Here is a 55,822-nt window from a genome sequence, read left to right on the forward strand (position 1 = left end):
GGTACCGGACGCGCCCGGTGCCGAACTGCTGTTCGACCTCGGATTCAACGCCTCCGAGCCGGGATTTCAGGCCGAGGGCACCGTCTACCGCCGTGATGGTTCGATCGTCAAGGCAGTCGAGCCGCGCAACGCGCATGTGCCGCTCGAAGGAGAGCCGGGCGAGGAGTTCGAGCTCTACCTGGAAGCCGCGGCGAATCCCGATGTCGCCGACGGATTCCGCGACTTCCGGCCCACGCCGCTCGGGGCGCTCGACACCGCGGGCGACGAGCCGCTGTACGAGTTCCGGCAGGCCGACATCGCCGTCAGGGACGTCGAGGTCTGGGAACTGCTGCAGGATGCGGTCGTGCTGTTCGAGCTCATGATGGAGCTGCCTCAGACCGCGCCGCGACGCGCCGAGATCCTGCGAGCCCTCGAGCGCATGGTCGACGCAACCGATCCTGACGACGTCGCCGGCACGGCGTCGGACGCGCGGACCGAACTCGCCGAGGTGCTCGCGAGCCCGGCATCCGGCTCGGCGCACCGCGTGCACGCGGTCGGTCACGCCCACATCGATTCGGCCTGGCTGTGGCCGGTGCGCGAGACGCAGCGCAAGGTCGCGCGGACGTTCTCGAACGTGCTGTCGCTGCAACAGGAGACGGACTTCGTGTTCGCCGCGTCGTCCGCCCAGCAGTACGCCTGGCTCAAGAAGTACCAGCCGGAGCTGTTCTCGCGGGTGCGGGAGGCCGTGGCATCGGGCCGGTTCATCCCCGCCGGCGGGATGTGGGTCGAATCCGACACGAACATGCCGGGCGGTGAGGCGCTGGCGCGACAGTTCGTCCGGGGCAAGCGCTTCTTCATGACGGAGTTCGGCATCGAGCCGCTGGATGTCTGGCTGCCCGACTCCTTCGGCTACTCCGCGGCGCTGCCGCAGATCGCGCGCGCCGCCGGGTCGCGCTGGATGCTGACGCAGAAGATGTCGTGGAACGAGACGAATCGGATGCCGCACCACACGTTCCTGTGGGAGGGAATCGACGGGACGCGGATCTTCACGCACTTCCCGCCCGTGGACACCTACAGTGCGCGACTGAGTGGCGCGGAGCTCGCTCATGCCGAGCAGCGGTACGCCGAGAAGGGCGCCGCGAACACCTCTCTCGTGCCGTTCGGACACGGCGACGGCGGGGGCGGCCCGAACCGCGAGATGGTAGCCGCAGCGCAGCGACTGCGCTCGCTGGAGGGCTCGCCGACTGTGACGCTGTCGAGCCCCGCGCAGTTCTTCGAGGCCGCCGAGGCGGAATACGATCGTCCGCCGGTGTGGTCGGGGGAGATGTACCTCGAGTTCCACCGCGGAACGTACACGTCGCAGGCGCGCACCAAGCGCGGCAACCGCCGCAGCGAGCACGCTCTGCGCGAGGCCGAGTTGTGGGCGACAGCGGCGGCGCTGCGCGGGGCCGCATACCCCTACGACGAGCTCGAAACGCTATGGGAGACGGTGCTGCTGCAGCAGTTCCACGACATCCTGCCTGGCAGCTCGATCGGCTGGGTGCACCGAGAGGCTGAGCGTCGGTACGACGAGGTTCTCGCCGCGGTCGAGCAGCTCACGACCCGCGCACTCGGAGAACTCGTCGGTGACGGTACGAGCGCGCTTGCCGCGAACGCGGGGCCGTACGGTCAATGCGGGACGGCCGCGATGGGCGTCTCCGTCGTCACACCGGCGTCGGAGGCTCCCGCCGCCGTGATCCGCACGCGGCGCGGGTTCGAACTGACCAACGAGCACCTGTCGGTGCAGCTCGACGAGGCAGGCCTGGTGAGCTCTCTCGTCGTTCGCGCAACAGGGCGCGAAGCGATCGCACCCGGGCTGGAGGGGAACCTCCTGCAACTGCATCGCGATACGCCGACGCGGTGGGACGCGTGGGACATCGATGAGCACTATCGTCGTCATGTCGTCGACCTGACCGATGTGGAATCCATCGACCACGTCCCTCATCCCACCGCCGCAGTCGTCTGCGTGGTCCGCAGCCGGGGGGCAACGCGGATCACGCAGACCTTGACGCTCGGGGCGGGCTCACGGGCCCTCGAGATCGAGACGGCCGTGGACTGGCACGAGCGGCAGAAGCTGCTGAAACTCGCGTTCCCGCTCGACGTGCACGCGGATCGTGCGAGCTCGGAGATCCAGTTCGGCCACGTGCAGCGCCCGACGCATGCCAACACGTCGTGGGACATGGCGCGCTTCGAGACGGTCGCACACCGGTGGGTGCACGTGGGCGAGACCGGGTTCGGCGTCGCGATCGCGAACGACTCCACTTACGGACATGACATCACGCGCGGGACCCGAGATTGCGGCGGGACGATCACGAACGTGCGCCTGTCGCTGTTGCGGGCGCCCCTGTACCCGGACCCCGAGGCTGATCAGGGCGAGCACACGTTCCGGGTCAGCATCCGTCCCGATTCGTCGGTCGCGGATGCCGTGCGCGAGGGGTACCGACTGAACCTGCCCGTGCGTGAGATGGTCGGCGCGGGCCCGGTGGAGCCTCTCGTGACGGTGTCGTCGGATGCCGTGGTGGTCGAAGCCGTCAAGCTCGCGGAGGATCGCGGCGGTGATGTGATCGTGCGACTCTACGAGGCGCACGGAGGTCGGGCCGCCGCGACGGTGTCGACCTCATTCGCGTTCGACGACGTGATCGAGACAGACCTGCTTGAACGCGAGGTGGATGCCGCGACGGTCATGTCTGCGTCAGGCGAGCATGTGTCTCTGACCCTGCGTCCGTTCCAGCTCGTCACCCTCCGTTTCCGCCGCCCCCGCGGCTGAGGAGGTGCCGACGGTGGCTCTCGGGGCGGGTCGTTGAGCGAGCGGAGCGAGACGAAACGGGTTGAGCGAGCCGAAGGCGAGTCGAAACCTCGCCCGTTCAGCCCGAGAACCGCCCCCACGGGATGTCTCGGCGCAGCGGCTTGCGCAGCGGACGCTGAGTCCGCTGCCATGCTGAGACACGCGGCTCTTCGGCGACGGCATCCGCAGCTTCCCGCCCGTAGGCGTCCGTGACCACCGCGATAAGGGCGGCGAGCTCCTCCTCGTCCGCAGTGCCGCGGACGATCCGGAGTCCGGGAGTGGGCTGATCGATCACAGCGGGATGTTCCCGTGCTTCTTCGGGGGCAGCTCCGCACGCTTGCCGCGCAGGGAGCGCAGCGCCTTCGCGATCGAGACGCGCGTGTTGGCCGGTTCGATCACGCCGTCGATCTCACCGCGCTCGGCGGCGAGGAACGGCGAGGTGACGCTGTAGGTGTACTCGTTGGCGAGGCGGGTGCGGACGGCGGCGACATCCTCGCCGGCCTCCTCGGCGCGCTTGATCTCGTTGCGGTACAGGATGTTGACGGCGCCCTGCCCACCCATGACCGCGACCTCTGCGGTGGGCCAGGCGAGGTTGACGTCGGCGCCGAGCTGCTTGGAGCCCATCACGATATACGCGCCGCCGTACGCTTTGCGCAGAATCACCGTGACCAGCGGAACCGTCGCCTCGGCATAGGCGTAGATGAGCTTGGCGCCGCGGCGGATCACGCCGGTCCACTCCTGGTCGGTTCCGGGCAGGTAGCCCGGCACGTCGACGAGAGTGACGATCGGGATCGAGAACGCGTCGCAGAAGCGCACGAAGCGGCTGGCCTTCTCGCCGGCCTCGATGTTCAGCGTGCCTGCCATCTGCGAGGGCTGGTTCGCGATGATGCCGACCGAGCGGCCCTCGATGCGACCGAAGCCGACGACGATGTTCGGGGCGAACAGCGGCTGCACCTCGAGGAAGTCATCGTCGATCACGTGGTCGATGACCGTGTGGATGTCGTAGGGCTGGTTCGCGGAGTCGGGGATGATCGTGTTCAGTGTGCGATCGGCATCCGTGGTCTCCCACTCGAAGTCGCTCTCGTAACCCGGGATCTCCGCCATGTTGTTGTCCGGCAGGAAGCCGAGCAGAGTGCGGGCGTAGTCGAGCGCGTCGTCTTCGTCCTCGGCCAGGTAATGGGCGACGCCGGAGCGCGTGTTGTGGGTGAGAGCGCCGCCGAGCTCCTCCATGCCGACATCCTCGCCCGTGACGGTCTTGATGACGTCGGGGCCGGTGACGAACATCTGGCTGGTCTTGTCGACCATGATCACGAAGTCGGTGAGCGCCGGGCCGTAGACGGCGCCGCCGGCGGCCGGGCCCATGATGATCGAGATCTGCGGGATGACGCCGGAGGATCGGGTGTTCAGACGGAAGATCTCGCCGTACTTGCTGAGCGCGAGCACGCCCTCCTGGATGCGGGCGCCGCCGGAGTCGAGGATGCCGATGATGGGCATGCCGCTGGTGAGGGCGAACTCCATGATCTTGATGATCTTGTCGCCGGCGACCTCGCCGAGCGAGCCGCCGAACGTGGTGAAGTCCTGCGAGTAGACGGCGACGGTGCGACCGTGGATCGTGCCGATGCCGGTGACGACGGAGTCGCCGTAGGGACGATTGCGGTCCATTCCGAACGACGTGGTGCGATGGCGGACGTACTCGTCGAATTCGACGAAGCTGCCGGAGTCGACGAGCAGCTCGATGCGCTCGCGGGCCGTCATCTTGCCCTTGGCGTGCTGCTTCTCCCGCGCGATCTTCTCGGGCTCGGTGACCGCCTCATCGAAGCGGGAGCGGAGGTCGGCTATCTTGCCGGCGGTCGTGGAGAGGTCAGGGATGTCCGTCACGGATTCCACCCTAGTAGCGGTGCGACCTGCGGCGTTGGATGCCTCGCACAACGGAGGGCGGGTTCCTTTGGCGGTTCGCGCGCGGTCGGCTCAGGCCCTCGTATTCCAATTTGTAGAAGATCGGTGAATCTTCTACGTGGAATTGTGGGGAAGACGGTGTTTTCTTGGCGCAAGGTGGATGCAATGCGACTCAGCCACCACCGCAAAGGAATCAGGATGACTGCCTACCAAGACGACATCGACGCCGTTCAGACGCTCAAGGAGCAGAGCGGCTCCAGCTGGGATGCGATCAACCCGGAGCACGTCGCCCGCATGCGGGCGCAGAACCGCTTCCGGACCGGACTCGAGATCGCCCAGTACACGGCCGACATCATGCGCCGCGACATGACGGAGTACGACGGGGACTCTTCGCTGTACACGCAGTCGCTCGGCGTCTGGCACGGCTTCATCGGCCAGCAGAAGCTCATCTCGATCAAGAAGCACCTGAAGACGACCAACAAGCGCTACCTCTACCTGTCGGGGTGGATGGTCGCCGCGCTCCGCTCGGAGTTCGGGCCGCTGCCCGACCAGTCGATGCACGAGAAGACGTCGGTGCCCGCGCTCATCGAGGAGCTCTACACGTTCCTGCGTCAGGCCGATGCCCGCGAGCTCGATCTGCTCTTCACCGAGCTCGACGACGCCCGCGTGGCCGGCGACGAGACGGCGGTGGAGTTCATCCAGTCGCAGATCGACAACTACGAGACCCACGTCGTACCGATCATCGCCGACATCGACGCCGGTTTCGGCAACCCCGAGGCCACCTACCTGCTCGCCAAGAAGATGATCGAGGCGGGTGCCTGTGCCATCCAGATCGAGAACCAGGTCTCGGACGAGAAGCAGTGCGGCCACCAGGACGGCAAGGTCACGGTTCCGCATGAGGACTTCATCGCGAAGCTCGCCGCCGTGCGGTACGCGTTCCTCGAGCTCGGCATCGACAACGGCGTGATCGTCGCCCGCACCGACTCGCTCGGCGCGGGACTGACGCAGAAGCTCGCCGTGACTCACGAGCCGGGCGACCTCGGCGACCAGTACAACTCGTTCCTCGACGTCGAGGAGATCTCCGAGGACGAGCTCGGCAACGGCGACGTCGTCATCAAACGCGACGGCAAGCTCCTGCGCCCCAAGCGTCTCGCGAGCAATCTGTTCCAGTTCCGTGCCGGCACCGGCGAGGCCCGTTGCGTGCTCGACAGCATCACGTCGCTGCAGAACGGCGCTGACCTGCTGTGGATCGAGACCGAGAAGCCGCACGTCGCGCAGATCGCCGGGATGATGAACGAGGTGCGCAAGGTCATCCCGAACGCGAAGCTCGTCTACAACAACAGCCCGTCGTTCAACTGGACCCTCAACTTCCGCCAGCAGGCCTACGACCGGTTCGCGGAGGAGGGCAGGGATGTCTCGGCCTACGAGCGCGCCGAGCTCATGAGCGTCGACTACGACGGCACCGAGCTCGCCCAGGTCGCTGACGAGATGATCCGCTCGTTCCAGCGCGACGGTTCCGCGCAGGCCGGGATCTTCCATCACCTCATCACGCTGCCGACGTACCACACGGCCGCTCTGTCGACGGATGACCTCGCCAAGGGCTACTTCGGAGACGAAGGAATGCTCGCCTACGTGCAGGGTGTCCAGCGCCGTGAGATCCGTGAGGGGATCGCGACGGTCAAGCACCAGAACATGGCCGGCAGCGACATCGGCGACAACCACAAGGAGTACTTCGCCGGTGACGCAGCCCTCAAGGCAGGCGGCAAGGACAACACGATGAACCAGTTCAGCTGAGTCCAGCCAGATGACGAAGGAGCGTCTCGGCCATGGGCCGGGGCGCTCCTGACCTGTGTGCGAGCGGACTCACACGACGAACCTCCAGACGTACTCGAGCCCGTCAGCGGGGCGGAACCACGCGATCGTGACGACCACGTCATCCACTTCAGCGGCGCACAGACACAGTTCGATGTCTTCCGAGGGCAGAACTTGACCCCACAGCTGCGTCCTCTCGCCGCTCCGGTCGTCACGGAAGACGCGCACGAAGTCGGCGCTCTCCGCACTGCCGTTGACGAGGACGGGATGGCGGGGATCCGTGCGACGGACGAACCACGGCACGCGATACGCGACGGGCGGAGGAGTCTCGGACGGATCGATGGGGCGCAGCATGCGTGCCACGGTAGGAACGACCGCCGACGCCCGGCAGCGGCTCTCGGGAACGTACTCGCGAACAGGGGAGAAGCGTCAGGAATCCGTGTCTGTGGAGGCCGAGTCGAGCTCGCGCTCCTTGCGCCGCACCCGCGTCACCTCGCCGACCTTGTGCCCGACCCAGCCTGCGCCGCGGGCGACCGTGCCGGCGGCTCCGGCGACTGCGGTTCCGGCATAGCGCGCCCCACGCAGCATCCGCATCTCGAACTTCTGCGTGCCGTCGACCGGCTCGAGGTCAGGGGGCAGCACCGCCGGTGCCACGCCGAAGGCGCGACGAGAGGTCGTCAGCACGCGCCGCCCGAGCAGGTGATTTCCTGCGCCGCCGACCGCGGCGCCGATGCCGAACGGCATCGCCTTGCCGACGAACGACGCACCGCCGGCCGTGGCGAAGTGCTTGACGAAACGGGACTTGAGCTGGTCGACGACCGGCCCGACGGCGGCGCGGGGGAGCGACTTCGTCACGAGCTCTCCCCAGTAGGACGAGCGGGTCGATCCCTTCCCGGTCACCTGCTTCGCGAGCTGGCCCACGAGATCGACGCCCTCCTTGCCGAGCATCAGCGTCATGACAAGGGCGCGCGCGCGATCGGGGTTCTCCACCGCGATGCCGTGCACCTCGGCCAGCGACTGCGCGAACAGCGCCGTGGACTCCAGGAACCCGAGGGTCTCGATGCCCGACAACGCCAGCGTCACCCCGGTTCCGATACCGGGCACGACGGCGGTCGCGCCTACGGCGGCACCGCCGGTCGTGACGGCGGCCAGATACCGGCGTTCCAGGATGCGCACGAGCTGGTCGGGTGCGGCACTCGGATTGCGCAGGCGGATGCTGCGGATGTGCGCGAGCACCAGCGGACGCTGGATGGACAGCACCCTGTCGAGGCCCCGCACGGTGAGCGGATGCTCGTCCGAGCCGACAGGGGGCACTCCCTTGTCCCAGGCGGAGTCGTCGGGGAGGGAGTGGATCTTGTGCACCTTCTTGGCCATCAGGACGATCCTAGATTCCGCGTCCGGGAGAAGGCAGAGAGCCCGCCCCTCGACGGGATCGGGCTCTCGGCGCTTCGAGCGGCTCAGCGGCCGATCGGTCAGACGTAGAGGTTCGCCTGCTCAAGGTCCTCCGCGAAGTCGACCTCGACCGCGTACAGGTCGGAGACGTCCATCGGCTCGAGCAGCAGGCCGTCCTCGGCGATCGCCAATTCGAGACCGCCCTCGAAGTATTCCTGATCGTCGACGCGCGACAGCTGGCGCATGAACGCCTTCTTGTACGTGGAGGAGATGTAGTTGATGCCGATCGCCTCGCCGAGACCGCCCTTGACGCTCTTCGAAAGCTCGTTGATGAAGCCCTCGGCGGTGACGGTGTACTTGACCTCCTCGTCGCTGACCTTCGAGGTGTTGACGGCCACGAACGACTGGTCGCGCTCGATGAACTCGATCGCGCGGCCGAGGATGCGCGGGTCGAAGACCACGTCGCCGTTCATCCAGAGCACGCCACCCTTGCCGGTCGCGCCGAGGGCGCGCAGCAGGCTCTTGGACGTGTTGGTCTCGTCGTAGCGCTCGTTGTGCACGTAGTTGACGTTCGGGAACGCCTCGATGATCGTCTCGGCACGGTATCCGACGACGGCGGTGATGCGGGCCTCGTTGCCGAAGACGGCACGGATGTTCTCGTGCTGCTGCTGCATGATGGTGCGCCCGTCGTTGAGCTGGGTCAGCGGCTTCGGCAGTGCGCGCCCGAGGCGCGAGCCCATGCCGGCGGCGAGGATGACGGTCTGAAGAGTCACGAATACTCCTAAAAAGAATCTGTGTTCACGGCCGGTTCACCGGCCAGACACTTCTTCGTGCCGAGTTCATGGTAGCCATGCCCCCTGTGAAGCCTCGGGGTAAGTCGTTGCCGTTGCCATTTCGTGATCAGGTACACACGGGATCCACAGGTCGCAGGATCCGGCGCGTCACCCTGTGCCGATTGTTTCGCGTGCCCAGGAGAAAGTCCACTCCCGTTGATACCGTAGGACGGTGACTGCTTCCTTGGACGACCACCCCGAAGAGCCGGATGACGCGTCTGGCGCCACGGCCGAGAAGAAGGCGACCACCACGAAGTCCGCTGCGGTGAAGGCCGTCGCCGCACGCCCGTCGAAGCCGGCAGCGAAACGCACCACGGCCGCGAAGGCGGCGACCGCTAAGACCGAGGGCGCCAAGGCCACCGCGGCGAAGAAGACGACAGCGGCGCGGACCGGCGCCGCGAAGGCGGCGGCGGCGAAGACGGCATCTTCTCGCACCGCAGCCGCGAAGACCACGGCGAAGAGCGCAGCATCGAAGACCACGGCAGCGAAGACCGCTGCAGCCAAGGCTGCCGCGGCGAAGGCGGCGGCGACCAAGGCCGCGAAGGCGGCCGCGGCGAAGGCCGCGAAGGAGGAAGCGGCGAAGGCGGAGACTGAATCGCGGGATGCCGCGGCAACCGCCCCTTCGCGCGTCAAGCCGCTGGTCGCTTCAGAAGACGCGGCCGCCACCGCAGAGACCATCGTGGAACCGGAGGTGCTCGCCGACCTCGGCCTGGCCGCCGAGTCTGAGCCCGCAGCGGTCGTGGAGGCAGAGCCGGTCGTCGACGCCGCGCCGGCCGCCGAGGCAGAGCCGGTCGTCGAGGCAGAGCCCGCCGCAGAACGGGAGCCGGCCGCGAAGGCGGGAGCGATCGCCGACGACGAGCTGAACGCCGAGTCCGACGCAGAGCCGCAGCCCGTACCCGGCATCGACGCTGCGGCCGAGGCTGTCGTCACCGACGTTCCGGCAGCCACGGCGACCGACGCGATCGTCGTGCGCGGACTGGTCAAGGCGTTCGGCGACCATCGCGCGGTGAACGGGATCGACCTCACGGTTCCGGCGGGGTCGTTCTACGGCATCGTGGGTCCGAACGGCGCCGGCAAGACGACCACGCTCTCGATCCTCGCGGGGCTCCTGAGCGCCACGACGGGCGAGGTCGAGATCTGCGGCATCGACCAGTCCGAGAACCCCCTCGCCGCCAAGCGCGTCTTGGGCGTGCTGCCCGACCGCCTGCGCACCTTCGACCGGCTCACCGGGCGCCAGCTGCTGCACTACTACGGACTGCTGCGCGGACTCTCCGCCGACGTCATCGAGAAGCGCTCGGCGGACCTCATGCGCGCATTCGACCTCAGCGACGCGGCCTTGCGGGTCGTTTCCGACTACTCGGCAGGCATGACGAAGAAGATCATGCTCGCCGGCGCCATGATCCACTCGCCGCGCGTGCTCGTGCTCGACGAGCCGTTCGAATCCGTCGACCCCGTCTCCTCGGCGGTCATCCTCGACATCCTCCGCGCCTACGTCTCCCACGGCGGCACCGTGATCCTGTCGAGTCATGGCATGGACCTCGTGGAGCGGGTGTGCTCGCGCGTCGCGATCATCGTCGCCGGCGACGTGCTCGCCGAAGGCACGGTCGATGAGGTGCGCGCCGGACAGACACTCGAGTCCCGCTTCATCGAACTCGCAGGCGGAACCGGCGAGGTGGAGGGGCTCGAATGGTTGCACACGTTCTCCGACTGAGGGTCGCGCTGATGCTCGGCGCACTGCGGGGTGACCGGGCCGTGCGCACCGTGGTGGGGCTGTTGGCGCTCGTCGCCGCGACCGTCGCCGTGTGCACCGCAGTCCTCAGCCTGGCCGATGCGCCCTTGGCGGTCGCGCGCACCGTGATCGTGCTCGGCGGAGCGGCATCTCTGCTCGGATTCCTCATCGGCCCGATCCTCACGGGCACGGTCGACCAGCTCGATCCCCGCCGCTTCGGGGTGTTCGGCGTCGACGTGCCGCACATGCCGTGGATTCTCGCGATCGGCGGACTCGTGAGTGTGCCGTCGTTCGCGCTCATGGCCGTCGCCGCATGCGTCGTCATCGCGCTCATCGAACTGGGCACGCCCACGGCGATCGCCGTCTTCGTGGGAGCGGTCGGCGTCGTCTCGTCGAACATCGCCGCGCGCATCGGCATGGCGACCAGCGCACTGCTCCTTCCTGAGCGCCGGTCGCGCGAGCTCACGGCGCTGTTCGTGCTCGTCGTCGTCGTCGTCGCCTTCCCGGTCGCCGTGTTCCTCGCCTCCCTGGAATGGGATGGCCGGGTACCGGATGCCGTGGCATCCGTCACCGCCGCGATCGGGCTCACTCCGCTGGCAGCGATGCCCGCGTTCGCGCTCTCCGTCGCGGGGAGCGACCCCGCGGGCGCGTGGGCGAGCGGAGTCGTCGCCCTCGTCACTGTGATCGCTTTATGGGCAGGCTGGTCATGGCTGGTGCGACGGCTGCTCACGAACACCGACCGGCCGGCGACCTCCCGCGAGCGGTCGGGCCTCGGCTGGTTCGGTCTGCTGCCGCCGAATGCGTTCGGTGCGATCGCCTCGCGCAGCCTGGTGTACTGGCTGCGCGATCGCCGGTACATCGTGAACTTCGTGATCGTCCCGATCGCCGGCATCCTCACCGTCTTCCCTCTGCTCGTCGCCGGCGTGCCTCTCTACATCGCCGCCCTCGTGCCCGCGCCCGTCATGGCGCTGTTCTTCGGTTGGCTGCCACATAACGACGTGGCCTACGACTCGACGGCACTGTGGGTGCACGTCGCCAGCGGAGTGCGCGGAGTCGCCGACCGCGCCGGCCGGCTCATCCCGATCTGCCTGGTCGCCGTCCCGGCGCTGGCCGTGGCGATCCCGCTGACCCTGGCGATGGTCGAGAGCTGGTATCTGCTGATGCCGATGATCGGCCTCGCCGCGAGTCTGTTCCTCGGGGGGCTGGGCGTGTCCAGCATCATCTCGGTGACCTCGCCGTACGCGGTATCGCGTCCGGGAGACAGCCCGTTCCAGCAGCCGCAGCGCTCGGCATCCCGTGGCGGATACGCACCCGCCATCGCGTTCATCAGCGCCCTCGTGCTCAGCGCACCGACGATCTGGTTGTTCGTCATGACCGTCATCGAGGACGACTCCTACAACCCGGCCACCTTCTGGGCAGGGATCGCCACAGGGGTCGTCGTCCTGGTGCTCGGCCTGGTCATCGGCGGACGCGTCTACGACCGCGGCGGCGCGCGCCTGATGGAGTTCGTCGAGACGGCCTGAGACCGCCCCGCAGCGTCCGGCGGACGGATAGACTCGGCGCATGAGTACTCCGCTGGACAGCCCCGATCAGGGCGGCGTGGCAACGCTTGATCGTGAACTGGAAGAACTTCTCAAGGAAGAGAATGTCGAGCCTGGCGACCACGAGCGCTTCTCGCACTACGTGAAGAAGGACAAGATCCTCGAGTCCGCGATCACCGGTAAGCCGGTGCGTGCGCTGTGCGGGAAGAAATGGACCCCGGGCCGCGACCCGGAGAAATTCCCGATCTGCCCCACCTGCAAGGAGATCTACGAGTCGATGGTCAGCTAGGACCGTCACTCCTGATCGAGGAAGACTGTCGGGATCGCGGGATCTGACTTGCTCAGCGCGAGTGCGCGCACCGGGAGTTCCTCGCGCACGTGCAGGTGATGCTCGCGAGCGGATGCCGTTCCCGCCGCCCCCTCGTATGTGCTGTCGATCACGCCGCCGTCGACGAGCGTGACCTGCAGCGGCCGGGACTCGGCATGCTCGGCGGCGGTCCCCAGCTCTTCGAATCCGTCGGAGACGACGATCGTCTCCGCTGTCGCGACGCCATCGCGCAGCGTGCGGAACGCGGCCTTCCGGCCGCCCTTGGAACCCTTGTCGGTGGAGGCCTTCGCGACCGCGACCCAGCCGCCGTCGGCTCCCTGTCGAGCCACGAGCTTGTAGACCATGCCGGCTGTCGGATACCCCGATCCGGTGACCACGGACGTGCCGACGCCATAGAAGTCGACGGGGGATGCCGCCAGTGCCGCGATGGCGTATTCGTCGAGGTCGCTGGTGACGGTGATCTTCGTGTTCCGCGCGCCCAGCTGGTCGAGGTGCTCGCGGACGGCTGCCGCCACGGTCGGCAGGTCGCCGGAATCCAGGCGCACGCCGCCGAGGTCCGTGCCGGCGACGCGGATCGCGGTGTCGACGCCCTCGCGGATGTCGTAGGTGTCCACGAGCAGGGTCGTGTCGACGCCGAGGCTGTCGACCTGCGCGCGGAACGCGTCCTCCTCGGTCTCGTGCAGCAGTGTCCACGAGTGCGCGGCGGTGCCCATGGTGGGGATGTCCCAGCGGCGCCCTGCTTCGAGGTTGCTGGTCGCGCCGAAGCCTGCGATGTAGGCGGCCCGCGCCGCCGCCACAGCCGACATCTCAGCCGCGCGCCGCGAGCCCATCTCCGACAGCGGCCGCTCGCCGGCGGCGATGCTCATCCGCGATGCGGCCGTCGCGACGGCGGAGTCGTGGTTCAGCACGCTCAGGGCGATCGTCTCGAGCACCACGGCGTCGGCGAAGGACCCCTCGACGGTGAGGATGGGGGAGCCGGGGAAGTACAGCTCACCTTCGCGGTAACCATGGATCGAGCCGGTGAACCGGTAGTTCTCCAGATACGTCAGCGTCTCGGCATCCACCACGTGGTTGTCGCGCAGGAACCGCAGCTCGTCCTCACCGAACCGGAAGTCGCGCAGCAGCGACAGCAGGCGGCCGGTGCCGGCGACGACTCCGAACCGTCGGCCGCCGGAGAGGCGTCGGGCGAAGAGCTCGAACACGCTCGGTCGTGCGGCTGTGCCGTGGCGCAGTGCCGCGCCCAGCATCGTGAGTTCGTAGCGGTCGGTGAGCAGCGCCGTCGACGAGTTCATGCGCTCAGCTTACTGTCGGGCTTCGATCCTCCCGTCTCGCGAAGGGTAGGCTGGTGATCCATGAACGCGGCACCGATCGGCATCTTCGACTCCGGTGTCGGCGGACTCACCGTGGCCCGCGCGATCCGCGCCCAGCTGCCGCGGGAATCCTTCGTCTACATAGGCGACACGCTCCACTCGCCGTACGGGCCCAAGCCCATCGCCGACGTTCGCCGCTACTCGCTCGAAGTGCTCGACACCCTGGTCGACCAGGGTGTGAAGATGCTCGTGATCGCCTGCAACACGGCATCTGCCGCCATGCTGCGCGACGCACGCGAACGCTACGACGTGCCGGTGGTCGAGGTCATCGGCCCCGCCGTCCGCCGCGCCGTCTCGACCACGCGCAACGGCCGGATCGGCGTCATCGGCACGGTCGGCACGATCGGGTCGCGCGCCTATCAGGACATGCTCGAGGTAAACGAGCAACTCGAGGTCTTCACCGCGGCGTGCCCGCGCTTCGTCGAGTTCGTCGAGGCCGGCGTGACCGGAACCCGCGAGGTGCTCGAGACCGCGGAGAAGTACCTCGCACCGCTGCGCGGCGCCGACGTCGACACCCTCGTGCTCGGATGCACCCACTACCCGTTCCTGCGCGGCGCGATCAGCTACGTGATGGGCGAGGGCGTCGCGCTGGTCTCCAGTGACGACGAGACCGCGGGCGACGTGTACCGTCAGCTGACGCGCGGCGACCTGCTGGCTCCTCCTGACGCCAGGGCGACGTACGTCTACGAGGCGACGGGGGAGTCCACCGAGGAGTTCACCGCGCTTGCGAACCGCCTCATGGGCGCCGAGGTGCGCGACGTGCAGCACGTGCAGACCGGCGTCATCACGCTTCCGGATCTTTCCGAACTCGCCGACAACACGGCATCCGACCCGAAGGGAACCCATGTCTGACATCGTCCGCGCGGACGGCCGCGCCACCGATCAGCTCCGCGAGATCACGATCGAGCGCGGCTGGAGCGCGAACGCCGAAGGCTCGGCGCTGATCAGCTTCGGCGGCACGAAGGTGCTGTGCACGGCATCATTCACGGGCGGCGTGCCGCGCTGGCTCACCGGCAAGGGCAAGGGCTGGGTGACCGCGGAGTACGCCATGCTGCCTCGTGCGACGAACAGCCGCAACGATCGCGAGAGCGTGAAGGGGCGCGTCGGCGGTCGCACGCACGAGATCTCGCGCCTGATCGGCCGCGCGCTGCGCGCTGTCATCGACACCAAGGCGCTCGGCGAGAACACCATCGTCATCGACTGCGATGTGCTGCAGGCCGACGGTGGCACCCGCACGGCCGCGATCACCGGCGCATACGTCGCGCTCGCCGACGCGATCGAGTGGGGTCGTGAGAAGAAGTTCATCGGCAAGAACGCCACGCCGCTGCTCGACTCCGTCGCCGCGGTGTCAGTCGGAATCATCGACGGCGAGCCGATGCTCGACCTGGCATATGTCGAGGACGTGCGCGCGGAGACCGACATGAACGTGGTCGTCACCGGCCGCGGCCTCTTCGTCGAGGTGCAGGGAACAGCCGAGGGAGCGCCGTTCGACAAGCGCGAGCTCGATGCGCTGCTCGACCTGGGCGTCGCAGGCTGCGCCAACCTCAAGGAGGCGCAGCTGACCGCCCTGGCGGCCGAGCGATGAGGGTCGTCCTCGCCACGCACAATCCGCACAAGGTGGCGGAATTCCAGCAGATCGTGGCGATGACAAGGGCCGACCTGGAGGTCGTCGGCTACGAGGGGCCCGAGCCTGTCGAGGACGGCGTCACCTTCGCGGAGAACGCGCTGATCAAGGCGCGCGCCGCCGCCGCGCACACCGGTCTCGCGGCGTTCGCCGACGACTCGGGGATCTGCGTCGACGTGCTCGGCGGCTCGCCTGGCATCTTCTCCGCCTACTGGGCCGGTCAGAAGAAGGACGCGAAGGCGAATCTCGAGCTGCTGCTCGACCAGCTCGCCGACATCGCCGACCCGCACCGGACGGCGCAGTTCGTCTCGACGATCGCGCTCGTGACTCCGGACGGCGCCGAGCAGACCGTGGCAGGAATCTGGCCAGGGCGTCTCGCGCGCTCGGCGGCGGGCGAGAACGGCTTCGGCTACGACCCGATCTTCATTCCCGACGGCCAGCCCGAAGGCGTCGAGCGCACCACGGCTGAGTTCAGCGACCAGGAGAAGCAGTCGCAGTCACACCGCGCCAGGGCGTTCACGGCGTTCGTGCCGCTGCTGAAGACGCTCTGACGCGGACCTGCAGGCCCGCCCCTCGTTACTGAGAATCGTTACCCTTCCCGACTAGCCGAAACGGCCTCCGACGGCCGGTTCCGCTCGTAGCCTGGATACATGCACGATCATGCGCACGGGATCCGCGGGGCGGGCAGTCGCCGACTGCTGACGATCTCGCTGTGCCTCACCGCCACCGTGATGGTGGTGCAGATCGTGGGCGCGCTCCTCACCGGATCTCTCGCATTGCTCGCCGACGCGGCGCACATGTTCACCGATGCCTCAGCGCTGGTGATCGCTCTCATCGCGAGCGCTGTCGCCGCACGTCCCGCCGACGACCGACGCACCTTCGGCTATCAGCGCGCCGAGGTGCTGGGCGCACTCGTCAACGCGATCATCCTCATCGTCCTGTCCGTCAGCGTGGGCATCGAGGGAGTGCGACGCCTGGTCACCCCCGGTGACGGTGAAGTCGCCGGCCCTCTCATGCTCGTCGTCGCCGTCATCGGATTGATCGCCAACGCGATCGCGATGTGGCTGCTGAGCTCCGCGCAGAAGACGAACATCAACGTGCGCGGCGCGTACCTCGAGGTGCTCGGCGACATGATCGGGTCGGCCGCCGTGATCGTCGCGGCCGTCGTCATCGTGGTGACCGGATGGATGCCGGCGGATGCCATCGCGTCTCTGTTCATCGCGGTCATGATCATTCCGCGCGCGATCACGCTGCTCCGCGAGGTGTTCTCGGTACTGGCCGAATCGGCGCCGAAGGACACGCACGTCGGCGAGATCCGCGATCATCTGCTCGGCTTCGACGGCGTCACCAGTGTGCACGACGTGCACGTGTGGCAGCTCACCCGCGGCGCGCCGGTGTTCACCGCACACGTCGGCGTGCACCCGGCGGTGTTCGCCGATGGGCGCGCCGGCGCGCTGCTCGAGCAGCTGCAGGGATGCCTCGCCGACCACTTCGACGTCGCACACTCCACGTTCCAGCTCGAGCCGGACGGACAGGCGGAGTGCACGGAGACCCACGCCTGAGATGCGTCACTCCCGCCTGATGTCCGCGACCTCCTTGTCTGGACGCAGGCCGCGCCAGCGCGGGTGGCGGAGCGCTCCGTCGGAAGTCCACTCACTGAACTCGACCTCGCCCACCAGTTCCGGGCGCACCCACTGCGCGTCGCGCGCATCCGGCGGCGCGACGTCCCCCAGCGGGTTCTCGTCGGTGCGCAGCGGTTCGAGGCGCCCGAGCAGATCGCGCAGCATCCGATCGTCGAACCCGGAGCCGACCCTGCCGACGTAGCGCAGCCTGCCGTCGGCATCGGGCACGCCGAGCAGCAGCGACCCGAACGTGCCCGCCCGGTTGCCCTTGCCGGGCCGGATGCCGGCGATCGCGACCTCCTGCGTGCGCGTGTGCTTGATCTTCAGCCAGTCGCCGGAGCGGGTGCCGGGGCGATACCGCGATCCGGATCCCTTGACGACGATCCCCTCGAGTTCGAGCTCTCGGCTGATCTGCATCGCGGCATCCAGGTCGTCGAAGACCGGCGGCACGATGACGGGTCGGTCGGCGCTCTCGCCGAGCGTCTCGAGCAGCGCGCGGCGGTCGCGCAGCGGGATGCCGGTCAAGTCGTTGCCGTCGAGGCGCAGCAGATCGAACAGGTGATAGGCGATCGGCGTGCGGACGACCTCACGCTCGATCTCGCGCGCCTTGGTGAGGTGCATGCGGCGCTGGAGCCGTCCGAAGCTCGGGCGCCCTGAGGCATCCAATGCGACGATCTCGCCATCGACGATCGCGTCGCCGGCGGCGAAGTGCGGGGCGCCGTCGGCGGTGAGTTCCGGGTAGCGGTCGGTGATGTCCGTGCCGCTGCGCGCATGCAGGCGGAGGCGGCCATCCTGCCACGTGCCGATCGCACGGATGCCGTCCCACTTGATCTCGCTCCACGGATCGCGCAGCGCGCGGGCGAGGCCGGGCGTGCCGGACTCGGCGAGCATGGGACGCAGAGGGCCGTCCGTGGGGCGCGCAGACCCCTGCTGCTTCCCCGATCCCTGCTGCTCCTTCATCCGGTGCAGCAGCCAGGACGACTTCTCGCCAGATCCCTCCGTGCGGATCAGGGCGAGCCGGGCGCGGCCGAGCGGACCGGTTCCGGTGAACGTGCCGATCACTTCGTCGTCGCGCCATTTCTCGAGCTCGACCGTGCCGCTGTCCCAGATGGTCATGGTTCCGGCGCCGTACTCGCCGCGCGGGATCTCGCCGTGGAACGTCAGGTACTCCAGCGGGTGAGGTTCGGTCATGACGGCGAGTCGGTTGCGTGCGGGGGACTCAGGCACGCCCTTGGGGACCGCCCAGCTCACCAGCACGCCGTCGTGCTCGATGCGCAGATCGAAGTGCAATCTGCGGGCGTGGTGCTCCTGGATGACGAACCGCGGGAGCGGGCCCGGGACGGCGATCGAGGTGCGCTCGGGAACCGGCTCCGGCGTACGGGCGGCGTCGCGCTTCGCGCGGTACGGAGCGAGCGCGGCGTCCGCGGATGACAGCATGAATCCGGCGAACGGGTCGACACCCTCCTCGACGCGCGCGGCTACCTCGTCGAAGTCGAGGTGTCGGAGGTCGGGATCATCGAGTTCGTCCCAGGTGCGCGGTGCGGCCACCGTCGGATGGAACCTGCCACGCAGCGAGTACGGCGAGATCGTGGTCTTCGACCCGTTGTTCTGGCTCCAGTCGATGAAGACCTTGCCGGCGCGGACCGACTTCGACATCGTGCTGGTGGCGATGTCCGGGTGGTCTGTCTCGATGGACCGGGCGAGCTCGCGGGCGATCGCGGAGGCCTGATCGCTGGTCTGTCTGCCGTCGAGCCGGGCGTACAGATGGATTCCCTTGCTGCCGCTCGTGACCGGCACCGGGTCCAACCCGATGTCGCTGAGGATCGCGCGGGCGAGCCGCGCCACGTGCGCGCACTGGGCGAGGTCGGCGCCGGGCCCGGGATCGAGGTCGAGCACGAGCCGGTCGGGATTCTGACGCTCGCCGTCCGCGCCGAACCGCCACTGCGGCACGTGCAGCTCGATGCTGGCGACCTGCGCCATCCACACGAGCGTAGGCAGGTCGCCGGCGATCGGGTACTCCTTCGCGCCGCCGGAGTGCTCGATCGGCAGGCGGCGCACCCACTCCGGCGCACCCCGCTCGAGCTGCTTCGCGAAGAACGCCTCGCCCGGAGCATCCGCAGTTCCCACCCCCTCCACCCACCGCTTTCGGGTCACGGGGCGACCGGAGAGCAGCGGCAGCATGCGGGGGGCGACGCGGGTGTAATAGGCGATCACCTCGCCCTTGGTCGTTCCTGCATCGGGATACAGCACCTTGTCGAGGTTCGTCACGCGCAGACGCCTGCCGCCGACCTCGACCATCTGCGCTGTTGCTGGCATGTCGCCAGAGTAACGGCAAGCCCCTGTCGCTCGACGGTCATTGCGGTGTCTACTGGTGTCATGAGGTCGATCTGGAAGGGTGCCCTGACGTTCGGGCTGGTGAACGTGCCGGTGAAGGTGTACTCCGCCACCGAAGACCACGATGTGCCGCTGCACCAGGTGCACGATGAGGACGGCGGGCGGATCCGTTACAAGCGCACGTGCGAGATCTGCGGTCAGGTCATCGCGTACTCGAACATCGACCGCGCCTACGAGGACGACGGGCAGATGGTCGTGCTCACCAAGGACGACCTGGACGCACTGCCCGCCGAGCGCAGTCGCGAGATCGACGTCGTCGAGTTCGTGCCGAGCGAGCAGGTCGATCTCCTGACGCTCGACAAGGCCTACTACCTGGAGCCGGACTCGAAATCGCCCAAGGCGTACGTGCTTCTGCGGAAGACGCTCGAGCAGACCGACCGCACCGCGATAGTGCGCTTCACGCTGCGGCAGAAGACGAGGCTCGCCGCATTGCGCGTGCGCGGCGACGTGCTCGTTCTGCAGACGCTGCTGTGGGCCGACGAGGTGCGTGAGGCATCCTTCGAGTCGCTCGACGAGGACGTGAAGATCTCGAAGAAGGAGCTCGAACTCTCAGCGAGCCTCGTGGACAGCTACGCCAGCGACTTCGACCCGGAGTCGTTCGTGGACGAATACCAGAAGGAGCTGCGTACCCTCATCGACGCGAAGATCGAAGCAGGCGACACCTTCGACGTCGCCGAGACCTTCGCCGAAGAGGGTGAAGCAGAAGGCAAGGGCGGCGAGGTCATCGACCTCATGGAGGCGCTCAAGGCGAGCGTGGAGAAGTCGCGGGCGAAGAAGAAGGATGCAGGCTGAGGCGGCATCCCCTCGCTAGTGCTTGCCGTCGCCGTCGATGTCCGGCGCGCGGTCGAACACCTCGCGGTCGAGGGTGAGTTCGTCGGCTTCGACCGCATCCGTGTCCGGATCGCCACCGGCCGCGACCGCCTTCTTCACCTTGCGACGCTCTGAGAAGTAGTGCCACAGCGTGACCAGCGCCGTGCCGCCCACCGCGGCGAGCAGGATGATGTCGATGTACTCGGTCACCAGGTGCGCGACCCACGGTATGAAGGCGATCAGGTAGCCGACCATCGTCAGACCGAAGCCCCACAGCACGGCGCCGATGAAGTTGTACAGGCTGTATTTCTTCCACGGCATGTGACCGACGCCGGCGGCGACCGGCGCGAACGTGCGGACGATGGGCACGAAGCGCGCGAGGATCACGGTGAGTCCTCCGTATCGTTCGAAGAACGCGTTCGTGCGCTCGACGTTCTTGCGGCTGAACAGCCCGGATTCCTTGCGTTCGAAGACGGCCGGGCCGCCCTTGTGCCCGATCAGGTAGCCGACTTCGCCGCCGACGAATGCGGCGAGCGCGATCAGCAGCGACACGATCCAGATGTTCACGCCGAACACGTTGCTGGTGTGCGTGAGCAGCCCGGCGATCACGAGCAGGGTGTCGCCGGGGAGCAGGAAGCCGACCAGCAGCCCGGTCTCGGCGAAGACGATGAAGCACACCACCAGGAGCGCCCAGGGGCCGGCCGCGCCGATGATCACCTCGGGATCGAGCCAGGGGATGAGTGCGATGTGGTGCATGGATTCCCGTCGAGCAGATGCGTGCTGCGGTCAGTTGATGCTGCTGCCAGTGCGGAAGGTGGGACTTGAACCCACACGCCGTGAGGCACAGGAACCTAAATCCTGCGTGTCTGCCAATTCCACCACTCCCGCGCGGTTTTCTTCAGTCTAGATGTGCACCTGCCCACGTGACAGCACGGTATTCCGGCCTCGCGGGTAGGGGAAACCCGAGCCCGGTTGTGGATAACTTCCGAGGCTGACGCCGGATTCTTGCGAGGATGCCGAGGTGAGCCAGCCGTCCCTCGTCGTCGCCGAACGCGTCCGTCGCAGACTGCGCGCCGAGCGCACCGATCCGACGCTCGCTCCCGACGAGGCGCGTCGGATCGCCCAGGCAGAGGTCCGACGGCACAACGACCTGGCGTTGTCGCGCGGCGACGCGATGATCGACGACGAGTCTGCCTGCGTGCGCGACGTACTGGCGTCGGTCAGCGGATTCGGCGTACTGCAGCCGCTTCTGGACGATCCCAGCATCGAGGAGATCTGGCTGAACGGTCCCGATCGCGTGTTCATCGCGCGCGGTGGCGTCTCCGAGCGGATCCCGCTCGGATTGACGGATGCCATGGTGCGCGACCTCGTCGAGCGGATGCTGCAGGCGACGCGGCGCCGGGTCGACATCAGCCAGCCCTTCGTCGACGCGTCGCTTCCCGACGGGTCGCGCCTGCACGTCGCGATCGCGGACGTGGTGCGCGGCTCCTGGGCGGTCAACATCAGAAAGTTCCTCCCGGGGTACCGCACGCTGGACGCGCTGGTCGCGCTCGGGTCGATCCCCGACGGCGTCGCGGGGATGCTGCGCCGCGCCATGCGCGACGGGCTCAGCGTCATCGTGTCCGGTGCGACGCACGCCGGCAAGACGACGCTGCTCGGGGCGCTGCTCGCCTCGTGCGCCGACGCGCAGCGCATCGTCACGGTGGAGGAGACATTCGAGCTCGCAGTCGACGGCCCCGACCTCGTCGCGCTCCAGGGCAGGCAGGCGAGCCTCGAGGGCACCGGCGAGATCACGTTGCGCCGGCTGGTGAAGGAGGCGCTGCGCATGCGCCCGGATCGGCTGGTGGTCGGCGAGGTGCGCGACGCCGAGGCGCTCGATCTGGTCCTCGCCCTGAACACGGGCGTTCCCGGCGCGGGGACCGTGCACGCGAACTCGGCGGTCGAGGCGCTCGAGAAGCTCACGATCCTGCCCCTCCTGGCGGGCCGCAACATCGACAGGTCGTTCATCGCGCCGGCGCTCGCGGCCTCCGTCTCCCTGGTGGTGCACTGCGCCCGCGACGCGGCAGGCAGACGGTTCGTGGACGAGGTCATCGCCCCGACCGGCGACGTCGTCGAGGGTCGCATCATCACCCGGTCGGTGTACCGCGCGGAGCCGCGAACATGACCCTGCTGCTGGGCGCGGCGCTCGCGGCTGGGCTCCTGCTGTGCGCATCGCCGTGGCTGTGGCCCGCGCGCGAGCGGGTCGAACGACCCGAACGTCGCGACGACCTGCTCACCCGGCTCATGGACGAGTCGGGTTTCGCTTCGGTCGAGCGGCACAGGGTGATCGTGGTGATCCTCACGCTGGCGCTCGTCGCCGCGGCCGTCGTGTGGCTCGTCACCGGCATCCCCGTGCTGGCAGTGCTCGCCGCGCTCGCCGCCGGCGCCGCGCCGATCGCGTTCCTTCGCGCACGGCGCCTTCGCCTTCTCAAGGCCAGACGTCAGATGTGGCCCGACGTGTGTGATCTGCTCGTGGCCGCGATCAGGGTCGGCCTCTCCCTTCCGGACGCCGTCGCGAGCCTGGCCGATTCGGCACCCGCAGCCGTGCGCCCCGCATTCGCGGTCTTCGCCCGCGATCTGCGTGCCACCGGGCGATTCGAGACCAGTATCGGCAGGCTCAAGACCACGCTCGCCGATCCGATCGCCGACCGCATCATCGAGACGCTGAAGATGGCGCGCCAGGTCGGCGGCACGGAGCTCACCGGTGTGCTGCGTGCGCTGTCCTCGTCGGTGCGCGCCGACGCGACGCTGCGCGGGGAGGTCGAGGCCAAGCAGTCCTGGATCCGCGGGGCGGCCGTGCTCGGTGTGGTCGCACCATGGGTGATCCTCGCGTTGCTGGCGCTGCGCCCTGAGGGTGCCCAGGCCTACGCGAGCCCGGAGGGCATGATGGTGATCGTCTGCGGCGCGATCGTCTCTGTGATCGCATTCCGCATCATGATCCGCATCGGACGCCTTCCCGAGCCGCGGCGGTGGTTCGCATGACCCTGGCGACGGATGCCGCGATCGCGATCCTTCTGGGCGGGCTGCTCGGCGCCGGTCTCATCTGCATCCTGGCGACGGCGCCGCGGTGGCGGGCGGCGTCGTTGACCGCGCGCATCGCCCCGTACATCCGCGACGCCGTGGAGGATGCCGCGCTGCCGTCGGGAATCCTGCCCGATGCGGGCGTGCTGCCTGTCGACGCCGGTTCACTGTGGCGGCGCCTGCACACGCGGGTGCTGCGCGTGGGGGACTCGGACGCGCTGGCGCTGCGGCTCTCGCAAGCCGGCCTCGACGACGAGCCGGCCGTGTTCCGCGCGCGGCAGCTGGGATGGGCGCTCGGCGGGTTCGCGATCGGCAGCGCGCTGGTCATCATCCTCGCGATCACCGGCCGGATGACGCCGCCGGCTGCCGTGCTGCCGATTCTGCTCGGCGTGGGCGCGGTCATGGCCGTCGATCTCGTGCTCAGCACCCGCGTCAGGACGCGGCTGGCAAGGCTCAGCGACGAGCTGCCGACCACGCTGGAGTTCCTCGCATTGTGCCTGTCGGCAGGGGAGGGGTTCCTGGATGCGCTGCGGCGGGTCGCCGCGATCGGCTCGGGCGAGCTCACCCAGGAGCTTCGGCAGGTCGTGCTCGCGGTCGGCACCGGATCGCCGCTGGCCGACGCGCTCGGCGAGATGGCATCGCGGCTGCGGCAGCCGGGCCTCTCGCGCGCCGTGGACCAGATCGGCTCCGCTCTGGAGCACGGCGCGCCGCTCGCCACCGTGCTGCATGCACAGGCGGCTGACGCGCGTGAGGAGGCCAAGCGCACCCTGATCGAGCAGGCCGGACGGCGGGAGATCCTCATGATGCTGCCACTGGTGTTCCTGATCCTGCCTCTCAGCGTTCTTTTCGCCGTCTTTCCCGGGATGTTCATCCTGCAATTGGGCCTCGGCTGACGAAACGACCGAACGACACTCACGAAGGGACCGAATGATGAATCGAGTACGAACCTGGTGGGCGAGCCTCGCCTCCGACGCGCGGCAGTTGGTCGACGACGACACCGGAGATGTTCCCGGCTGGGTGCTGGTGACCCTGATGACGGCAGGACTCGTGGTCCTGATCTGGGCCGTGGCAGGGCCGGCACTGACCGGACTGTTCGAGCAGGCGATCTCAAGGGTGTCCGGACTCTGACATGCGTGGGTGGGCGCACGACGATCGCGGGTCGAGTCCGGTGGACTTCGTCCTCGTCGGCGCGCTCCTGACCACGCTCACCCTCGCAGTCCTGCAACTGGGCTTCGCGGTGTATGTTCGCAACGTCGTCCACGACGCCGCGGTCGAGGGAGCCCACTATGCGGCGCTGGCCGACACGACGCTCGAAGACGGCGCCGATCGCACGCGCCTGGCGATCAGCAGAGCCGTCGGCGACGCGTTCGCAGACGATGTCGCGGTGACGCAGAGCGACCGGCTCGGGCATCCGACAGCAGTCGTGACCGTCCGCACCACGCTGCCGATAATCGGGCTGCTCGGGATCCCGTACGCGCTGGAGGTGGATGCGGATGCGCCGATGGAGTCGCTGGGCGACGAATGACGATGGCTCGGCCGCGCTGGAGTTCATCACGATCGGCGTGATCCTGCTCGTGCCGCTCGCGTATCTCGTGATCACGCTCGGCGCTGTGCAGCAGACGCTGCTCGGGGCGGAGGCTGCTGCCCGGCACACGGCGCGAGTCATCGGACAGGCTGAGGACTCGGCAGCAGCCGGCGCGAGCGGCGACGCCGTGCTCGCGAGCGTGATCGATGAGTACGGAATGAGTGCAGAGAACGTCGACGTCTCCGTGACCTGTACCCCCGCCACGGACGAGTGCCCGACCGCGGGGGCGACCGTGATCGTCACCGTCAGCACTCAGGTGTCGCTGCCATTCGTGCCCGAGATCTTCGGCCTCGATCGTGCCACGCAGATCCCGCTGCAGGCCGCTGCCGCTCAGAAGGTCTCCCGGCTGTGGGGCGCGGGATGACCGGAAGCCTGCGCCGTGACGACGAAGGCAGCATCCTTCCGCTCCTTCTCGGCTACGTCGTGCTGGCCATCGCGGTGGTCGTCGTCTGCACGTGTGCCACCGACCTGTACATCGCCCAGAAGCGCCTGGATTCGCTGGCGGATGCCGCCGCGCTCGCCGGAGCGGACGGATTCACCCTCGTCGTCGAGGGCGAGGGCGTGCGCGCCGAGCTCACCGACGACGGCGTGCAGGATCAGGCGGCCGCGATCGTCTCGGCGATGGCATCCGGCACCCGGCTGGTATCGGCATCCGCTCCCGATGGGGTCTCGGCGCAGGTGACGGTCGCGACGCAATGGCATCCGCCGCTCGTCTCAGCCTTCGTGCCCGCCGGAGTTCCCCTCGAGGCGACGGCGACCAGTCGCACCGCGCTGCGCTGATCGGCAGGGATCAGCCGCGAGGATCGCGGCGCGGACTGAACCGGGGGATCCAGCGGATGAACCCGAGCGCTCCCAGCATCCCGATCACGCCGACCATCGCGGACGCCGCCGAAAGCGAGGCGATCGCGGTCACGCCCGACACGAGGAGGGGCGCGGCGGCGCCGCCGGCATCCGTCAATGTCCGCCACGACCCCAGGAACGGCGCCGGATCCTGCGCGGGCGCGACATCCGCCCCGAGCGTGAGCAGGATGCCGCTGGAGAGGCCGTTGCCGACGCCGAGCACCGCCGCCAGCATCCCGAACCACAGCACGGCCGCCTCACCGTCGTGCGTCAGCGACAGCACGAGGAACCCGGCGCCCATCAGCACCATCGCAGGCATGGCCGCCCACAGCCGGCCGAACCGGTCCATGACCTGACCGCTGGCGTAGAACAGGGCGAAGTCGATCGCGCCGGAGACGCCGACGACGAGTGCGATGGTCTGCGCGTCGAGACCGAGCGACACGCCCCACAGCGGCAGCACGACCTGGCGGGCCGAGCGAACCGCCGACAGTGATGCCGCGGCCAGTCCGAGTCGGCCGAGCACACCGCGAAAACGCCACATCGTCGGGAAGATCCCGGCCCGCTCGAAGGTCGGGATCGTACCGCTCACGGGCTCACCGGAATCTTCCGCGAGCGCCGAGTGGTTCGTGACCGGTGGATTGGTCTTCTCCGGGTCCGGGCCGAACAGGACCAGCACGACCATGACCACGAGGCAGGCGAGGAAGAACCAGATAGCCGCATGCTCGTCGCCGAAGATCTGCAGCAGTGCCGCTGTGACGAAGGGGCCGACGAAGATCCCGAGACGGAAGCTGCCGCCCAGCAGCGACAGCGCCCTGGCCCGGAAGTCCAGCGGCACGCGCGTGGTCATGAAGGCGTGCCGCGCGAGCCCGAACGCTGCCGCGCAGAAACCGAGCAGGAACACGGATGCCGCGAACACCGCGATCACGGGTGCCAGCACCATCCCGATCACGGCGACCATCGAGACGACGCCGGCGATGACCATGGTGAACCGCTCGCCGATCCGGGCGACGGCCCAGCCGGCCGGCAGATTGCCGCAGAGCTGACCGATGACGAGGGCGGAGGCGACCAGGGCTGCCGCCGCGACGTCGGCGCCCATGTTCGCCGCGATGACGGGGATCAGCGGGATGACGGCGCCCTCGCCCATCGAGAAGAGGATGGTGGGCAGGTACACCATCGGCCCGAACTGTCTCAGGACGGTCGATGCACTGCTCACTATCGTCACGCTACTCCGGATCGAGCCGTCGACCCGCAGGACCGCATCTCCCAGCTGATCCGCGATAGGCTGAGTCGTCATGCTCGAACTCGATCTCTCCGCCGAAATTCAGGCGCTCAGGCACACATACGGCGACATCAGCGAGGTCGTCGACGTCACGCGACTCCAGGCCGACATCGCCCGGCTCAGCGAAGAGGCCGGCGCCCCCGATCTCTGGGACGACCCGGAGAAGGCGCAGAAGGTCACCAGCGCACTCAGCCACAAGCAGGCCGAGCTCAAGCGCGTGAACGACATCGGCCGGCGTCTGGACGACCTCGAGGTTCTCGTCGAGCTCGCCAACGAGATGGAGGACGAGGAGTCGGCAGCCGAGGCGCGCGCCGAGCTCACCGCTCTCACCGCGGTCATGAGCCAGCTCGAGGTCCAGACGCTGCTCGACGGCGAGTACGACGACAGGAGTGCGATCATCACGATCCGCTCCGGCGCCGGCGGCGACGACGCGACCGACTTCGCCGAGATGCTCATGCGCATGTACCTGCGCTGGGCCGAGCAGCACAAGTACCCGGTCAAGGTGATGGACACCGCCTACGCCGAAGGCGCCGGGATCAAGTCCGCGACCTTCGAGATCGACGCGCCCTACGCCTTCGGCACGCTGTCGGTCGAGGCCGGCACGCACCGCCTGGCCCGCATCAGCCCGTTCGGCTCCGCCGACAAGCGCCAGACGAGCTTCGCCGCCGTCGAGGTCATCCCGCTGATGGAGGAGGCCACCGAGGTCGACATCCCGGAGAACGACATCCGGGTCGACGTCTTCCGCTCCTCGGGCCCCGGCGGGCAGTCGGTCAACACGACCGACTCGGCCGTGCGCCTGACGCACCTGCCGACCGGCATCGTCGTGTCGATGCAGAACGAGAAGTCGCAGATCCAGAACCGCGCCGCCGCCATGCGCGTGCTGCAGACCCGCCTCCTGCTGCTGCAGAAGGAGGAGGAGGCCGCGAAGAAGAAGGAGCTCGCTGGCAACATCACCGCGAGCTGGGGCGACCAGATGCGCTCGTACTTCCTCTACGGCCAGCAGCTCGTGAAGGACCTCCGCACCGGCCACGAGTCCGGCAACCCGGCGGCCGTGTTCGACGGCGATCTCGACGACTTCATCTCTGCGGGCATCCGCTGGCGCAAGCGTCCCGACGAGGACTGACAGCCTCCGGGTGTCGCTCGCGGCCAGGCGCGTACCCGCGCTTAGGCTCATAAGGCCATGATTCGGTTCGAGAACGTCACCAAGCGCTACCGCGGCACGAAGAGGCCGGCTCTCGCCGGTGTCGACTTCGAAGTCCAGCGGGGCGAATTCGTCTTCCTCGTCGGAGCATCCGGATCGGGGAAGTCGTCCTGCCTCCGGCTGATCCTCCGCGAGGATGTGCCCACCTCCGGTCGCGTCGCCGTCCTCGGACGCGACCTGCGATCGCTCGCGAACCGGAAGGCGCCGTACTTCCGCCGCCACATCGGCTCGGTGTTCCAGGACTTCCGGCTGCTGTCGTCCAAGACGGTGTTCCAGAACGTCGCATTCACGCTTCAGGTGACGGGCTCCTCGCGCGGTTTCGTGCAGCAGGCCGTTCCCGAGGCGCTCGCTTTGGTGGGCCTTGAGGGCAAAGAGAAGCGGATGCCGCACGAACTGTCCGGCGGTGAGCAGCAGCGCGTCGCCATCGCGCGTGCGCTCGTCAACCGCCCGCAGGTGCTGCTCGCCGACGAGCCGACCGGAAACCTCGACCCCGCGACCTCCGTCGACATCATGCAGCTGCTCGCGCGCATCAACGCCGGCGGCACCACCGTGCTGATGGCGACGCACGAGGCGGCCTTCGTCGACCAGATGCGCCGCCGGGTCATCGAGCTCAAGAACGGCGAAATGGTCCGCGACGAGACGCACGGCGGCTACGGTGATCGTTCGATGATCCCGCAGCTCACGCCCGAGCAGGAGCGCGGAGCCGCCGCGACGGCCGCGCTCACGGCCGTGCAGGAGGTGCAGCGGCAGACGGAGTCGCTCCAGCCGCTCACCGCAGACATGATCGCGTCGATGAAGGCCGCGCGAGACGCGCAGCCGCCGGCGGAGCCGCCCGCTCCTCGTACGCATCCGGTCGTCCTGCCGGAGGTCGATGTCGCCGAGCTCGGCGTCGCCGACCGTCTCGGGCTGTCCGCGGCCGATGACGACGAGGAAGTGGGGCCGACCTCGTGAGGGTGGGACTGATTCTGATGGAGGCCCTCGGCGGCCTTCGTCGCAACATCTCGATGGTGATCTCCGTCGTGCTCGTGACCTTCGTGTCGCTGACCTTCGTCGGTGCTGCGATCCTCATGCAGGGGCAGATCAGCACGATGCGCGGCTACTGGACGGAGCGTGCGCAGGTCTCGGTCTCGATGTGCTCCACAGTCTCGACGGCCGAAACATGTCTCGACGGCGCGGCCACCGAGGACCAGCGCGATGAGGTCAAGGCCGAACTCGAAGGCGACGCGCTGGGCTCGCTCATCAGCAACCTCCGGTTCGAGACCAAGGAGGAGGCGTACGCGAACATCACCGAGCTGCTCGGCGAACAGGCGAGCGTGCTCACGGAGGAGCAGATGTCGGAGAGCTTCTACGTCACGCTCAAGGATCCGACGCAGTCCCAGGTGATCGTCGAGGCGTTCTCCGGTGTCGCCGGAGTCGAGGAGGTGCGCGATCAGCTCCAGTACCTGGACCCGCTGTTCTCGGCGCTGACGGTCGCCACCTACATCGCGGTCGGCATCGCCGTTCTCATGCTCATCGCCGCGGTGCTCCTCATCGCTACGACCATCCGCCTGTCGGCCTATGCGCGCCGCAAGGAGATCGGGATCATGCGTCTGGTGGGCGCATCGAACCGCTTCATCCAGACGCCGTTCGTGCTCGAGGGCGTGTTCGCCGCGTTCCTCGGGTCCGCGCTCGCGAGCGGCGCCGTGATCCTCGGCATGCACTTCGGCGTCGACGGCTACCTGAAGGGACGGGTGCCGTTCATCACCACGTGGGTGAGCATGCAGGACGCCCTCGTCGTCGTGCCGATCCTCATCGCGATCGGCGTCGTCCTCGCCGCACTCTCGGCCGGCTTCGCGATCCGCCGCTGGTTGCGCACGTAGCATCCGCTCTGAGCGGGCGCGCTGCTGTTGTAGGGTGGAGGGCTGGCCGTACGACGGGATACACAGGAGAGAAACATGCCCAGGGAACGCGGGGAGAAGGTCATCGCGACCAATCGTCGCGCCCGTCACGACTACAACATCGAGAAGTCGTACGAGGCGGGTCTGGTGCTCACCGGCACCGAGGTGAAGTCGCTGCGCCAGGGGCGCGCGAACCTGTCGGACGGGTACGCGTACATCAAGGGCAAGGAGATCTTCCTCGACGCCGTCCACATCCCGGAGTACTCGCAGGGGCACTGGACGAACCACTCAGCCAAGCGCATCCGCAAGCTCCTGATGCATCGCGAGGAGATCCAGAAGCTCGAACACGCGGTTTCCGCCGGCGGCTACACGCTCGTGCCGCTCAAGCTCTACTTCCTCGACGGCCGTGCGAAGGTCGAGATCGCTCTGGCCAAGGGAAAGCGCGAGTTCGACAAGCGCCAGACGCTCCGCGAGCGACAGGACACCCGCGAGGCCGAGCGCGCCATGCGGCTGCGCAACCGCATGGGGGAGTAGTCCTCAGGGCGAAGGGGTGAACCCGAACGCCCGCCCGAGGAACGCCAGTTCTCGCTCCAGCGCGTCGACGATCGTCTCCGCCCGGCGGAACCCGTGGCCTTCACCCGGATACAGCACGTACTCGTGCGGGATGCCGCGTGCCGCCAGCGCGTCGCGGATGGCCTCGGACTGCGACGGGGGCACGACCCGGTCGTCCTCGCCCTGCAGGAGCAGCACCGGCACGTCGATCCTGTCGGCGTGGGTGAGCGGTGACCGATCGATGTACACCTGCTCGGCTTCGGGCAACGGGCCGACGAGCCCGTCGATGTAGTGCTTCTCGAAGTCGTGCGAGTCCCGCGCCAGCATCCGCAGATCGGTGACGCCGTACCGGCTGATGCCGGCCGCGAACACTCCTCCGCGCACCAGAGCCGACAGCACGGTCCAGCCGCCCGCCGATCCGCCGCGGATCGCGATCCGCGCGGGGTCGGCGCGTCCGGACTCGGCGAGACCGCGCGCGGCGGCCAGCACGTCGTCGACGTCGACGACGCCCCACTGTCCATCGAGCCGCTCCCGGTAGTCACGGCCGTAGCCTGTGGAGCCTCCGTAATTGACGTCGAGCACGCCGATGCCCCGACTCGTGTAGTAGGCGATGGCGGCGGATGCCGCACCGGCAACGTGGGCAGTGGGCCCGCCGTGCACGAACACGATGTAGGGCGGCAGCTCTCCGTCGGGGGCGGATGCGTCGGGGTTCGCGGGCGCGAAGTCGAAGGCGTGCACAGGTCCGTGAGCACCGTCGATAGTGAGCTGTTCTGCCGGCGGCATCCAGTCGGGAGGCGTCGGTGCGCCGCCGCGGATGCGCGTGACCTTGCCGGAGTCGACGTCCACGCTCCAGAGCCCGGCACTGACGCCCGAGCCTCCGCCGGACAGCAGCACACGCGTGCCATCGACATCGTCGACGCTGACGTGGGCGCCGGCGGGGACGTCGAGCATGCGGGCGGTGCCGTCGGTGTCGATCACGACGATCTCATCGGACCCGTTCGTGCGCACCGCGACGATACGGCCATCGGCGAGCGGCTGGAACCAGCGGTTGCCGAGGACCCACAGGCCGTAGCCGGTGTCGGCGTCGGTGGACGTCAGTGCGGTGGCATCCGAGACTCGCTCGAGCCCGTCCAGGGCGATGCGCTGCAGCTGCCAGCGTCCACTCGGGTCGTCGGCATACACGAGCTCGGTGTCGCTCAGCCACTCCGGCTGCAGCGCCGCACGAGTCGGAGTGGACGCGATGGTGTCGCCTTCGAGGCCGGCCACGTGCAGCTGCGCGAGCTGCCACGGCATGTGCCGGTCGCTCCACTGCACCCACGCGATGCGCTCGCCGTCGGGGGAGAGTGCAGGATGCGCGACGAACCCGGACGTCGCGACGATCACGGTCGCCTCGCCACCGTCGGTGGGTATCTCGATGATCGACCGCCGGTGCTGCGCGCCGGTCAGGTCCTCTCTGATCGCCAGCAGACGCCCACTCTGCACCCGCAGCCCGCCGTGGTTCGGTCCGGGCGCGGTCAGCGGTTCGGGTTCGCCGCCGCGCGGCATCCGGTACACCCGCTGATCGCCGGCGTCGACGAAGAACAGCGTTCCTTCGTCGTCCACGGTCCACGCTCCGCCGCCGTACTCGTGCACGCGAGATCGCGCGCTCCACGGCTCCGGGAGCAGCACGTCGCCGGACGAGCTCCGTACCGTCACGCGCCCGCCCTCTGCCGGCACCGATTCACCCCACCAGATCTCGTCGCCGACGAAGCGGGCGCCGTCTATGCGGGGCGCGGAGGAGGCGATGTCGGCGGCGGCGAACGGCGAGGACCATGTTCCAAAGGGCGAAGTTCCGTACGGCTGGGGCATGGCTCGAGCCTATGCCGGGATCTCTGACACACGACGTCACACGGGTACACACGCGGTCACAGAGGGTGCGGCGGATGCCTGCGCGTTCTACCGTCGTGGCCAGCCCACCTGTCAGGAGAGAGATGCCACCCGAGTTCGCGACGCTCGACAGCTCCCGCGTGCCCTTCTCCTTCGAGCTGTATCCGCCGCGCTCCGCCTCGAGCGAAGAGTCGCTGCACGAGACCATCCACCGGCTCGCGGATGCCGGTCCCGACTTCATCTCCGTCACCTACGGCGCAGGGGGATCGACGGGCGGCCGGTCGCTCGAGGTGCTCCGCTTCATCCGCGAGAACACCGACGTCGAGCCGCTGGCGCACCTGACCTGCGTCGGCAACACCTACGCCGGTGCGGCCGCGCTCATCCGCGAGTTCCTGGATGCCGGCATCCTGAGCTTCCTCGCCCTCCGCGGCGATCCGCCTGCCGGCCGGACAGAGCCCTTCCTCGGCGATCCGCCTGCCGGCCGGACAGAGCCCTTCCTCGGCGACCTGGAGACGTCGGCGCAGCTCGTGCAGCTGATCGGCCGCGTGCAGGCCGAGCGCGTCCCGTACGAGGAGACGCCGATCCCCGGGCTTCCCGGCGCCGCACGCATCACCAGCCGCCGCCACGTCAACATCGCCGTCGCCGCCTTTCCGAACGGGCATCCGCGGGCCACGCATCGAACGCAGGACGTCGAGGCGCTCCTGGCCAAGCAGGCGGCCGGGGCCACCTTCGCGATCACGCAGCTGTTCTTCCACTCCGACGACTACTCCGCGTTCGTCGAACGCGCCCGCGCAGCCGGAGCGACGATCCCCATCCTCCCCGGCATCATGCCGATCACGTCGCCCGCGCGACTCGCCCGTGTGCTCGAGCTGACCGGTGAGGATCTGCCCAGCGAACTCGCCATCGCGCTGGAGATCGAGCCGACCGCCGAGGGCCGACGCGAGATCGGCATCGAGTGGGCCGCCCGCCTCACCCGAGAGGTCGTCGCCGCCGGTGCCCCCGGCGTGCACCTGTACGCGTTCAATCAGCACGAAACCGTCCTCACCGTCCTCGCCGAGGCGGGCCTGCTGCCCGCACTGCGTTCGTAGATCCACCCCGAAAGGAACACACCATGACTGCACTCCCTCAGGGGACGATCCTCGGCTACCCGCGCATCGGCCGTCGCCGCGAGCTCAAGAAGGCCGTCGAGGCGTTCTGGTCCGGCCGCTCCGACGTGGCAGCGCTCGAGCAGACAGCGGCCGAGCTGCGCGCCACCACACGGGAGCGCCTCGCCGCACTCGGCCTGGGGCAGAAGGACTCCGCGATCCCGGAGTCGTTCTCGTTCTACGACCAGGTGCTGGACGCCGCGGTCACGGTCGGTGCGATCCCCGAGCGCTTCGATGACCTGCGCTCGACGGACGGCTCGATCGGCCTGCCGGCGTACTTCACGATCGCGCGAGGCGAGGGAGAACGCGCGCCGCTGGAGATGACCAAGTGGTTCGACTCGAACTACCACTACCTCGTGCCCGAGATCGGGCCGGAGACGACGTTCTCGCTATCGAGCGATCGGCTCGTGCGCGAGGTCGAAGAGGCCGTGGCCGCCGGGTTCGTGACGCGTCCTGTCATCGTCGGTCCGGTCACGCTGCTCGCCCTGGCGAAGGCGTCGGATGCTGCGCCGGAAGGCTTCGACCCGCTCTCGCGTCTCGACGACGTCGTGCCCGTGTACGCGGCGCTGCTGGCGCGCCTGCGGGCCGCCGGCGCCGAGTGGGTGCAGTTGGACGAGCCTGCCCTGGTCAGCGAATCGCTGCCCGCCTCCGCGGAGCAACTGGCGGATGCCGCGGGTCGCGCCCTGCACGTCATCGGCGGTGCGACCGACCGTCCCTCGATCCTCGTGGCCGCGCCGTACGCGTCGCTGAACGCGACATTCGCGGTGCTGGCAGCGGCCCCGATCGAGGGCATCGCAGTGGACCTCGTGCGCGGCGCGGTGCCTGACGCCGCTGCCGGGCTCGAGAGCAAGGCTCTCGTGGGTGGTGTGATCGACGGGCACAACATCTGGCGAGGCGACCTGTCCGCGGCGTTCGAGAAGCTCGAGGCACTGGGACGGCTGGGGGCGGCATCCGTCTCGGCATCCACGTCCACCTCGCTCCTGCACGTCCCGCACGACGTGACCGAGGAGACCGCGCTGGACGAGCGTCTGGTGTCATGGCTGGCGTTCGCGGACCAGAAGGTCGATCAGGTCGTCACCCTGGCACGCGGTCTCGCCGCCGGACGCGCGGCGATCGAGGATGAGTTGGATGCCGCATCCGCAGCGCTCGCTGATCGCCGGAGCGCGCCGGGGGTCCGCGACGGCGCCGTGCGTTCGCGCGGTCTCGTCGACGCCGACTTCTCGCGCGCTCCCTATGCCGAGCGCGAGACGGCCCAGCAGGACTCCCTCCAGCTGCCGGCGCTGCCGCTGACGACGATCGGCTCCTTCCCGCAGACCGGTGAGATCCGCCGGGCGCGAGCCCGGTTCACGCGCGGCGAGCTGTCGCAGGCGGAGTACGAGACGTTCCTCCGGAGCGAGATCGACGCGGTCATCGAGCTGCAGGAGGAGCTCGGCCTCGACGTGCTCGTCCACGGCGAGCCGGAGCGCAACGACATGGTGCAGTACTTCGCCGAGAATCTCGACGGGTTCGCGGTCACCGAGCACGGCTGGGTGCAGTCGTACGGGTCGCGGGCCACGCGTCCGTCGATCCTGTGGGGCGACGTCTCACGCCCCGCGCCCATCACGGTCGATTGGTCGCGGTACGCACAGTCGAAGACCGCCAAGTACGTCAAGGGAATGCTGACGGGGCCGGTGACGATCCTCGCCTGGTCGTTCGTGCGCGACGACCAGCCGCTCGGTGCGACGGCGAACCAGGTCGCCCTCGCCCTGCGCGACGAGATCAGTGATCTCGAGGATGCCGGCATCGCGATCATCCAGGTGGACGAGCCGGCGCTGCGGGAGCTGCTGCCCCTCAAGGTGGGCGACCAGTCGGCGTATCTGGAATGGTCGGTGGGATCCTTCCGGCTCGCCACGGGCGGCGCCGCGGTCGGCACGCAAGTGCACACCCACCTGTGTTACTCGGAGTTCGGCGTCGTCATCGACGCCATCAGGGCGCTGGATGCGGACGTAACCTCGATCGAGGCTGCCCGCAGCCGGATGGAGGTCGTGGCCGACATCGCCGAGGTCGGGTTCGACCACGGCATCGGGCCGGGTGTTTACGACATCCACTCGCCGCGCGTGCCCGCGGTCGACGAGATCGAGGCATTGCTGCGTCGCGCGGCCCTGGAGATCCCCACGCGTCAGCTGTGGGTCAACCCGGACTGCGGACTGAAGACGCGCGGATACGACGAGACGAGGGCATCGCTGCGGAACATCGTCGACGCCACCCGTCGTGTACGCGAGGACGTGAACGTCACGGTGTGACGTCGCGCGCCGCACGTCTGCATCGCGTGCGCCGATAACGGAGAAACCGCCCTTCCGGAGCTCCGGAAGGGCGGTTTCCGCGTTATCGATGGGCTGCGGGTCTCAGACCGCGCGGAGGACTGCGACGACCTTGCCGAGCACCACGGCGTCGTCGCCGAGGATCGGTTCGAACGAGGTGTTGCGGGGGAGCAGCCAGGTGTGTCCGTCGCGCTGGCGGAAGGTCTTCACCGTGGCCTCGCCGTCGAGCATCGCTGCGACGATCTCGCCGTTCTCGGCGGTGTTCTGCGTGCGGACGACCACCCAGTCGCCGTCGCAGATCGCGGCGTCGATCATCGACTCACCGGACACCTTGAGCATGAACAGCTCACCCTTGCCGACCAGCTGGCGGGGGAGCGGGAAGATCTCATCGACCTGCTGTTCGGCGGTGATCGGGATGCCGGCAGCGATCTGACCGACCAGCGGCACCATCGCCGCATCCCCGACCGGAATGGCGGAATCGGCCGGGTTCTCGCTGCTCGTGCCGGGAAGGTCGATGAGGACCTCCATCGCGCGGGTCTTGCCGGGGTCGCGGCGCAGGTAGCCGCTGAGCTCGAGCTGGCCGAGCTGGTGGGTGACGCTGGACAGCGACTTCAAGCCGACGGCGTCGCCGATCTCGCGCATACTCGGCGGGTAGCCGTACTTGGCGATCGAGGTCTGGATGACCTCGAGGATCGCCATCTGCTTCGGGCTGAGATTCTTGCGCCGACGAGTGCGAGGCGCCTCGGCCTCTGTGGCGGAGTTGTCGCTCATGGGTGCTCCTTCGTGCGCGATTCCGGGGCTGCTCTTCGAATGTCGGTGGCCCGTGGTGGGGTGGCGTTATCGAAACCGTATCCGAGAAACAGCCCGATTCGGAAGATCTGTTCGAGCGTGTCGAGTGATTGACCGGTCCCGTTTCGAATAAGTCTTGACAGATGTTCGAATTCGAATATAGATTCGGTACGTAGCTTCGCATTCATCGCTCCCGGCCGAGTGATGAATGCGAACGCTACGCCAAAGAGGCAGAGGAGAATCCCATGAGCACCATCAGCATCACCGCCCCAGCAGTCCGCCCCGCTCGCCCCGCGACCCGGCTTCGACTGACCTCCCGCGGTCGACGCGTACTGGTCGCTCTCGCCGCGCTCCCTCTCGCCGGCGGCATCGCCTTCGCTGCGATCAGCGGGGGCTCCGCGATCGCCTCCGGCGACGCGGTCGCCACGGCGAGCTTCGAGACCGTGACGGTCCTGCCCGGCGACACCCTGTGGTCGATCGCAGAGTCGCTCGCTCCGACGGCAGACCCGCGTGCGGTGATCGGCGACATCGAGCGCCTCAACGCTCTGGGCACCGGCTCGCTCCAGGTGGGACAGCAGCTGGCGATCCCCGCCGAGTACGCGCACTGATCCCACCGTTAGCATGGGAAGGGTGACTGCTTCCCTCGGCGACCTGCCCCTCCGCGACGATCTTCGCGGGCTCACACCTTACGGCGCACCGCAGGCTCCGCTGCCGATTGCGCTCAACGTCAACGAGAACACGCACGCGGTTCCCGACGAGGTCGCCAGCGACATCCTCGACGACATCGCCGTCGCCCTCCGTGGAGTGAACCGCTACCCCGACCGCGAGTTCACGACACTGCGTGAGGGGTTCGCCGCCTATCTCGGCCACGGACTGGAGCCCGAGCAGATCTGGGCCGGCAACGGCTCCAACGAAGTCCTGCAGCACATCATGCAGGCGTTCGGCGGTCCCGGACGCACCGTGTTCGGCTTCGCGCCCACCTATTCGATGTACCCCCTCATCGCGCAGGGGACCGGGGCCCGATGGGTCGCCGGTGAGCGCGAGCCCGACTACACGATCACCGCGGAGGAGGCGGCCGCGCAGGTCGAGCGTGCCGACGCCGACATCGTCATGCTGTGCTCGCCGAACAACCCGACAGGCACCCCGCTCGGGCTCGACATCGTCGAGGCCGTCTATGAGGCTGCTCGTGGCATCGTCGTCGTAGACGAGGCGTACCAGGAGTTCGCGCCGCGGGATGCGGCATCCGCCCTCACGCTGTTGGACGGGCGCCCGCGCCTGGCCGTCTCGCGCACGATGAGCAAGGCGTTCGCGTTCGCCGGCGCGCGCGTGGGCTATCTCGCTGCCGATCCGGCGTTCATCGACGCACTGCGCCTCGTGCGGCTGCCGTACCACCTCAGCGCGCTGACGCAGGCAGCTGCCATCGCGGCGCTGCGCAACGCCGACATCATGCTCGGCATGGTCGACGAGATCATCGCGCAGCGCGATCGCATCACGGCGACGCTCGAGGCTCTCGGCTACCAGCCTCACGAGTCGTGGTCGAACTTCGTGCTGTTCGGCGGCGTCGCCGATCCTCGAGCGACATTCGAAGCGCTGTACGAGCGCGGCATCCTCGTGCGTGACGTCGGCATTCCGAACCACCTGCGGGTCACGGCGGGCACGGAGGCGGAGACGACGGCGTTCCTGGATGCGCTGGCCTCGATAGAATCGGCCTCATGAGCGCTTCCCGCACCGCTTCGCGTACCCGCAGCACCTCCGAGTCGACTGTCGAGATCGAGCTGAACCTCGACGGCACGGGACAGAGCCGCATCGACACGTCGGTGCCGTTCTTCGATCACATGCTGACGGCGTTCGCGAAGCACTCGCTCACCGACCTGACCGTGCGGGCGTCCGGCGACACGCACATCGACGCCCACCACACGGTCGAGGACGTCTCGATCGTACTCGGACAGGCGCTCCTCGAGGCGCTCGGCGACAAGTCGGGCATCTCGCGGTACGGAGATGCGCTGGTCCCGCTCGACGAGGCGCTCGCACAGGCCGTCGTCGACATCAGCGGCCGGCCGTACCTCGTGCACACCGGCGAGCCCGAGGGCTTCGAGCATCACCTGATCGGCGGTCACTTCACCGGGTCGCTGGTGCGCCACGCCTTCGAGGCGATCGCGTTCAACGCTGGGCTCACCGTGCACGTCCGCGTGCTCGGCGGACGCGACCCGCACCACATCGCCGAGGCCGAGTTCAAGGCCTTCGCGCGAGCGTTCCGCCAGGCCAAGGCCCTCGATCCGCTCGTCGACGGCATCCCGTCCACCAAGGGGGCGCTGTGACACGGAAGGTTGTCGTCTACGACTACGGATCGGGCAACGTCCACTCCGCGGTCAAGGCGCTGATCGCCGCCGGCGCCGACGCCACGCTCTCCGGCGACCGTGCTGAGGCGCTCGAGGCCGACGGACTGCTGGTTCCCGGCGTGGGCGCATTCGCCGCGGTGCGCGAGGCGCTCCTCGAGAAGGGCGGCGATGAGATCATCGATCGGCGCCTGGCAGGCGGCCGCCCCGTTCTCGGCGTTTGCGTCGGCATGCAGGTGCTCTTCTCGCACGGCGTCGAGCGCGGGCAGAACGTCGACGGCCTCGCGGAATGGCCGGGAACAGTCATGGAGCTGAACGCACCCGTGCTGCCGCACATGGGCTGGAACACCGTGGCGCCGGACGAGGGCAGCGTACTGTTCCGCGGCATCGAGGACGAGCGCTTCTACTTCGTGCACTCCTTCGCCGCGCAGAGCTGGGAGCTCGACGTCATCCCGCCGTTCCCGAAGCCCAAGCTCACGTGGACCACCTACGGTGAGCCGTTCCTTTCGGCGGTCGAGAACGGCCCGCTGTCGGCCACCCAGTTCCACCCCGAGAAGTCGGGCGATGCCGGCATCCGCCTGCTGAGGAACTGGGTCGACAGCCTCTGATGACCACGACGTTTTGAACCCTGCACGGAGGCGGACTAGTGTCGGGTCTCGTGCCCGCTCTCGGCGCACTCCACACACCCGAGGATGACATGAACGACTTCGCGTCCACTCCCAAGCTCACTCTTCTCCCGGCGGTCGATGTCGCCGGCGGCAAGGCGGTACGCCTGACCCAGGGAGAGGCGGGCTCCGAGACCAGTTACGGCGACCCGCTGGATGCCGCGGGCGAGTGGGCCGACCAGGGCGCGGAGTGGATTCACCTCGTCGACCTCGACGCGGCCTTCGGGCGCGGCAGCAACACGGCGATCCTGCGCAAGGTCATCAAGCAGCACCGCGACATCAACATCGAGCTCTCCGGCGGCATCCGCGACGACGCCAGCCTCGAGGCGGCGCTGGAGAGCGGAGCAGCCAGGATCAACCTCGGCACCGCCGCGCTCGAGAACCCGGAGTGGGCCGCCGACGTGATCAGCCGTTTCGGCGAGGCCGTCGCCGTGGGCCTGGACGTCCGCGGTACGACGCTCGCCGCTCGCGGATGGACGAAGGAGGGCGGCGACCTCTGGGAAGTGCTCGCTCGGCTCGAGGACGCCGGCTGCAGCCGGTACGTCGTCACCGACGTGACCAAGGACGGCACCCTGCGCGGACCGAACCTCGAACTGCTGCGCGAGATCACCTCTCGCACGCCGAAGCCCGTGGTCGCCTCCGGGGGCATCTCCAGCCTCGATGACATCATCGCGCTTCGTGAGCTCGTGCCGCTCGGCGTCGAGGGTGCGATCGTCGGCAAGGCTCTCTACGCCGGTGCGTTCACGCTGGCCGAGGCGCTGGATGTCGCCGGCGACTGACGACGCCTGCGACCACGGCGACCACGGCGATTCCGCCGGCGTCCCGTGGGAGGGGCGCAGCTTCGAAGCGAACCCGCACGCGGCTGACGACGGCTCCGCCGACCCCGCGCTGCTCGCCGCCCTGCTGCGCTTCCGTGCAGGGGAGGGCAGTCAGACCGAGGTCGTGGATGCCTTCCGCTCCGCTCGTGTGCTGATCCCGCTCATCGCCGAGAAGGGCGAAGAGGGCGTGGGGCCGACCGGCCTCGCCGTCGACAAGACGCAGGAGCTGTCGATCGTCACGGTCGCCGCTCCCGACGGACGCACGGTGCAGCCGGTGTTCTCGTCGGTCGAGGCTATGCAGAAGTGGGACCAGAAGGCGCGGCCGATCCCGGTCGAGTCGGTGCGCGTCGCGCTGTCTGCCACGTCCGAGCAGACCGACCTGATCGTGCTGGATCCGACGAGCGACACCGAGTTCGTCATCCGGCGCCCCGCGGTCTGGGCGATCGCGCAGGAACAGCACTGGGAGCCGAGCTTCCTCTCGCCCGAGGTCTACACCGCTCTGCAGTCGAGCATCGCGCACGAACTCGCCGTGATCGACATCGCGGTCGCCGCAGGCGACCCGGATGCGCGCCTGCACGGCCCCGAGCTGATCGTGATCCTGGAACTCATCGACGGTCTCGAGCGCGACGTGCTGGATGCCGTGCTCCAGCGCCTCGCTCAGCGATGGGCCGCCGACGACCGCATCGCGGTCCTCGCTGACTCGCTGACGGTCAAACTCCGCCGCGCCGCCTGACTCCTGTCTCTTGCGCCGACGTCAAGGCGTGGGCCCGAGAACCCGACTAGTTGACCGGACCGGTCCATTTCTCGCCCGGGCCCTTGCCGATCGGGTCGGGGATCGCGGATGCTTCGCGGAACGCGAGCTGCAGCGAACGCAGCCCGTCGCGCAGCGAGCGCGCGTGCATGTCGCTGATCTCGGGCGCTCCTGCGGTGATGAGACCGGCGAGGGAGTTGATGAGCTTGCGGGCCTCGTCGAGGTCAAGCTGAGAATCGGGATCGTCGGCGAGGCCGAGCTTGACGGCCGCGGCGCTCATCAGATGCACGGCGGTGGTGGTGATCACCTCGACGGCCGGGACGTCGGCGATGTCACGGGTGGCCGATGACGCGGCCTCCTCCTGCTGCTGCCAGCGCTCGTTGCGCTCGTCGTGGCCATGGTCGGGAGCCGGAATCGTCACTTCGCCTTGCCTTCTGTTAGACTTTGGCGGGCTCCGGAGCGTAATGTTCCGGATCGAAAGAGGATTCACTTCCCACCCGCGCTTGCCGTTCCAGGCTACCGGGTCTTGCGCTCCGCCGGTTCACGCCGGTAGATCGGACGATGTCCGATGATCAGGGTGCGAAGCCGACGTCTGAATGTCGGCGGGTGGGATGACGACTCCGATTTCGCGAGGCGGCGCAGAGCGCGTCGCAGCGTCCGAATCCCATCGTCTAAGGAGTTCCGCATCAGCGATCCCCGTACCAATGAGCGCATCCGCGTCCCCGAGGTCCGCCTCGTCGGCCCTGCGGGTGAGCAGATCGGCGTCGTCGCCATCCAGGTCGCCCTCCGCCTCGCGCAGGAAGCCGACCTCGATCTCGTCGAGGTCGCCCCGAACTCGAAGCCGCCAGTGGTCAAGATCATGGACTACGGCAAGTTCAAGTACGAGGCTGCCCAGAAGGCGAAGGAAGCTCGCCGCAACCAGGCGAACACGATCCTCAAGGAAGTCCGCTTCCGTCTGAAGATCGAAGCACACGACTACACGACCAAGCTCAAGCGTGCCGAGGGCTTTCTCAAGGCCGGCGACAAGGTCAAGGCCATGATCCTGTTCCGCGGTCGTGAGCAGTCGCGTCCCGAGCAGGGCGTGCGACTGTTGCGCAAGTTCGCCGAAGACGTCGCCGAGCTCGGCACCGTCGAGTCGAACCCGACCATCGACGGACGAAACATGGTCATGGTCGTCGCGCCGCTGAAGAACAAGTCCGAGGCCAAGGCCGAGCAGAACGCGAACCGCGACGCCCAGCGCGCCGCCAAGCGTTCGAGTTCGTCCGAGGAATCGCCTGCGGAGTAACTCCGCCACCGAAGACTCCCGCATCGAGCGGGTTGACAACGTCGCCCTGAGAGGGCGCCACACGAAGGAAGAAAAGATGCCGAAGCAGAAGACCCACTCGGGTGCCAAGAAGCGCTTCAAGATCACCGGCAGCGGAAAGCTGAAGAAGCAGCAGGCCGGCATGCGCCACAACCTCGAGCACAAGTCGAGCCGCCGTACCCGTCGCCTCAACCAGGACCAGGTGCTGTCGCCCAACGACACCAAGGTCGCCAAGAAGCTCCTCGGCCGCTGAGCGCCCGAACGCACGAATAGGAACACAGGAAAATGGCAAGAGTCAAGCGGGCGGTAAACGCCCACAAGAAGCGTCGCGTCATCCTCGAGCGCGCCTCCGGTTACCGCGGTCAGCGTTCGCGCCTCTACCGCAAGGCCAAAGAGCAGGTCATCCACTCGCTGGTCTACTCGTACCGTGACCGCCGCAAGCGCAAGGGCGACTTCCGTCGCCTGTGGATCCAGCGCATCAACGCCGCTGCCCGTCAGAACGGCATCACGTACAACCGCTTCATCCAGGGCCTCGGTCTCGCCGGTGTCCAGGTCGACCGCCGTATGCTCGCCGAGCTCGCGGTGAACGAGCCGGCGACCTTCACGTCGCTGGTCGAGACGGCCAAGAAGGCTCTGCCTTCGGACGTCAACGCACCGAAGTCGGCTGCGTAAGCATCCCTTCACGGAACGGGCGCTCCCCTCAGGGGGAGCGCCCGTTCCTGCGTTCTCACGGCCTGAGTGCCGCGCGACGTCGCAGTGACCGAGAGATCAGGGCGTCCAGCAGCATCACGAAGACGACGGCGAACGCATAGACGAGAAGATCGCGCCGGTCGAAGCCCGATCCCACCACGAGCACGGCCGGCGGAAACAGTCCCGTCATCCTCGCGGGCGCGTCGGTGAGCTGCAGAAGCTCGATCACGCTGCAGAAGACGATCGCCAGCGCCGCGCACAGCGAGCGTGCGCGCCGCGGCAGTATGAAGGCGACTACGAGGTAGATGAGCGTCGCGTAGAGCGCGTCGCCGGCCACATCGCCGAGGATGCCGGAGCCGAACCGATGCACGCAGAGCCCTGCCGCGACGGTCAGCACGGCGAGACAGGCGACGGTGATCCGACGCCTGGTGGCTGATCGCGCGGAAATGGACGGCACGCCGGGACTCTATTCGGGAAGACTGCGTGATCGCCCCATGTAGGCCACCGGTTGAACGCGCTCCGGGATCCATCCCGGTATCCCTCTAGACTGAAACCGTGCTGGAGAATCCGCGGTCGCCGCGTGTCAGAGCCGTCGCGAAGCTGACGAAGCGCAGCGCGCGGACGGACACCGGGTTGTTCCTGCTCGAGGGTCCGCAGGCTGTTCGCGAGGCGCTATCGTACCGTCCGGATGCCGTCGTCGAACTGTTCGCGACGCCGACGGGGTGGGAGAAGCATCCGGATCTGCGTGCTGCCGCCACCGCGCGCGGCGTGGACTTCGAGTTCGTCACAGAGTACGTACTGGGCGCCATGGCCGATACGGTCACCCCGCAGGGCGTGATCGCCGTCGCCCGTCAGATCCCGACCTCCGTGCGCGACATCTTCGCGGCGTCCCCGCGTCTCATCGCGATCTGCGAGGAGGTGCGCGATCCGGGGAACCTCGGGACGATCATCAGGGCCGCGGATGCCGCCGGCGCCGATGCCGTCGTCCTCACCGGCCGCACGGTCGACCCGTACAACCCCAAGGTGGTTCGCTCGACGACGGGCTCGCTGTTCCACCTGCCTGTCTCGGTCGGAGGGGACCTTGAGGACGTGGTGCGGCGCGCGCATGCGGCAGGGATCACCGTGCTCGCTGCGGACGTGAAGGGCGACGATCTTCTGCAGGCCCGGGCGGATGGCATCCTGTCCCAGCCCACGGCGTGGCTGTTCGGCAACGAGGCGCACGGGCTCGAGCAGAGTTCCCTGGATCTCGCCGACCACGTGCTGAAACTGCCGATCTTCGGACGCGCAGAATCCCTCAACCTCGCCACGGCGGCGAGCGTCTGCCTCTACGAGAGCGCCTTCACCCAGCGCGCCGTCGACGGCCGGTGACGGCGCCCGCTCGGTTACAACTGTGTAACCCGCGGGTGTGGATGCTGGTTCCCGGCGCGCTGTGCTTCTAGTGTGGGCACATGACCGAGACTGGCGCACCCCTTGTCGTGGTGGAGAACGTTCAGAAGCACTACGGCGAGTTCCAGGCCCTGGCCGATATTGACCTGACAGTGCACAGAGGTGAGGTCGTCGTCGTGATCGGGCCGTCCGGGTCGGGCAAGTCGACGCTGTGCCGCACCATCAACCGCCTCGAGACGATCACCAGCGGATCGATCACGATCGACGGCAAGGAGCTGCCGGCCGAAGGCAAAGAGCTCGCTCACCTGCGCGCCGACGTCGGGATGGTCTTCCAGTCGTTCAACCTCTTCGCCCACCTCACGATCCTCGAGAACGTGACCCTGGGCCCCATCAAGGTGCGCGGGCTGAAGAAGGCGGATGCCGACAGAGAGGCGATGGCGCTCCTCGAGCGCGTCGGCGTCGCACAGCAGGCGTCGAAGCTGCCCGCGCAGCTCTCCGGCGGCCAGCAGCAGCGCGTCGCGATCGCGCGCGCTCTCGCGATGCAGCCCAAGGTCATGCTCTTCGACGAGCCGACCAGCGCGCTCGATCCCGAGATGATCAACGAGGTCCTCGACGTCATGGTGCAGCTCGCCAAGGAGGGCATGACGATGATCGTCGTCACCCACGAGATGGGCTTCGCCCGCAAGGCGGCGAACCGCGTGGTGTTCATGGCGGACGGCAGGATCGTCGAAGAGGCGACCCCGGAGGAGTTCTTCACGAACCCGAAGAGCGACCGCGCCAAGGACTTCCTCTCGAAGCTCCTCACCCACTGACCTTTCCTCTCACACACAGCACACGAAGGAGACGCTCATGCGACGCACACGGACACTGGCGGGAATCGGGATCGCGGCGACCGCGCTGCTCGCCCTCACCGCCTGCAACAGCGGCAGCCCGACGACGCCCGGCGGCGACGGCGGCGAAGAGGGCGACGCGCCCGCATACGAGGTGGCAACCGACGTCCAGCTCGAGGGCAGCCCCACGTTCGACGCCATGGTCGAGCGCGGCGGACCGATCATCGGAGTCAAGGAAGACCAGCCCAACCTCGGCTACCTCGACGTCACCACCGGAGAGCGCAGCGGCTTCGACATCGAGATCGCACGCTGGATCGCCGCATCCCTCGGCTTCGAAGAGGGCGACATCACCTACGAGCCGATCGCATCGGCGAACCGCGAGCAGGCGCTCGTGAACGGCGACATCGACTACTACGTCGGCACGTACTCGATCACCGACTCGCGCAAGGAGCAGATCGACTTCGCCGGTCCGTACTTCGTCACAGGGCAGGGCTTCCTCGTCGGAGCCGACAGCGAGATGACCGAGGTGAACGATGTCTCGGACTTCAATGGCATGACGGTCTGCTCGGCCACCGGTTCGACGCCGATCCAGAACATCAAGGACAACTTCCCTGAGATCGAGACGGCGGAGTACGACATCTACTCGCAGTGCGTCGAGGATCTGATCAGCGGCAAGGTGGACGCGGTCACGACCGACGCGGCGATCCTGATCGGCTACGCTGCGCAGAACCCCGACGAGCTGAAGGTGCTCGACGGTCTGTTCACCGAGGAGCGCTACGGCGTCGGCATCCCGAAGGGCGACACAGCCCTGCTGGATCACATCAACACGCTGTTCACCGATGGCGGCGACACGTGGCAGGCGATCTTCGACGCGACGCTCGGCCAGTCCGGCATCGAGGTCGAGCAGCCGGCCGTCGACTGACGATCGGATGATGAGGGGCGGCCCCAGTGGCCGTCCCTCACCTGATATCTGAGAAGGGGAGGGCGCGTGGACGCCATCTTCGGCAACCTCGACCTGTGGGGCGAGGGCATCACGTACACCCTGCTGGTGTTCTTCTTCGGAGGCATAATCGCGCTGGTGCTGGGCACCATCGTCGGCGCGATGCGGGTGTCGCCGGTTCCGGTCGCGCGCGCGGTCGGCACCGCGTACGTCACCCTCGTGCGCAATACGCCGCTCACGCTGGTGTTCTTCTTCTTCGTCTTCGGATACAGCGCACTTGCGCTGCCGACGCTGTCGAACACCGTGCTCGGCATCCTGGCGATCGGGGTGTACACCGCGACATACGTCGCCGAGACCCTGCGCGCCGGCATCAACACCGTGCCGGTCGGTCAGGCCGAAGCAGCCAGAGCGATCGGACTTCCCTTCGGGCAGGTGATGACGCAGGTCGTGCTGCCGCAGGCATTCCGATCGGTGGTGCCGCCGATGATGAGCGTGTTCATCGCGCTGCTGAAGAACACCACCGTCGCGGCCGGGTTCTCCATCGCAGTGCTTCCCCAGCTGCAGTCCACCATCTCCAACTCGCACACGCGCCAGGGCAGCCCGATGGAGGTCCTGCTCTGGGTCGCGGTCATCTTCGTAGCTCTGGTCATGCTGCTGACCTGGTTGCAGCGAACGCTCGAGAACCGATGGAGGATCGCACGATGACGTCTGTGCTCTTCGACGTCCCCGGCCCCCGTGCCCGTCGTCGCAACATGATCCTCACGATCGCGACGATCGTCGTGGTCGTCGCCGTGATCGCGTTCCTCGTCTGGCGGCTCTCACTGACCAACCAGTTCAGCGCCGCGAAGTGGAACGTCTTCACCTACACCGCTGTGTGGTCTTCGATCGGCCAGATGCTGCTGAACACCCTGCGCGCCTTCGCGCTGGCCGCCGTGCTGAGCCTTGCGCTCGGGTTCGTGCTCGCCATCGGGCGCATGTCGGACCACGCCTGGGTGCGGGTGCCGGTGACCGTGATCACCGAGGTCTTCCGCGCCATTCCGGTGCTCGTCCTGATGATGATCCTGTACTACGGTCTGCCGACTCTCGGTGTGAAGGTCGAACCCTACTGGGCCGTGGTCTTCGCGCTGATGGCCTACAACGGATCCGTGCTCGCCGAGGCGCTGCGCGCCGGCATCGAATCGCTGCCCCGTGGTCAGGGGGAGGCGGGCTATGCGATCGGTCTGCGCAAGAGCGGGGTCATGAGGCTGATTCTGCTGCCGCAGGCCGTGCGGGCCATGCTTCCGGTGATCGTCGCCCAGCTGGTCGTCGTGATGAAGGACACGGCGCTCGGATTCATCATCACTTATCAGGAGCTGCTCTACTACGCCAAGCTGCTCAGTTCCCAGCCGGGACGCCCGATCCTGCAGTCAGCACTCATCATCGGTGGCATCTACATCATCATGTGTCTGATCCTCTCCGGCATCGCCAAGTGGGCCGAGATCAAGACGCGCCGCTCCCCGAAGATGAAGGCTCTCGCCGCCGACAACGCCGCAGTGATGCACGACGGTACCGACACCGAGCTCATCGCGGCGCAGCGCGGACTCGGGAAGTACGACGGCACGAACACGGGCGGCGGTGGCGCAGTCTGAGTCGCAGCGGCGCCGGTAGACTCATGTCTTGTGTCTGACGCCCCCGAAATCACGCCCGAGGCGGTGGAATCCGCCGTCGCAGCAGCGCTCGAAGCGATCGGCGCCGCCGCCACAACCGCCGAGTTGAAAGCGGCCCGCGCCGCGCACGTCGCCGAAGGGTCGCCGCTCGCGGTCCTGAACGCATCGATGCGCCAGGTCGCCCCGGAGCACAAGGCGACCTTCGGCAAGCTCGTCGGCCAGGGCCGCGGACGCGTCACTCAGGCGCTGACGGCGAAAGAGGCCGAGCTCGCCGAGGCGGAGCTGTCCGCGCGCCTCGAAGAGGAGCGCATCGACATCACGGCCGTCTCCACGCGCACGCGCGTCGGCGCACGGCATCCGCTCATGCAGCTCCAGGACGACATCTCCGACGTCTTCGTCGGCATGGGCTGGGAGATCGCCGAGGGGCCTGAGCTCGAGCACGAGTGGTTCAACTTCGACGCGCTCAACTTCGACGTCGATCACCCGGCGCGGCAGATGCAGGACACGTTCTTCGTCGACCCCACCGACCGCCACCTCGTCATGCGCACGCACACGAGCCCCGTCCAGGTGCGCTCGATGCTCGACCGCGAGGTCCCGATCTACGTGCTGTGTCCCGGCCGGGTCTACCGCACCGACGAGTTCGACGCGACGCACCTGCCGGTCTTCACCCAGGTCGAGGGCCTCGTCGTAGACAGGGGCATCACCATGGCGCACTTGAAGGGCACGCTGGACCACCTCGCCAAGCAGCTCTTCGGCGAAGAGGCGAAGACGCGCCTGCGGACGAACTTCTTCCCGTTCACCGAGCCGTCCGCCGAGTTCGACCTCTGGCACCCGACGTTCAAGGGTGGTGCGCGCTGGATCGAGTGGGGCGGCTGCGGAATGGTCAACCCCAACGTGCTGCGCGCGGCGGGGATCGATCCGGAGGTGTACAGCGGCTTCGCGTTCGGCATCGGCGTCGAGCGCGGTCTGATGTTCCGCTCCGACGTGCAGGACATGCGCGACATGGCAGAGGGCGATATCCGTTTCAGCGAGCAGTTCGGGATGGTGGTGTGATGCGCGTCCCCATCTCGTGGCTGCGTGAGTACGTCGATGTGGCAGCAGATGCCACGGCCGAGGACGTCTTCGCGGCGCTCGTGTCCGTGGGATTCGAAGAGGAGGAGCTGCACGGCTTCGCGCTCTCCGGTCCCGTGGTCGTCGGTGAGGTGCTCTCCTTCGAGGAGGAGCCGCAGTCCAACGGCAAGACCATTCGCTGGTGCCAGGTGGATGTCGGCGAGGCTGAGCCTCGTGGCATCGTGTGCGGCGCCTCGAACTTCGCGGTGGGCGACAAGGTCGTGGTGACTCTCCCCGGCGCCGTGCTGCCCGGCCCGTTCCCGATCGCCGCGCGCAAGACCTACGGTCACGTCTCAGACGGCATGATCGCGTCGGCGCGCGAGCTGGGGCTCGGCGATGAGCACGACGGCATCCTCGTCCTCTCGACGCTCGGCATCGACGCTCCGGTCGGAACGGATGCCATCGCTCTGCTGGGTCTCGACGATGAGGCCGTCGAGATCAACGTGACCCCTGACCGCGGCTACGCGTTCTCGATCCGCGGCGTCGCACGTGAATACGCGCACGCGACGGGCGCGGACTTCCGCGACCCCGCCGAGCACGAATGGTCGGAGGTCGCACCGGGAACGGGCTTCCCGCTGGCGGTCGACGCCGCGCCGCTGCGTGAGAACCCGGCGGTGCAGGAGTTCGTCGTGCGCGTCGTGCGCGACGTGGATCCCTCCCGTCCGACCCCGCCGTGGATGGCCGCGCGCCTGTCGCTCGCCGGCATCCGCTCGCTCGGCATCCTGATCGACATCACCAACTACGTGATGCTCGAGCTCGGCAACCCGATCCACGGCTACGACCTCGACAGGCTGTCCGGCGGCATCACGGTGCGCCGTGCGCAGCCGGGCGAGAAGATGACGACGCTCGATGGTCAGGAGCGCAAGCTCCACGTCGAGGATCTGCTGATCACCGATGAGTCCGGTCCGATCGGCCTGGCCGGCGTCATGGGCGGCGGCACGACCGAGATGTCGGACGCGACCCGCAACGTGCTCATCGAGGCGGCGATCTTCGACCCCATCTCGATCGCACGCACCGCCCGCCGGCACAAGCTGCCCAGCGAGGCATCCAAGCGGTTCGAGCGCGGCGTCGACCCGCTCGTGCCGTTCGTGGCCGCGCGCCGCGTCGCCGACCTCATGGTCCAGCTCGCCGGCGGACGCATCGACGAGCTCGGTGGCGCCCTGTTCTCGGAGTTCGAGATCGCCGGGATCGCGCTGCCCGCCGAGTTCGTCGCCGGCCTCATCGGCGTGGACTACACCGACGAGGAGATCATCGGCGCCCTGGAGACGATCGGCGCCGAGCTCGCCGAGACGTCCGACGGGTGGCAGGTCATCCCGCCGAGCTGGCGTCCCGACCTCACCGACAAGTGGACACTCGCCGAAGAGGTGGCCCGCATCCACGGGCTGGGCCGCATCCCCTCGGTGCTGCCGACCCCACCGGCCGGCCGCGGGCTCTCCGGCGCGCAGCAGGGCCGACGTCGTGTCGCCAACGCACTCGCGGCAGCCGGACTCGTGGAGACTCCGGCGTTCCCGTTCACGACCGAGGCGCAGAACGACCTGCACGGCTCGGCGACCGGGGAGAAGCTGCCAAGCGTGAAGCTGGCGAACCCGCTCGACGGACAGGCGCCGTTCCTGCGCCGCTCGCTGGTCCCCGGGCTGCTTCAGGTCGCACACCGCAACATCGCGCGCGGCCTCACGGACCTCGCGATCTTCGAGACCGGGTCGGTGTTCCTCCCCGAGCCCGGCGTCACTTACGGCACCGATGAGGTGCCGCCGCTGGGGCAGCTGCCCTCGGACGAGAAGCTCGCCGAGCTGAATGCATCCATCCCGCCGCAGCGCCGTCATGTCGCAGCCCTGTTCACCGGCAGCGTGACCCCGCGCCAGCCCGGCCGAGCCGCAGAGGCCTACGGGCTCTCCGAGGCGCTGGACGCGGTGCGCGTCATCGCTGTGGCCGCCGGCGTGGAGATCGACGTCGTGCAGGGGCAGCGCGCAGCCCTCCACCCCGGGCGCGCCGGCGTGCTGACCGTCGACGGCGCCGAGATCGGCTACGTCGGCGAGCTGCACCCGAACGTGTCTTCCGATGCTGACCTGCCGGGCCGTGCGGTCGTGCTGGAGATCGATCTCGACGGCATCCTGGCACAGGCCGGCACGCGCGTCGTCGCCGCGTCGCTCTCGACGTACACGGCCGCCACGCAGGACGTCTCGCTCGTGGTCCCGACGTCGGTGACCGCCGGCGAGCTGCGTGCCGCGCTCGTCGAGGGCGCCGGTGAGCTGCTCGAGTCGGCGCGACTGGTCGACGATTACCGGGGCCAGGGGCTGGATGCAGGGCAGAAGAGCCTGACGTTCGCGCTGCGGTTCCGGGCATCCGATCGCACGCTCACGGCCGCCGAGGCGACCGAGGCGAAGCTCGCCGGCGTGGCCGTAGCGGCAGAGCGATTCGGCGCGAGCATCCGCGACTGATTCCCCGTTGCCCGTGCGCGCACGGGCAACGGGCGCGGCTGGCCGGTGCGGCGGCGTCAGCCGGCGGGCTCGAGCTGCACCACGAGCGCGCGGTGGTCGGAGCCGGCGGCATCCAGGACCAGCGAGCCGGTCGGCTCCCAGTTCTGACTCGCCATGACGTGGTCGATCGGCGCGCCGACGATCTCGGGGTACGACGCCGGCCAGGTGCCGGTGACGCCTGTTCCGGTGCGCGCGGCCGCATCGCGGCAGTAGCCGATGTCTCCGCCGCCGACCCCGAGCCCCGCCATGTGGTCGAGGGTCGAGTTGAAGTCTCCGGCCAGGATGAAGTCGCCCTCCGGGCACTGGTCGGCGATCCATTTCAGATCGGACTGCCAACGCTGCATCGCCTCGATGCGCGGTGCGACCGCGTGGACGGCGACGATCGTGGGACCGGTGCCGTTCACCGGCATCACGACGGCGCTGGGAACAGAGCTGGTGTTGCTGCTGCCGTCCTCCGATGACGCGATCACCGAGTAGTCGCCGAGCTCGGGAGAGATGAGGATCGTGGTCTCCCAGGCCTGCGGACCGTTCTCGACATCGCCGAACTGCACGTGGTGGACCCACATCGGCTGCCCCTGCTCACGCAGCATGACGGCGATGCGCTCGCCGACCGACTCAGCCGTCTCCGGCAGCGTGACGACATCGGCCTGCTGGGTGAGGATCTCATCGGCCACAGTCTCGGCCGGTACCGCTTCTCCGGCGGTGTTCCAGGTCAGCACGCGGACGCTCTCATCGGTCTTCTCCGGCAGGGCGCCGGAACCGAATCCACGCATCGCCCCGATCGCCCCGGTCGCGGCTGCCGCCAGCAGCGCGACGATGAGGATGGATGCCGCGAACCCGCGCAGCGGGCGCACGAACAGCAGCAGTAGGGATAGGAGCGCGATCACCAGGAACGCGGCGAGGACGAGGCCGCGCACGGCCACGAGCTGCGCGAACGGGTACGTCTGCTCGAGCTGGAAGAACTGCGGCCACACCACGACCGCCGACGCGATTGCGAACAGCACTGTGATGAGGATTCCCAGCAGACGAAACATCCCTTCGAGCCTAGATGCGCACGCTGTGAATCGCCTGCCGCGACGCCTCCGTGCCGCCGTGTTCTCGCGGCAGTAATGTCGAGGCATGACCGATGTGCAGACCTTCGCGGGGCCCGCCGACCTGCACCTGCACTCCAATCACTCCGACGGCACCGAGAATCCGGGGCAGGTGGTCCGTCAGGCGCATGCCCACGGCATCCGCACGCTTGCGCTCACCGACCACGACCGCACGACCGGCTGGGACGAGGCGGGACATGCGGCGGCGTCGCTCGGCATGACGTTCATCCCGGGGATGGAGCTGTCCGCCAAGCACCAGTGGCGCAGCGTCCATGTGCTCGGATACCTCTTCGACCCCGAGAACGCGGCGCTGCGCGCCGAAACCGGCCGCATCCGCAACGACCGGGTCGGTCGCGCCGAGCGCATCGTGCGCAACATCGGGCGAGACTACGCGCTGAGCTGGGCGGACGTGCTGGAGCAGACCACGACGGATGCCACGGTCGGAAGGCCGCACATCGCCGATGCCCTGATCGCCCGCGGCATCGTCCGCGATCGCTCGGAAGCGTTCGACGGCATCCTGCATCCGCGCGAGGGGTACTACGAGCCGCACTACGCGCCGGATCCGCTCACGGCCGTGCGGCTGATCACACAGGCCGGGGGAGTCGCGGTGATCGCACACCCCGTCACCTCGGGCCGCGACCGCATGATGCCGCTCGCATTCATCGAGGAACTCATCGCCGCAGGTCTCGGCGGTCTCGAGATCGATCATCGCGAGAACACCGAGGCAGGCAAGCGCACGCTGCGTGGTCTCGCCGCGAAGCACGACCTCATCGTGACGGGGTCGAGCGACTACCACGGCGCGGGCAAGCCCAATCTTCCCGGCGAGAACACGACGTCGGAGGAGATGGTCGCGCGGATCATCTCGCAGGCGTCGGGGACGAGCCCCCGGTACCCGTAGGCGTGCCTCTCACCCTCTCGCCCGCCGCGGGGGCGGCTCAGGATGAGAGATACGCCCTAAGCGCGCTCAGGCGCCTGCGGGCGCGGCGCCACCGGAGCGGCGACGACGGCGACGGCGCTGCGGAGCGGGCTTGCCATCGCGGTGCTCACGGGTGGCGTCCCCGTCGTGGGTTCCGGCGCCTGCGGCGTCGCGATCCGTCGCGGGCGCGGCGTTCGAACCACCCGAAGCGGGCGTCTCGCCGCTCTCGGTGAAGGTGGAGCCGACCTGCTCACCCGACGAGCCGCGACGGCGACGGCGACGGCGACGCGTGGTGCCCTCGTCCGTGCCCTCCGCTGCGGCATCCGCGGCGCTCTGCGGCTGACGCTGCCGACGCTCGGCTGCGGGCTTGTCGGCCTTCGGCGCCGTCGTGAGGCGGCCCTTGGTGCCCTCGGGGATGTCCAGGTCGGCGAACAGGTGCGGGCTGGACGAGTACGTCTCGACGGGCTCGGGCTGACCGAACTCGAGTGCGCGGTTGATGAGGGCCCACTTGTGCAGGTCCTCCCAGTCGACGAACGTGACGGCGATGCCGGTCTTGCCGGCGCGTCCCGTGCGGCCGGCGCGGTGCAGGTACGTCTTCTCCTCGTCCGGGATCGTGTGGTTGATCACGTGCGTGACGTCATCGACGTCGATGCCGCGGGCGGCGACATCGGTGGCGACCAGGACGTCGCGCTTGCCCGCCTTGAACGCCGCCATCGAGCGCTCGCGCTGCTCCTGGCCCATGTCGCCGTGCACGCCGCCGACGTTGAAGCCGCGGTCGCCCAGCTCGTCGACGAGCTTCTGCGCTGCGCGCTTGGTGCGGGTGAAGATGACGGTCTTGCCACGGCCCTCGGCCTGCAGGATACGGGCGATGACCTCGTCCTTGTCGAGCGAGTGCGCCCGGTACACGAGGTGCTTGATGTTCGCCTGCGTCAGCCCCTCATCGGGGTCGTTGGCGCGGATGTGGATCGGGTTCGACATGAACCGACGTGCGAGCGCCACGATCGGGCCGGGCATGGTCGCCGAGAACAGCTGGGTGTGACGGACGGCCGGGACCTTCTGGAAGATCTTCTCGATGTCGGCCAGGAAGCCGAGGTCGAGCATCTTGTCGGCCTCGTCGAGCACGACCTCGGTCGCGTTCGACAGGTCGAGCAGGCGCTGACCGGCGAGATCGATCAGACGGCCGGGGGTGCCGACGACGATCTGCGCTCCCGCCTTGAGCTGATCGATCTGGCCCTCATACGCCTTGCCGCCGTAGATGGCGACGACGCTGGTGGAGCGATTGCTGGTGAGCAGGTCGATGTCCTCGTACACCTGCACCGCGAGCTCACGGGTCGGGACGACGATGAGCGCCTTGACACCGTGCTCGGGGTCCTTGCCGAGACGCTGCACGACGGGAATGCCGAAGCCGAAGGTCTTGCCCGTTCCGGTCTTGGCCTGGCCGATGATGTCCTGGCCGGGAAGGCCTAGGGGGATGGTCTGCTCCTGGATGGGGAACGCGTCCACGATGCCCTTTGCGGCGAGTGCGTCGACGATGTCCTGATCGATACCGAGGTCAGCGAAGGTTGTCACTTGTTATGTTTGCCTGTCCGGCGGCCCTTCGACGAACTCAGGGACCGCCAATTTAACGGATCCACGCCGTCTCTTGTGCCACAGGCGCGGCGCCCCGCTCCAACGGCAGGACGAACCCAGCCTACCCGAGGCCGCGTTCCAGGCGAGGATTCGATGCGCGCAGGTAGTCTGATCCCGTGGTGAAGTGGTTCTGGCAGCGAGACAAGCCCCGGCGCACCCTGTCCCTTCGCAGTCGCGGAGAGCTGGGTGAGGCGACCCGGGTCGACTTCGCCGAGCTGGCACCCGAGCTGAATCGCTTCCTCGGTCAGGCGGCCTATCTGCAGCTCGGTTACTTCGAGACGCTCACCCGGCTGATCCGTGCGACGCCCGAACTCGACGAGAAGGCCGCGCTCGCGCAGGCTGCCGGCGCAGCGCTCAGCAAGCACCGCGGCATCGTGTCGATCATCCGGGAGCAGGGCGAGGACCCGACCGAGATCATGCTCCCGTTCCAGGAGCACCTCGATGCGTTCCGCCGCAAGACCATCGGACTGCGTCCACGCGAGACACTGCTTGCGGTCTACATCACGGCGGGGATGCTGGACGATTTCTATCTCGCACTGGCGTCGAGCTACGGCGAGACGGGCGCGCGCGTCGCGGACATCCTCAG

The 55,822-nt window shown here is 68.3% G+C and carries 56 protein-coding genes and 1 tRNA gene (2 of these 57 cut by a window edge); 41 read left to right on the forward strand and 16 right to left on the reverse strand.

Annotation, left to right across the window (positions count from 1 at the left end; all coding sequences use genetic code 11):
• Window positions 1-2,785 carry the 3' portion of an alpha-mannosidase gene (locus IM776_RS05515; protein WP_194421999.1) on the forward strand. Its footprint begins 227 nt before the window's first position, so the window shows 2,785 of its 3,012 coding nt (coding positions 228-3,012); its start codon lies off the left edge, out of view; it ends in the stop codon at window positions 2,783-2,785.
• A 97-nt stretch (window positions 2,786-2,882) separates the two neighbouring features.
• Here IM776_RS05515 and IM776_RS05520 read toward each other — a convergent pair whose 3' ends face one another.
• The gene (locus IM776_RS05520) at window positions 2,883-3,098 is read right to left on the reverse strand and encodes an acyl-CoA carboxylase subunit epsilon (RefSeq protein WP_194422000.1); all 216 of its coding nucleotides are present in this window, start codon (window positions 3,096-3,098) and stop codon (window positions 2,883-2,885) included.
• Window positions 3,095-4,681: an acyl-CoA carboxylase subunit beta gene (locus tag IM776_RS05525; RefSeq protein ID WP_422730937.1), complete on the reverse strand. Its 1,587-nt coding sequence runs from the start codon at window positions 4,679-4,681 to the stop codon at window positions 3,095-3,097. Before IM776_RS05525 ends, IM776_RS05520 begins: the two co-directional genes overlap by 4 nt.
• A 216-nt stretch (window positions 4,682-4,897) precedes the next feature.
• Between IM776_RS05525 and IM776_RS05530 the strand changes: the two genes are divergently transcribed.
• Window positions 4,898-6,493, forward strand: coding sequence for an isocitrate lyase (locus IM776_RS05530; protein ID WP_194422002.1), 1,596 nt, complete (start codon window positions 4,898-4,900; stop codon window positions 6,491-6,493).
• A 69-nt stretch (window positions 6,494-6,562) separates the two neighbouring features.
• Here IM776_RS05530 and IM776_RS05535 read toward each other — a convergent pair whose 3' ends face one another.
• The 3 genes from IM776_RS05535 to IM776_RS05545 form a co-directional block, all read right to left on the reverse strand.
• On the reverse strand, window positions 6,563-6,865 hold the full coding sequence (locus IM776_RS05535) for a hypothetical protein (protein ID WP_194422003.1): 303 nt from the start codon (window positions 6,863-6,865) through the stop codon (window positions 6,563-6,565).
• Window positions 6,866-6,940: 75 nt separating this feature from the next.
• Complete coding sequence (locus tag IM776_RS05540; protein WP_194422004.1) at window positions 6,941-7,885, reverse strand: hypothetical protein; 945 nt, start codon at window positions 7,883-7,885, stop codon at window positions 6,941-6,943.
• Between the two features lie 98 nt (window positions 7,886-7,983).
• On the reverse strand, window positions 7,984-8,676 hold the full coding sequence (locus IM776_RS05545; protein WP_194422005.1) for a phosphocholine cytidylyltransferase family protein: 693 nt from the start codon (window positions 8,674-8,676) through the stop codon (window positions 7,984-7,986).
• 232 nt (window positions 8,677-8,908) lie between these two features.
• On the opposite strand from IM776_RS05545, the gene IM776_RS05550 reads away from it, so the two are divergent.
• From IM776_RS05550 to IM776_RS05560, 3 genes are read left to right on the forward strand one after another with little or no spacing between them, the layout of a single operon-like run.
• The gene (locus tag IM776_RS05550; RefSeq protein ID WP_228479936.1) at window positions 8,909-10,447 is read left to right on the forward strand and encodes an ABC transporter ATP-binding protein; all 1,539 of its coding nucleotides are present in this window, start codon (window positions 8,909-8,911) and stop codon (window positions 10,445-10,447) included.
• On the forward strand, window positions 10,423-11,988 hold the full coding sequence (locus IM776_RS05555; protein ID WP_194422006.1) for a hypothetical protein: 1,566 nt from the start codon (window positions 10,423-10,425) through the stop codon (window positions 11,986-11,988). The genes IM776_RS05550 and IM776_RS05555 overlap by 25 nt, the downstream gene beginning before the upstream one ends.
• A 40-nt stretch (window positions 11,989-12,028) precedes the next feature.
• On the forward strand, window positions 12,029-12,295 hold the full coding sequence (locus IM776_RS05560; protein WP_194422007.1) for a DUF3039 domain-containing protein: 267 nt from the start codon (window positions 12,029-12,031) through the stop codon (window positions 12,293-12,295).
• Window positions 12,296-12,300: 5 nt separating this feature from the next.
• Here IM776_RS05560 and IM776_RS05565 read toward each other — a convergent pair whose 3' ends face one another.
• A complete protein-coding gene (locus IM776_RS05565) occupies window positions 12,301-13,626 on the reverse strand; it encodes a nicotinate phosphoribosyltransferase (RefSeq protein WP_194422008.1) in 1,326 nt (441 codons plus the stop codon).
• Window positions 13,627-13,686: 60 nt separating this feature from the next.
• Here IM776_RS05565 and murI point away from each other — a divergent pair, with 60 nt between their 5' ends.
• The 4 genes from murI to IM776_RS05585 all read left to right on the forward strand — a co-directional run bounded on the left by murI (window position 13,687) and on the right by IM776_RS05585 (window position 16,890).
• A complete protein-coding gene (gene murI / locus IM776_RS05570; protein WP_194422009.1) occupies window positions 13,687-14,556 on the forward strand; it encodes a glutamate racemase in 870 nt (289 codons plus the stop codon).
• Complete coding sequence (gene rph / locus IM776_RS05575) at window positions 14,549-15,289, forward strand: ribonuclease PH (protein WP_194422010.1); 741 nt, start codon at window positions 14,549-14,551, stop codon at window positions 15,287-15,289. The genes murI and rph overlap by 8 nt, the downstream gene beginning before the upstream one ends.
• On the forward strand, window positions 15,286-15,879 hold the full coding sequence (rdgB, locus tag IM776_RS05580; protein WP_194422011.1) for an RdgB/HAM1 family non-canonical purine NTP pyrophosphatase: 594 nt from the start codon (window positions 15,286-15,288) through the stop codon (window positions 15,877-15,879). The genes rph and rdgB overlap by 4 nt, the downstream gene beginning before the upstream one ends.
• 99 nt (window positions 15,880-15,978) lie before the next feature.
• Window positions 15,979-16,890 (forward strand): cation diffusion facilitator family transporter, encoded by a 912-nt coding sequence (locus IM776_RS05585; protein WP_194422012.1) that lies wholly within the window; start codon window positions 15,979-15,981, stop codon window positions 16,888-16,890.
• A 6-nt stretch (window positions 16,891-16,896) separates the two neighbouring features.
• On the opposite strand, the gene IM776_RS05590 is transcribed toward IM776_RS05585, so the two are convergent.
• On the reverse strand, window positions 16,897-19,266 hold the full coding sequence (locus IM776_RS05590) for an ATP-dependent DNA ligase (RefSeq protein WP_194422013.1): 2,370 nt from the start codon (window positions 19,264-19,266) through the stop codon (window positions 16,897-16,899).
• A 60-nt stretch (window positions 19,267-19,326) separates the two neighbouring features.
• On the opposite strand from IM776_RS05590, the gene ku reads away from it, so the two are divergent.
• A complete protein-coding gene (gene ku / locus IM776_RS05595) occupies window positions 19,327-20,136 on the forward strand; it encodes a non-homologous end joining protein Ku (RefSeq protein ID WP_147037541.1) in 810 nt (269 codons plus the stop codon).
• 15 nt (window positions 20,137-20,151) lie between these two features.
• Here ku and IM776_RS05600 read toward each other — a convergent pair whose 3' ends face one another.
• A complete protein-coding gene (locus IM776_RS05600) occupies window positions 20,152-20,910 on the reverse strand; it encodes a DedA family protein (protein WP_194422014.1) in 759 nt (252 codons plus the stop codon).
• 50 nt (window positions 20,911-20,960) lie between these two features.
• A tRNA-Leu gene (locus IM776_RS05605) sits at window positions 20,961-21,042 on the reverse strand.
• A gap of 133 nt (window positions 21,043-21,175) precedes the next feature.
• Between IM776_RS05605 and IM776_RS05610 the strand changes: the two genes are divergently transcribed.
• Genes IM776_RS05610 through IM776_RS05640 form a run of 7 tightly spaced genes read left to right on the forward strand, consistent with a single transcriptional unit; the run spans window position 21,176 to window position 25,579 of the window.
• Window positions 21,176-22,318, forward strand: coding sequence for a TadA family conjugal transfer-associated ATPase (locus IM776_RS05610; RefSeq protein WP_194422015.1), 1,143 nt, complete (start codon window positions 21,176-21,178; stop codon window positions 22,316-22,318).
• Window positions 22,315-23,175 (forward strand): type II secretion system F family protein, encoded by an 861-nt coding sequence (locus IM776_RS05615; protein ID WP_194422016.1) that lies wholly within the window; start codon window positions 22,315-22,317, stop codon window positions 23,173-23,175. Before IM776_RS05610 ends, IM776_RS05615 begins: the two co-directional genes overlap by 4 nt.
• Window positions 23,172-24,107, forward strand: a complete 936-nt coding sequence (locus IM776_RS05620) for a type II secretion system F family protein (RefSeq protein ID WP_194422017.1) — start codon at window positions 23,172-23,174, stop codon at window positions 24,105-24,107. The genes IM776_RS05615 and IM776_RS05620 overlap by 4 nt, the downstream gene beginning before the upstream one ends.
• Before the next feature lie 37 nt (window positions 24,108-24,144).
• Complete coding sequence (locus IM776_RS05625; protein WP_194422018.1) at window positions 24,145-24,342, forward strand: hypothetical protein; 198 nt, start codon at window positions 24,145-24,147, stop codon at window positions 24,340-24,342.
• A 1-nt stretch (window position 24,343) separates the two neighbouring features.
• Entirely contained in the window at window positions 24,344-24,739 is a 396-nt protein-coding gene (locus IM776_RS05630; RefSeq protein WP_194422019.1) for a TadE/TadG family type IV pilus assembly protein, read from the forward strand.
• Window positions 24,708-25,163 carry a TadE family protein gene (locus IM776_RS05635; RefSeq protein ID WP_194422020.1) on the forward strand — a complete coding sequence of 152 codons (456 nt, stop codon included), beginning with the start codon at window positions 24,708-24,710 and terminating at the stop codon, window positions 25,161-25,163. Before IM776_RS05630 ends, IM776_RS05635 begins: the two co-directional genes overlap by 32 nt.
• Entirely contained in the window at window positions 25,160-25,579 is a 420-nt protein-coding gene (locus IM776_RS05640) for a pilus assembly protein TadG-related protein (RefSeq protein ID WP_194422021.1), read from the forward strand. Before IM776_RS05635 ends, IM776_RS05640 begins: the two co-directional genes overlap by 4 nt.
• A 10-nt stretch (window positions 25,580-25,589) precedes the next feature.
• Here the strand turns inward: IM776_RS05640 and IM776_RS05645 are convergent, their stop codons facing one another.
• The gene (locus tag IM776_RS05645; protein ID WP_194422524.1) at window positions 25,590-26,813 is read right to left on the reverse strand and encodes an MFS transporter; all 1,224 of its coding nucleotides are present in this window, start codon (window positions 26,811-26,813) and stop codon (window positions 25,590-25,592) included.
• Between the two features lie 118 nt (window positions 26,814-26,931).
• Here IM776_RS05645 and prfB point away from each other — a divergent pair, with 118 nt between their 5' ends.
• From prfB to smpB, 4 genes are all read left to right on the forward strand, one after another.
• The gene (gene prfB, locus IM776_RS05650; protein ID WP_194422022.1) at window positions 26,932-28,041 is read left to right on the forward strand and encodes a peptide chain release factor 2; all 1,110 of its coding nucleotides are present in this window, start codon (window positions 26,932-26,934) and stop codon (window positions 28,039-28,041) included.
• 57 nt (window positions 28,042-28,098) lie between these two features.
• Complete coding sequence (gene ftsE, locus IM776_RS05655) at window positions 28,099-29,070, forward strand: cell division ATP-binding protein FtsE (RefSeq protein ID WP_194422023.1); 972 nt, start codon at window positions 28,099-28,101, stop codon at window positions 29,068-29,070.
• Window positions 29,067-29,978: a permease-like cell division protein FtsX gene (gene ftsX / locus IM776_RS05660; protein WP_194422024.1), complete on the forward strand. Its 912-nt coding sequence runs from the start codon at window positions 29,067-29,069 to the stop codon at window positions 29,976-29,978. Before ftsE ends, ftsX begins: the two co-directional genes overlap by 4 nt.
• A 75-nt stretch (window positions 29,979-30,053) precedes the next feature.
• Complete coding sequence (gene smpB, locus IM776_RS05665; RefSeq protein WP_194422025.1) at window positions 30,054-30,530, forward strand: SsrA-binding protein SmpB; 477 nt, start codon at window positions 30,054-30,056, stop codon at window positions 30,528-30,530.
• A 3-nt stretch (window positions 30,531-30,533) separates the two neighbouring features.
• Here the strand turns inward: smpB and IM776_RS05670 are convergent, their stop codons facing one another.
• Window positions 30,534-32,396, reverse strand: a complete 1,863-nt coding sequence (locus tag IM776_RS05670) for a S9 family peptidase (protein ID WP_194422026.1) — start codon at window positions 32,394-32,396, stop codon at window positions 30,534-30,536.
• Window positions 32,397-32,518: 122 nt separating this feature from the next.
• Here IM776_RS05670 and IM776_RS05675 point away from each other — a divergent pair, with 122 nt between their 5' ends.
• Both IM776_RS05675 and metE read left to right on the forward strand, forming a co-directional pair.
• Window positions 32,519-33,502 (forward strand): methylenetetrahydrofolate reductase, encoded by a 984-nt coding sequence (locus IM776_RS05675; RefSeq protein WP_194422027.1) that lies wholly within the window; start codon window positions 32,519-32,521, stop codon window positions 33,500-33,502.
• 23 nt (window positions 33,503-33,525) lie between these two features.
• Window positions 33,526-35,841, forward strand: coding sequence for a 5-methyltetrahydropteroyltriglutamate--homocysteine S-methyltransferase (metE, locus tag IM776_RS05680; protein WP_194422028.1), 2,316 nt, complete (start codon window positions 33,526-33,528; stop codon window positions 35,839-35,841).
• Between the two features lie 102 nt (window positions 35,842-35,943).
• Here the strand turns inward: metE and lexA are convergent, their stop codons facing one another.
• Window positions 35,944-36,630, reverse strand: a complete 687-nt coding sequence (lexA, locus tag IM776_RS05685; protein ID WP_194422029.1) for a transcriptional repressor LexA — start codon at window positions 36,628-36,630, stop codon at window positions 35,944-35,946.
• A gap of 263 nt (window positions 36,631-36,893) precedes the next feature.
• Between lexA and IM776_RS05690 the strand changes: the two genes are divergently transcribed.
• The 6 genes from IM776_RS05690 (at window position 36,894) to IM776_RS05715 (ending at window position 41,200) form a co-directional block, all read left to right on the forward strand.
• Window positions 36,894-37,256 carry a LysM peptidoglycan-binding domain-containing protein gene (locus tag IM776_RS05690; protein WP_194422030.1) on the forward strand — a complete coding sequence of 121 codons (363 nt, stop codon included), beginning with the start codon at window positions 36,894-36,896 and terminating at the stop codon, window positions 37,254-37,256.
• Between the two features lie 13 nt (window positions 37,257-37,269).
• Window positions 37,270-38,364 (forward strand): histidinol-phosphate transaminase, encoded by a 1,095-nt coding sequence (locus IM776_RS05695; protein ID WP_194422031.1) that lies wholly within the window; start codon window positions 37,270-37,272, stop codon window positions 38,362-38,364.
• A complete protein-coding gene (gene hisB / locus IM776_RS05700) occupies window positions 38,361-38,966 on the forward strand; it encodes an imidazoleglycerol-phosphate dehydratase HisB (RefSeq protein WP_194422032.1) in 606 nt (201 codons plus the stop codon). The genes IM776_RS05695 and hisB overlap by 4 nt, the downstream gene beginning before the upstream one ends.
• A complete protein-coding gene (gene hisH, locus IM776_RS05705; RefSeq protein WP_194422033.1) occupies window positions 38,963-39,592 on the forward strand; it encodes an imidazole glycerol phosphate synthase subunit HisH in 630 nt (209 codons plus the stop codon). The genes hisB and hisH overlap by 4 nt, the downstream gene beginning before the upstream one ends.
• Window positions 39,593-39,681: 89 nt before the next feature.
• A complete protein-coding gene (gene priA, locus IM776_RS05710) occupies window positions 39,682-40,428 on the forward strand; it encodes a bifunctional 1-(5-phosphoribosyl)-5-((5-phosphoribosylamino)methylideneamino)imidazole-4-carboxamide isomerase/phosphoribosylanthranilate isomerase PriA (RefSeq protein ID WP_194422034.1) in 747 nt (248 codons plus the stop codon).
• The gene (locus tag IM776_RS05715) at window positions 40,412-41,200 is read left to right on the forward strand and encodes an SseB family protein (protein ID WP_194422035.1); all 789 of its coding nucleotides are present in this window, start codon (window positions 40,412-40,414) and stop codon (window positions 41,198-41,200) included. Before priA ends, IM776_RS05715 begins: the two co-directional genes overlap by 17 nt.
• 46 nt (window positions 41,201-41,246) lie before the next feature.
• Here IM776_RS05715 and IM776_RS05720 read toward each other — a convergent pair whose 3' ends face one another.
• Window positions 41,247-41,639 carry a DUF1844 domain-containing protein gene (locus tag IM776_RS05720; protein ID WP_194422036.1) on the reverse strand — a complete coding sequence of 131 codons (393 nt, stop codon included), beginning with the start codon at window positions 41,637-41,639 and terminating at the stop codon, window positions 41,247-41,249.
• 147 nt (window positions 41,640-41,786) lie between these two features.
• On the opposite strand from IM776_RS05720, the gene infC reads away from it, so the two are divergent.
• The 3 genes from infC to rplT all read left to right on the forward strand — a co-directional run bounded on the left by infC (window position 41,787) and on the right by rplT (window position 43,193).
• Window positions 41,787-42,503 (forward strand): translation initiation factor IF-3, encoded by a 717-nt coding sequence (infC, locus tag IM776_RS05725; RefSeq protein WP_422730938.1) that lies wholly within the window; start codon window positions 41,787-41,789, stop codon window positions 42,501-42,503.
• A 76-nt stretch (window positions 42,504-42,579) separates the two neighbouring features.
• Window positions 42,580-42,774 (forward strand): 50S ribosomal protein L35, encoded by a 195-nt coding sequence (gene rpmI / locus IM776_RS05730; protein ID WP_194422037.1) that lies wholly within the window; start codon window positions 42,580-42,582, stop codon window positions 42,772-42,774.
• A 32-nt stretch (window positions 42,775-42,806) separates the two neighbouring features.
• On the forward strand, window positions 42,807-43,193 hold the full coding sequence (rplT, locus tag IM776_RS05735; protein WP_147037566.1) for a 50S ribosomal protein L20: 387 nt from the start codon (window positions 42,807-42,809) through the stop codon (window positions 43,191-43,193).
• 55 nt (window positions 43,194-43,248) lie between these two features.
• On the opposite strand, the gene IM776_RS05740 is transcribed toward rplT, so the two are convergent.
• A complete protein-coding gene (locus IM776_RS05740; protein WP_194422038.1) occupies window positions 43,249-43,668 on the reverse strand; it encodes a ribosomal maturation YjgA family protein in 420 nt (139 codons plus the stop codon).
• Window positions 43,669-43,766: 98 nt separating this feature from the next.
• On the opposite strand from IM776_RS05740, the gene IM776_RS05745 reads away from it, so the two are divergent.
• From IM776_RS05745 to pheT, 7 genes are all read left to right on the forward strand, one after another.
• Window positions 43,767-44,579 (forward strand): TrmH family RNA methyltransferase, encoded by an 813-nt coding sequence (locus tag IM776_RS05745; RefSeq protein WP_194422039.1) that lies wholly within the window; start codon window positions 43,767-43,769, stop codon window positions 44,577-44,579.
• Window positions 44,580-44,659: 80 nt separating this feature from the next.
• Window positions 44,660-45,409 carry an amino acid ABC transporter ATP-binding protein gene (locus tag IM776_RS05750; RefSeq protein ID WP_194422040.1) on the forward strand — a complete coding sequence of 250 codons (750 nt, stop codon included), beginning with the start codon at window positions 44,660-44,662 and terminating at the stop codon, window positions 45,407-45,409.
• Window positions 45,410-45,446: 37 nt separating this feature from the next.
• Window positions 45,447-46,349 carry a glutamate ABC transporter substrate-binding protein gene (locus IM776_RS05755; protein WP_194422041.1) on the forward strand — a complete coding sequence of 301 codons (903 nt, stop codon included), beginning with the start codon at window positions 45,447-45,449 and terminating at the stop codon, window positions 46,347-46,349.
• A gap of 66 nt (window positions 46,350-46,415) precedes the next feature.
• A complete protein-coding gene (locus IM776_RS05760) occupies window positions 46,416-47,072 on the forward strand; it encodes an amino acid ABC transporter permease (RefSeq protein ID WP_147037571.1) in 657 nt (218 codons plus the stop codon).
• Window positions 47,069-47,995, forward strand: coding sequence for an amino acid ABC transporter permease (locus IM776_RS05765; RefSeq protein ID WP_194422042.1), 927 nt, complete (start codon window positions 47,069-47,071; stop codon window positions 47,993-47,995). Before IM776_RS05760 ends, IM776_RS05765 begins: the two co-directional genes overlap by 4 nt.
• A 30-nt stretch (window positions 47,996-48,025) precedes the next feature.
• Entirely contained in the window at window positions 48,026-49,066 is a 1,041-nt protein-coding gene (gene pheS, locus IM776_RS05770) for a phenylalanine--tRNA ligase subunit alpha (RefSeq protein WP_194422043.1), read from the forward strand.
• Window positions 49,066-51,561, forward strand: a complete 2,496-nt coding sequence (pheT, locus tag IM776_RS05775) for a phenylalanine--tRNA ligase subunit beta (RefSeq protein WP_194422044.1) — start codon at window positions 49,066-49,068, stop codon at window positions 51,559-51,561. The genes pheS and pheT overlap by 1 nt, the downstream gene beginning before the upstream one ends.
• Window positions 51,562-51,617: 56 nt before the next feature.
• Here pheT and IM776_RS05780 read toward each other — a convergent pair whose 3' ends face one another.
• Entirely contained in the window at window positions 51,618-52,634 is a 1,017-nt protein-coding gene (locus IM776_RS05780) for an endonuclease/exonuclease/phosphatase family protein (protein ID WP_194422045.1), read from the reverse strand.
• Window positions 52,635-52,719: 85 nt separating this feature from the next.
• Between IM776_RS05780 and IM776_RS05785 the strand changes: the two genes are divergently transcribed.
• A complete protein-coding gene (locus IM776_RS05785; protein WP_194422046.1) occupies window positions 52,720-53,589 on the forward strand; it encodes a PHP domain-containing protein in 870 nt (289 codons plus the stop codon).
• Window positions 53,590-53,655: 66 nt separating this feature from the next.
• Here IM776_RS05785 and IM776_RS05790 read toward each other — a convergent pair whose 3' ends face one another.
• Window positions 53,656-55,176, reverse strand: coding sequence for a DEAD/DEAH box helicase (locus IM776_RS05790; RefSeq protein ID WP_194422047.1), 1,521 nt, complete (start codon window positions 55,174-55,176; stop codon window positions 53,656-53,658).
• 176 nt (window positions 55,177-55,352) lie between these two features.
• Here IM776_RS05790 and IM776_RS05795 point away from each other — a divergent pair, with 176 nt between their 5' ends.
• Window positions 55,353-55,822, forward strand: partial view of a ferritin-like fold-containing protein gene (locus IM776_RS05795; RefSeq protein WP_194422048.1) — the 5' portion only. 241 nt of this gene lie beyond the right edge of the window; the window shows 470 of its 711 coding nt (coding positions 1-470); the start codon lies at window positions 55,353-55,355; its stop codon lies beyond the right edge, outside the window.

The sequence above is a fragment of the Microbacterium abyssi genome (assembly GCF_015277895.1).
In the GTDB taxonomy this organism is placed as follows: domain Bacteria; phylum Actinomycetota; class Actinomycetes; order Actinomycetales; family Microbacteriaceae; genus Microbacterium; species Microbacterium abyssi.

Coding starts and splice junctions, on each gene's coding strand:
- pheT (WP_194422044.1), top strand. CDS start 49,066: ATGCGCGTCCCCATCTCGTGGCTGCGTGAGTACGTCGATGTGGCAGCA.
- rdgB (WP_194422011.1), top strand. CDS start 15,286: ATGAGGGTCGTCCTCGCCACGCACAATCCGCACAAGGTGGCGGAATTC.
- IM776_RS05555 (WP_194422006.1), top strand. CDS start 10,423: ATGGTTGCACACGTTCTCCGACTGAGGGTCGCGCTGATGCTCGGCGCA.
- IM776_RS05695 (WP_194422031.1), top strand. CDS start 37,270: ATGGGAAGGGTGACTGCTTCCCTCGGCGACCTGCCCCTCCGCGACGAT.
- priA (WP_194422034.1), top strand. CDS start 39,682: ATGAACGACTTCGCGTCCACTCCCAAGCTCACTCTTCTCCCGGCGGTC.
- IM776_RS05625 (WP_194422018.1), top strand. CDS start 24,145: ATGAATCGAGTACGAACCTGGTGGGCGAGCCTCGCCTCCGACGCGCGG.
- rplT (WP_147037566.1), top strand. CDS start 42,807: ATGGCAAGAGTCAAGCGGGCGGTAAACGCCCACAAGAAGCGTCGCGTC.
- IM776_RS05620 (WP_194422017.1), top strand. CDS start 23,172: ATGACCCTGGCGACGGATGCCGCGATCGCGATCCTTCTGGGCGGGCTG.
- ftsE (WP_194422023.1), top strand. CDS start 28,099: ATGATTCGGTTCGAGAACGTCACCAAGCGCTACCGCGGCACGAAGAGG.
- IM776_RS05670 (WP_194422026.1), bottom strand. CDS start 32,396: ATGCCCCAGCCGTACGGAACTTCGCCCTTTGGAACATGGTCCTCGCCG.
- IM776_RS05600 (WP_194422014.1), bottom strand. CDS start 20,910: ATGCACCACATCGCACTCATCCCCTGGCTCGATCCCGAGGTGATCATC.
- IM776_RS05715 (WP_194422035.1), top strand. CDS start 40,412: ATGTCGCCGGCGACTGACGACGCCTGCGACCACGGCGACCACGGCGAT.
- IM776_RS05765 (WP_194422042.1), top strand. CDS start 47,069: ATGACGTCTGTGCTCTTCGACGTCCCCGGCCCCCGTGCCCGTCGTCGC.
- IM776_RS05530 (WP_194422002.1), top strand. CDS start 4,898: ATGACTGCCTACCAAGACGACATCGACGCCGTTCAGACGCTCAAGGAG.
- rpmI (WP_194422037.1), top strand. CDS start 42,580: ATGCCGAAGCAGAAGACCCACTCGGGTGCCAAGAAGCGCTTCAAGATC.
- IM776_RS05675 (WP_194422027.1), top strand. CDS start 32,519: ATGCCACCCGAGTTCGCGACGCTCGACAGCTCCCGCGTGCCCTTCTCC.
- metE (WP_194422028.1), top strand. CDS start 33,526: ATGACTGCACTCCCTCAGGGGACGATCCTCGGCTACCCGCGCATCGGC.
- IM776_RS05635 (WP_194422020.1), top strand. CDS start 24,708: ATGCGCCGATGGAGTCGCTGGGCGACGAATGACGATGGCTCGGCCGCG.
- IM776_RS05560 (WP_194422007.1), top strand. CDS start 12,029: ATGAGTACTCCGCTGGACAGCCCCGATCAGGGCGGCGTGGCAACGCTT.
- IM776_RS05630 (WP_194422019.1), top strand. CDS start 24,344: ATGCGTGGGTGGGCGCACGACGATCGCGGGTCGAGTCCGGTGGACTTC.
- lexA (WP_194422029.1), bottom strand. CDS start 36,630: ATGAGCGACAACTCCGCCACAGAGGCCGAGGCGCCTCGCACTCGTCGG.
- IM776_RS05590 (WP_194422013.1), bottom strand. CDS start 19,266: ATGCCAGCAACAGCGCAGATGGTCGAGGTCGGCGGCAGGCGTCTGCGC.
- IM776_RS05750 (WP_194422040.1), top strand. CDS start 44,660: ATGACCGAGACTGGCGCACCCCTTGTCGTGGTGGAGAACGTTCAGAAG.
- IM776_RS05565 (WP_194422008.1), bottom strand. CDS start 13,626: ATGAACTCGTCGACGGCGCTGCTCACCGACCGCTACGAACTCACGATG.
- smpB (WP_194422025.1), top strand. CDS start 30,054: ATGCCCAGGGAACGCGGGGAGAAGGTCATCGCGACCAATCGTCGCGCC.
- IM776_RS05690 (WP_194422030.1), top strand. CDS start 36,894: ATGAGCACCATCAGCATCACCGCCCCAGCAGTCCGCCCCGCTCGCCCC.
- IM776_RS05640 (WP_194422021.1), top strand. CDS start 25,160: ATGACCGGAAGCCTGCGCCGTGACGACGAAGGCAGCATCCTTCCGCTC.
- prfB (WP_194422022.1), top strand. CDS start 26,932: ATGCTCGAACTCGATCTCTCCGCCGAAATTCAGGCGCTCAGGCACACA.
- IM776_RS05785 (WP_194422046.1), top strand. CDS start 52,720: ATGACCGATGTGCAGACCTTCGCGGGGCCCGCCGACCTGCACCTGCAC.
- IM776_RS05615 (WP_194422016.1), top strand. CDS start 22,315: ATGACCCTGCTGCTGGGCGCGGCGCTCGCGGCTGGGCTCCTGCTGTGC.
- IM776_RS05755 (WP_194422041.1), top strand. CDS start 45,447: ATGCGACGCACACGGACACTGGCGGGAATCGGGATCGCGGCGACCGCG.
- hisB (WP_194422032.1), top strand. CDS start 38,361: ATGAGCGCTTCCCGCACCGCTTCGCGTACCCGCAGCACCTCCGAGTCG.
- IM776_RS05780 (WP_194422045.1), bottom strand. CDS start 52,634: ATGTTTCGTCTGCTGGGAATCCTCATCACAGTGCTGTTCGCAATCGCG.
- IM776_RS05645 (WP_194422524.1), bottom strand. CDS start 26,813: ATGGTGTACCTGCCCACCATCCTCTTCTCGATGGGCGAGGGCGCCGTC.
- murI (WP_194422009.1), top strand. CDS start 13,687: ATGAACGCGGCACCGATCGGCATCTTCGACTCCGGTGTCGGCGGACTC.
- rph (WP_194422010.1), top strand. CDS start 14,549: ATGTCTGACATCGTCCGCGCGGACGGCCGCGCCACCGATCAGCTCCGC.
- IM776_RS05585 (WP_194422012.1), top strand. CDS start 15,979: ATGCACGATCATGCGCACGGGATCCGCGGGGCGGGCAGTCGCCGACTG.
- IM776_RS05535 (WP_194422003.1), bottom strand. CDS start 6,865: ATGCTGCGCCCCATCGATCCGTCCGAGACTCCTCCGCCCGTCGCGTAT.
- ku (WP_147037541.1), top strand. CDS start 19,327: ATGAGGTCGATCTGGAAGGGTGCCCTGACGTTCGGGCTGGTGAACGTG.
- IM776_RS05540 (WP_194422004.1), bottom strand. CDS start 7,885: ATGGCCAAGAAGGTGCACAAGATCCACTCCCTCCCCGACGACTCCGCC.
- infC (WP_422730938.1), top strand. CDS start 41,787: ATGATCAGGGTGCGAAGCCGACGTCTGAATGTCGGCGGGTGGGATGAC.